The organism is Aliirhizobium sp. YIM B11859 (assembly GCF_057163345.1).
In genome coordinates, this window is sequence record NZ_JBXHAY010000004.1 from 115,343 (window position 1) to 171,631 (window position 56,289).

A 56,289-nucleotide genomic window follows, 5' to 3' on the forward strand; every position below is an offset into this window, starting at 1 on the left:
AGAAGTGGCGTACCGGTTATGCCTCGGCCTATGCGGTCATCCTCTTCGTCACGGTCTTCGGCCTCGCGTCGATCTATGTCAAAGCCCTGAACAAGGTGAAACAACGATGAGCTATTCCGTCACCGAACCTTCGGGTCGCCAGAAATGGATCGCGGGCACGCTCGTGGTTGTTTATGCCGTCATCACGATCCTGCCACTGCTGTGGATCATAGGCACCAGCTTCAAGTCGCCGTCCGACGCAATTGCCTATCCGCCGAAGACACTTTTCGAGCCCACCCTTGAGGGTTATGTCAATCTCTTCACCACCCGCACTCGGGCGACACCGGAAGAACTTCAGGCGCTCGGCGAACCGGTGACCTGGTACGACAAGATCGTAAGGCGAGACGGTTTCATCATCGCAGGGCCGTCGCGGTTCAGCGAGCGTTTCACCAACTCGATGATCATCGGTTTCGGTTCCACGGTGCTCTGCATCGTGCTTGGTACGGCTGCGGCTTACGCTTTTTCTCGCTTCAAGGTGCCGCTCAAGGACGATCTTCTGTTCTTCATCCTGTCGACGCGGATGATGCCGCCGATCGCGGTGGCCATTCCGATCTTCCTGATGTTCCGCAACCTTGGCCTCAACGACACCCATGCGGGCATGATCCTGCTTTATACGGCGGTCAATCTGTCGCTCGCCGTTTGGCTGTTGAAAGGCTTCATCGACGAGATCCCCATCGAATACGAGGAGGCGGCGCTGATCGATGGCTACACCCGCTTCCAGGCTTTTTGTAAAGTCGTGTTGCCGCAGGCGATGACCGGCATCGCATCGACGGCGATCTTCTGCCTGATCTTTGCCTGGAACGAATATGCCTTTGCGGTCCTGCTGACCTCGGGCAATGCGCAAACAGCGCCACCATTCATCCCGACCATCATCGGTGTCGGTGGGCAGGACTGGCCGGCGGTCGCTGCCGGGGCGACGATCTTCCTTGTTCCCGTCATGGTTTTCACCATCGTCCTGCGCAAGCATCTGCTGCGGGGGATCACTTTCGGAGCCGTGCGCAAATGACCGCTTTTATCACCGGCCTGCGCCGCCTTCGCCGCGGTTCCTGGGAAATGGTTGCATCCATCCTGATCGCCGCCGGGGTGGTGATGCTGATGCAGCCGTTCTTTCTGTCGCTGTTTTCCTATTCCTTCGTCGTCACCCTGACGGGCACGGTCATGTTCATCATCGTCAGCCATTTTCCGGAGTAATTCATGGCTCAGATCAGGATACAGAATCTGCGCAAGGAGTTCGGGGCGTTCACGGCGGTGCAGTCCTCCTCCTTCACCGTCGAGGATGGAGAATTCTTCATGCTGCTTGGTCCGTCGGGCTGCGGCAAGACGACGACGCTGCGGATGATGGCCGGGCTCGAATTGCCGACGGCCGGTGAGATTTTCATCGACGGCGAGGAAGTGGCCCAGAAACCGGCAAGCCAGCGCGACATCGCCTTCGTTTTCCAGATGTTCGCGCTCTATCCGCACATGAATGTACGCAAGAACATTTCCTATCCGCTCGTCAGCCAGGGCATGCCGCGGGCAGAGGTGAAAAGGCAGGTGGAAGACGTAGCACGTATCCTGAAGATCGAGAGCATTCTCGATCGCCCGGTCGGCGGCCTGTCCGGAGGCGACCGCCAGCGCGTGGCGCTCGGCCGCGCCATCGTGCGGCGCCCCAAGGCATTCCTCATGGATGAGCCGCTCGGAGCCCTGGATGCAGAATTCCGCGAACACATGGCGGAGGAGTTGCGGGCGCTGCACGACAGGATCGGTGCAACAACGGTTTATGTCACCCACGACCAACTGGAAGCCATGCAGATGGGCGACAAGATCGTCGTGATGAACCATGGCGTGGTCGAACAGTTCGGCAAGCCGCAGGAGATCTATGACTGGCCGGCGACCAAGTTCGTTGCCAAATTCATCGGTTCGCCGGCGATGAACTTCTTCGACTTCGAAGGGGCGATCAATCCCGGTGGGCAAAGCATCGAACTTGCCGGGACACATGTTGCTGTGCCGCAATCGCGCGACGGGGCGATGGGACAGCTGACGCTCGGTGTCCGACCGGAGCATATCCGCTTCAGCGACAAGTCCGGTTATCGCGGCCGGGTTATCGCATCGGAATATCTCGGAACCACCCAGATCGTCACGCTCGACACCCCGAGCGGCGAAGCAAAGGCGCGGACCTCTTCGGGGAATACCGTGAGATACGGTGATCTCATCGGCCTTGAATTTGATCCTTCCATGATCACCATCTTCGAAAGCGCCAAAGGCAAGGCCCTGGTTTCGGCCGGCAATGAGGGAGTTCTGCGACATGGTTGAAATCGTTCTGGAAAACGTCACCAAGGCGTTTGGCGGATACAAAGCGATCGACGATGTCTCGCTGATCGTCCCGAACGGCTCGTTCGTCGTGCTGCTTGGGCCGACGGGGGCGGGCAAAACAACGACGCTGCGGCTGGTCTCGGGCCTCGATAAACCGGACCAAGGCGATATCCGCTTCGGCGGGCGCTCTGTACGTGACCTGACACCGGCACAGCGCAATGTCGCAATGGTCTTCCAACAATACTCGCTTTATCCGCATCTGAGCGTGCGGCAGAACCTTGAGTTCCCGCTCAAGTCACCGCTTCTGAAAACCCCGCGGGACGCGATTGACAGGAAGGTTGGCCAGATCGCCGAAATCCTGCAGATTTCTCACAAGCTCGACAACAAGGCGACGGCCCTGTCCGGTGGCGAGATGCAGCGCGTCTCGATCGGTCGCGCTCTGGTGCGCAGCCCGCAGATCTATCTGATGGACGAACCGCTGAGTTCGCTCGATGCAAAGCTGAGGGCGGACCTGCGCGTCGAGCTGAAAAGCATTCAGGCCAAGTCCGGCGCGACGCTGCTGTATGTCACGCATGACCAGATCGAGGCGATGACGATGGCCACCCATATCGGGGTGCTGCATGAGGGCAGGTTGGTGCAGGTCGGCTCGCCGCGCGAGATTTATGAACGCCCGATCAGCCTCTATGCCGCCACCCGGCTCGGCCAGCCGCGCATCAATATTCTCGACGCCGACATCTTTCCCGATGCCCCGCTCGGCGCGGTCAAGATCGGCCTGCGACCGGAGCACATCGCCCAAGGGGATGGCCAGGAGGCCATCGTCAAGCGGGTCGAGCATCTGGGAGACCAGACGCGTCTGCACCTGTCCTTGAAAAATAGCGATCTTACGACCGTGGCCGACGCGCATACGAGGCTGAGGACCGGGGATACGATCAGGATCAGCCCGCAAAAGCCGCTCTATTTCAACGCCGATGGACTGCGCCTGAATTAGAAAAGCATGCCTGACCCGTGCGTCTTTTTGTTCAAGTGCATGACAGGCGTAAATTCGCATATCTGCCAGATTGATTTCGAGGGAGGCCCGCATGGCACAGTTCATCAACAGACGAGAGGATGTCGTCACCGAGGCAATCGATGGCCTTCTGGCCATGAGTGGAGGGGCACTCACCCGGCTTGACGGCTATCCGCATATCCGCGTGGTCCTGCGCCGAGACTGGGACAAATCACGGGTGGCGCTCGTTTCCGGTGGTGGATCGGGACATGAGCCGGCGCATGCGGGGTTTGTCGGCGAAGGCATGCTGACGGCCGCCGTTTGCGGGGACGTGTTCGCATCTCCGAGCGTTGACGCCGTGCTCGCCGGCATTCTTGCCGTGACCGGGCCGGCGGGTTGCCTGCTGATCGTCAAGAATTATACCGGCGACCGCCTGAATTTCGGCCTGGCAGCCGAGCGAGCCCGCTCTTTCGGCCTCAATGTCAACATGGTGATCGTCGGCGACGACGTGGCGCTCCCGCATCTGCCGCAGGCTCGTGGGGTTGCCGGAACGCTGCTGGTTCACAAGATCGCCGGTGCTCTTGCCGAAAGCGGCAGGGATCTCGATAGCGTGACGGAGGCTGCGAGGCGGGTCATCGCCGGAACGAAGAGCATTGGAATGTCGCTCGACACCTGCACGGTTCCGGGATCGCCGAAGGAGGACCGCATCCCCCCTGGCATGGTGGAGCTTGGCCTGGGTATCCATGGCGAGGCGGGCGTGGAGCAGATCGGTTTTATCGATGCGAAAAGTGCCATGGCCGCAGCAACAGAGAAGCTGGCCGCCGCCATGGGCGAAGGCCAACATGTCGCTCTCATCAACAACCTCGGTGGCACATCAAGCCTGGAAATGTCGGTGCTGGCGCATGAGCTTTTCGTGTCGCAGATCGGCGCGCGCATCTCCCACGTCGTCGGCCCCGCGCCGATGATGACGTCGCTCGACATGCACGGTTTCTCGATTTCCGTTTATCCGGCCAGCGCGGCGGATCTTGAGGCGCTTGCCAAATCGGTGCCAATGGCTGCCTGGCCGGGCCTGTCTGCGGTGAAGCCGATCCTTGTCGAGGGCCTGCCGGACGGCCTGACGCCGATCATGCCACTGCCTTCCGATCACAAGGACACGCGCGACTTCCTGGTCAAATGCTGCAAGGTGCTTATCGCCGCGGAAAAGGATCTGAATGCGCTCGATGCAAAATCCGGCGACGGTGACACGGGTTCTACACTTGCCAGTGCCGCACGCGCGCTGATCAATGCCATTGACCGGCTGCCGCTGTCCGATCACACCCAGCTCTATCGAGCGATCGGGCAGGAACTCAGCCAGACGATGGGCGGCTCCTCCGGTGTTCTGCTCGCGATCTTTTTTGCGGCGGCAGGGGATGCATCGTCCAGCGGACTGCCGACGACCGATGCACTGAAGGCGGGCCTTGCCCGAATGCAGGAGATCGGCGGCGCGCGTCTGGGCGACCGCACCATGGTCGATGCACTTTCCCCGGCGCTGGATGTCCTTGAAAAAGGCGTCGGTTCGGCGGCGGTTGCAGCGCGCGCTGGGGCCGATCTCACCGCGACCTTCATCCAGGCCAAGGCCGGCCGCGCCACCTATATCAACGCGAGGCAACTGGAAGGCCATGCAGACCCCGGCGCCGAAGCCGTCGCCAGGCTGTTTGAGCATTTGGCTGCGTAAGTCGGACCTGAAGAATCAGATCAGTCACCACATCCAAGCGATAGCCGTGTAAGAATGCATCATATCGAGGTGATCTCAGAGAAGTATCAGGCCTGTGCCCGAAGACGTAACCGAGTTGTTTGCTGGCTCGGCCAGTTACATTGTCCGCTTTCGTAAAATCTGAAGCATGAGATAGTGGATCGCGCGACGAAGCCGAAAGAAGTTGGTTCGCCAGGTTTCGTCGCCACGCGGGAACGCGCATGACCACTCAATTGCCTTGAAGTCGTTAACCTGCAACCGAATAACTGTTGCCCGACAGCTCTCTGCGGGAATAGCATATCAGCATGAGCGCCAAAGACGTCCCCGGCCCAGTCATCGTCTTCGATGCCGAATGCATCCTCTGCTCGGCAAATGCCCAGTTCGTACTGCGTCACGACCGCTCAAGGCGATTTCGCCTCGCATCGATGCAGAACGAGTTCGGCGCCGGGCTTTATCGTCGTTTCGGGATCGATCCAACCAAACCTGATACGCTTATTGTTGTGATGGGGGAGATGTGTTTGCGTGATAGTGACGCGGTGCTGACGATCTATTCGGGGCTTGGCTGGCCCTGGAAGATGATTTCCGTCTTGCGATTGATCCCGCGGTCGCTTCGTGACCCCCTCTATTGCTGGATCGCTCGCAATCGTTACCGGGTGTTCGGACGGCGCGCCACCTGCTGGGTGCCGTCGCCGGATTATGCAGACCGCGTCCTTTGAAGACAGTCATCGTTCTCGGCGGATACGGTGGATTTGGCGCGCGTCTTTCGCGGCGGCTTGCCGAGGACGGCTGGATCGTGCTTGTCGCCGGACGGAACAAAGACAAAGCCAAGCAGTTCGCGGCGGGGCTCCCAAACGCCCGGTCGCTGGTGGCCGACCGCAACGCCGATCTTGAGCCTATCCTTGAAGAATATCGCCCGTTGCTGTTGATCGATGCGGCGGGACCGTTTCAGGGCAGCCATTACCAGGTGGTGGAAGCCTGCGTTGCATGTGGGGTCCACTATATCGATCTGGCCGATGCGCGGGATTTTGTCGCCGGCATCACGGAACTGGACGGGCAGGCATGTACTCACGGCGTGGTGGCCCTCGCCGGACCCTCCAGCGTGCCCGCTCTGTCAGGCGCCGTCATTGACGAGCTTACCAAGGATATGGAGGAGGTCCGGTCAGTTGCCATATCGATCAGCGCTTCCAGCCGGGCAAGTGCGGGATCATCGGTCGCGACTGCCATCCTCTGCTATGTCGGCAAGCCGCTGAAGCTTTGGCGCGGCCGGCGATGGGTGCGGGAAACTGGCTGGCACAGGCTGAAGCGTATCAATTACAGCCTTGCGGGCAGGGCGCCGATTTCGCGGCTGGTGGCACTCTCGGACGTGCCTGATCACGATATCGTGCCGGCGCGGGTGAGGGGCCGACCCTCGACGATCTTTCGCGCCGGGCCGGAATTCACCTCCCAATTGCTGGTTCTTTGGCTGTTGAGCTGGCCAGTCAGGTGGCGCTGGATCTCGTCCTTGTCGCCGCTTGCCCGCTGGTTGCGGCCCCTGCAGAAGCTCGGTACCCGTTTCGGCACAGATCGCTCGGCGATGATGGTGGAGGTCAAGGGCCTGTCTGCCGGCGCATTGCTGAACCGCCGCTGGACGTTGATCGCCGAGGATGGATGCGGGCCGGAAATCCCGACGATGGCGGCACATCTGCTTGCAAATGCCATTGCAGAAAGGAAGGTCGCAGTAGGCGCAAGATCTGCGGCGGGAGAATTGCCGCTTGCGGCATTCCACCCGCTGTTTCAGAGATTGGCGATCTTTCAGGAGACGGAGACGCGGATCTATGTGCCGCTTTACAGGCGGGTGATGGGCGAGGCTTATGACATTCTGCCGCCGCCACTACGTCGGATGCACGAGATTTTCGGCGACGGTGCAGCCAGCGGCACTGCGACGGTTACCCGCGGGCGATCGTTTCCCGCATGGCTGGTCGCCGCGATGATGCGATTTCCACCGGAAGGGGATTATCCTCTGCATGTCTCTTTCGAAGAAGATGGCGGGGTCGAGTGCTGGACGCGTGATTTCGGAGGCCACAGATTCAGCAGTCGGTTGAGCCAATCCGGCCGCTATCTCACGGAGCGTTTCGGGCCTTTGCGGTTCCTCTTCGAAATACCCTCGGATACGGAGGAACTGAGGATGGTGATGCGCAAATGGTCGCTCCTGTCCATCCCTATGCCGCTGGCGCTGGCACCGAGAAGCGAGGCACGGGAATGGGCAGAGGGCGAGGATTTCTGCTTCGATGTGCCGATCGCGTTGCCGGTGATCGGCAAGGTGGTGCATTACAATGGCAGGCTTAGATGTGTGTAGCGATCAGATCGTCATGTCCGACAAAGCGTGACGGCGATCGTGTCTCATCAGATCAGGCTGCTGCTTCAGCCGTTGAACTTGATAGATGCTTCCTTCTGCCAGGGGCCGCTTAGGTATCTCCACAGATCGAGACCGGTGATCAGGATCTGGGATGGTGAGAACTGCGCAGTCAGTTCGTTATGGAGCCTGTCTGCGCGCGTTGTCGAAACCTTGTTCTGGATGGTGATATGCGGTTGCCATGTCTGAAGGTCCTGGGGCCCCAGCCAACCGCTGAAAATAAGCTTCAGCTCCTCGCGAACGGCCGCAAGTTCCGGACTTGTGACAATGAACGCAACACCTGCGCCCAGATGGCGGACGCCGATGACCTCCGCGACAATCTCGCGACGATGATTTGCTACCGTCGTCAGGTGCTGGACGACCTGATCCATGTATTCACCCGGCAGTCGATGAAACATCGTCACATGAGCCGACAGGAAATTCCGATCCGGCGGGAAATGCATCTGGCGAAGGTGGTTGAAGGGTCTCAAATCAGTTTCCGCAATTTGCGCGGTAACGATCAAGGGCAAACGCGTTTTCAATATATCGTCCTGTCATGAGCACCGTCAGCAGGCAATATTATAACCATCAGGGAATTGCGATGAACAGCAGTTGCCGCCCGGAACTCGCCGGCAATCGTGATGTGTGGCCGCCTTTGTGATCAATCGTTGTCGACTTGCGGAGGGAGATGCTAGGCGTGCCCAACGGATTGGATAAAATCTCCGATCGTCGCTGGCGATCGGATTTCTTCACGTCAACACGCCTGTTGCGGCCGCTTTTTAGGCAAATCGAGATGGATGATTGCGATTTTCGCATAGCTGCATTGTGGCCGAGCGCCTGACACAGGGCGGAGAATGGCTATATAGATCGATTTAACGAAGCGCTGCACCTCCTCCCGCAAAGCTTCGTATCTCAGGTGCCCACTCCTCCTCCCAGGGGTACCTGTTTGAACAGCAGCATTCCTCCTCCCGGCTGCTGTTCAGTTGATTTCGAAAAGCCTGCCGCACCTCCTCCCGCGGCAGGCTTTTTCGTTTGCCTTACAGATTGGATCGGCGGCGTTTTTTTTCAGATAACGTGGTAGGCGCGATCGAAATAGACGAGCCCGCGTCCCTCACTGCGCGCTTTCAGCGCAAGAACCTCGCAGACGATGATGTCATGGCTGCCGCTTGAATGAATTTCGGAAATCCGGCAGTCAAAGGCCTCTATGGCGTTTTCCAACACCGGCGAACCGGTCTTGATGGTTGTCCAGGACCCCAGATTAAATCGCTCGGCGGCAGGAGTCTTGCCACCGAAGAGTTGGCACACGGGCTGGTGTGTATCGCCAGTGACGTTGACGCACAGGACGCCATTCTCGATCAAGGGCCGATAGGCCGATGAATTCCGATTGATGCAGACGACGAGGCTTGGCGGCGCGTCGCTGACGCTGCAGACGGCCGTCGCGGCAAATCCGGTTCGCCCGCCCGGACCGTCGGTCGTAACGATGTTGACCGCGGCACCGAGCCGCGACATCGCATTGCGAAAATCCGTCCTCAAGAGCTCGGCGGATTCTTCTGGCGGAGACTGTTGTGCGGCTTGCATCATCAACTGGTTTTTCCTTTTCTCAGGCAATTTTGCAGGCATCTGCAAAATCGAGGCGAGGCAAGCGCGCAAACAGCTTTGATGGATCGCCCTTGCCGAGATTGATCAGGAAATTCGATTTCCAGGTCGTGCCGTCAAGAAAGGCTGCATCCACCATCTGACGATCAAAACCTGAAAGCGGGCCGACATCCAGCGCGAGGGCGCGGGCGGCGAGGATCAGGTAGCCGGCCTGCAAAGTTGCGTTGCGAAAGGCCGTCTCCTCGGCCAGTTCCGGGCTGCTGGTGAACCAGGAGCGAGCGTCGCCGTGTGGGAAAAGTTCCGGTAATTTGTCGTAGAAGGTCGTATCGTAAGCAGCGATCACGGTGACCGGCGCCGACATCGTTTTGGCAAGGTTGCCCGATGACAGGGCTGGCTTCAGTTTTTCCTTAGCGTCGCCGCTGCGGATAAAGATGAAACGCGCTGGTGAGCAATTCGCCGATGTCGGGGCGAGTTTGACGAGATCGTAAAGTTCGACCAGGGTTTCATCGGAAATCTCGCCGTCGAGCCAGCCATTATGCGTGCGGGCTTCGGTAAAGAGTGCGGCGAGCACCTGATCGTCGAATGCAGTCAGATTGTTGTGTGTCGTCATCACAAGGCCCTCGCGGCACCGACTGGAAGGGCATGCTCGCTACGCAGGAAGGACAGCACCGCGTGATTAAAGCTTTCCGGTTCGCAGACGGAAACGGCATGCCCGCCATAAGAGAGAATCTGCAGCGTTGCGCCCGGTATGTGCCTGGCAAGTTCCTCAGAGCAGAGCGGCGGTGTCAGGATGTCATCCTTCGCCACGAGAATAAGGGTTGGGGCAGTGATTTTCGGGAGATAGGCCAGGCCGTTGAAACTGGTGACGGCTTCGATGCGGGCATCGAGGATTGTCTCGGTCGTCGAGCCGGCAATGGCTGCAGCCATGTCTTTTTCCAACCTCGGCCATTCATCAGAAACGAAGCGTGGGGGGTATAGGAATACCGGTGAGGCGCGGTGATAGCCTTCCTTGCCATGGCCTTGCAGAAGCAGTCGGCGCAGGTCGAAGCAGAGCATCATCTGCGGGCAGAGCGTTGCCCAGGACGCATAGAGTACCATCCGGTCGAGCCGCTCCGGATAACGGGCACCAAAGACCTGGCCGATCGCGCCGCCGGTCGAATGACCGAGCAGGCTTGCTTTCTCGATGCCGAGTGCATCCATCAGGCCGATCAGGTCGTCGGTCAGCAGTTCGACGCTATAGGCCTGTTCGGAGCGGGTGCTGCGGCCGGTACCGCGATGATCGTAGCGAATGACGGTAAAATGCCGCGACAAGGCTTCGACATTGACATCCCAATAGGATGCGACGCCGGCAAGCCCGGTGACGAGCAGGAGCGGCGGTCCTTGCCCGGTAATCTCATAATAGCATTCATCGCTGCCGATTGTCGCGAAAGGCATTGTCTCTCCTGGTCCCTCAAGGGAAACTGAGGCGAAGTCGGGCCGCCTCGAATTCTGTATCGCTCGCCGCATCACTCCCCTGGCCGATCGTGTTTCGCTCAAGGGTAATGTGACAGTGACGAGGCATAGCAACTCCGCCGCCACCTGCCGTAGTTCAAAGTGGTTCTCGGCCTGTTGCCCGTTTTAGAACGCCAGGAAGATCGCCTTGGCACGAAGCTTGCGTTTATTTCGCCGCCTGAAGCCGGAGGGATGCGACGTGAATCTCAACACCTACAAATATTTCAACGAAGTCGCCGAGACACGCTCGATCCGGCGGGCGGCCGACAGGCTGCATGTCGCGCCATCGGCGATCAGCCGGCAGATCGCCATCCTTGAGCAATCCTTGGGCACAATGCTTCTGGAACGGACGAATACCGGCATCCAATTGACGCCGGCAGGCGTCGTGCTCGAACGGTTCACCCGTCACATGTTCCGCGACATGGAACGGGTGCAGGAAAGCATACGCAGTCTGAAGGGACTTCGGCTGGGGGAGGTGAAGATCTGGGTGATCGAAGGGCTGATCATGGATTTTCTGCCGCGCACGATTGCCGATTTCAACGAACAGTTCCCGGCGATCAAGTTCTCCGTCTATTCGGAATCGTCCGACCGTATCGCCGAGGCCCTGACCCGGGACGAGGCTGATATCGGGATTGTCTACAACCCCAAGGGCCGGCCGGGGATCGAGATCATGGCGCAATATTCCGAACCGGTCATGTGTCTCGTCTCGCCCCATCATGATTTCGCCAATCGCGAAAAGCTGTCGCTTGCCGAGATCTGCAGCCAGCAGATCGCCCTGCCGGTGACGAGCTTTGGCCTCCGGCAACTGTTCGACCAGGCGATTGCTCGCAATCGCTTTGCGCCGGACATCGTCGTCTCCACAAACAATCTGGAACTGACAAAGAACCTGGCGATCACCGGCCGCACGCTGGCAATCGCGCCGGTCATGGCGGCGCGCAAGGAGTTGAGCGACGGGCGGCTGCGCGCCATCCCGATCGATTCCCCCGATTTTACCGAGGCAACATCGGCGGTCTGCATCCATCGCGACCGGCAATTGTCCTATGCGGCGAACGAGTTCCTGAAGCGCCTCGTCAAGGCGTTCAAGACGGCCACGGAGTCGTCCAGCCACCTGCGGTAGCAGGCACCTCGTGTTGCCAAAGTGGCAACATGACATGGATCACATTCGATTACGTCTCTCAAAAAATTGCTGTTAGCGTACCCACCATGAAGACGGGCCGGGCCCGCAGAATTGAAAGGCAGACCTCATGACTTCCGAACAGACTTCCGTCGAACTTGGCGTATTCCTGCCGGTCGGAAACGGTGGCTGGATCACATCCACGACGAGCCCTCAGCTGCCTGCAACCTATGAATACAACAAGCAGGTCACGCTTCTGGCGGAAGATCTCGGTTTCGATTTCGCTCTCAGCATGGCCAAGTGGCGCGGCTACGGCGGCCCCAGCCAGCATTGGGATATCACACTTGAGTCTCTGACGACCATGTCCGGTCTTGCCGAGGCGACCAGCCGTATCGGCGTCTGGGGCACGATCCACACGATGATCTTCCATCCGGCCGTGGTTGCCAAGATGGTGGCAGTTCTCGATCAGATTTCCAATGGGCGCTTCGGCCTCAACCTCGTGGCCGGCTCCAACCCAGCCGACCAGGGCCAGATGGGTCTCTGGCGCGAACTCGATCACGGCGGCCGCTATGAGCTTGCCGAGGAATGGATCACCGTTGCCAAGCGCCTGTGGAGCGAAGACCGCGTCGATCACGAGGGCAAGTTCTATAAGCTGACCGACTGCATGTCGAACCCGAAGCCCAAAAAACAGCCGCCGATCATCTGTGCCGGCGCATCCGACAGCGGCTTCCGTTTCACCATCAAGAACTGCACCGGCAGCTTCCTGCTCGGCAGCAACCGGGACGATTTCGTCAAGACGGGCCTGCGCGCCAAGGAGCTGGCGGCCGAGGTCGGGCGCACCGACTTCAAGACCTACGGCCTTTTCACCATCGTTCCGGATGCCACCGACAGGCAAGCTCAGGAGCGGGTCGACTATTACAATTCCGGTGTCGATGTCGAAGCGCTGGACAATCAGACGCGGGAATATTCCTCCGACCCGAGCCTGAAGCAGAACACGATGGCCAACCGTTTCATCGCCCAGGGCCAGTCGCGCAACTCGATGTCGCCGGCAGCCATTGTCGGCTCGGCCGACACGATCGCCGACCGTCTCGCCGATATCGTCATCAATGCCAGGCTCGATGGCATCACCGTCATCGTGCCCGACTTCATCGATGACCTGAAGACCATCGGTGTCGACGTGGTCGCGGGCCTGAAGGAACGCGGCGTATCGACCACCGCCTACGCACATCAGCACGGGTGAACGAGATGACCGTGATCAATCCCGAGGGCCTGAAACAGCAGAGCTATTACAACCACGTCAAGATCCGTCCGGGGGTGCCTGTCCATGCGACCGGTCAGGTATCCTGGGACGAGAATGGCGAGGTGGTCGGCGCGGGTGATATCGATGTCCAGGTCGCCCGGACCTATGCCAATATCGGTCACCTGCTGGCGGCCCTTAAGGCGACGCCGGACGATATCGTCAAGACGGTAACCTATGTGACCGATCCCGGCTTTGCGCCCGCCATCCATCGTGGCCGGCTGAAATTCTTCGACGGTGTGGAGCTTCCCGCCAGCACCTTCATCCATGTCGCGGGTCTCGCCGATCCGCGCCTGATGCTCGAGATCGATGTCGTCGTCATGGTTTCGGCCGACCTCAAGGATCTCTGAGCAGACCATCTTCCGCATCATTCGCCAACACCAATAAGGGGAACCCTGCGCATGATTCTTCTCTCGACAACCAGACGCCATATCCTGGCTCTTGCCATGGGGGCGGCCATTCTTTCGACCGGCCCGCTTGCCACGCCGCGGGCAGCCTATGCTGCCGATCCGGTGGAGATTGCGGCCCTGTTCACCGGTTCCGTCACCCAGGGCAACTGGGATGTGCCGGGTTATGCCGCCTTCGACAAGATGGCCAAGAAATACAGTTTCAAGCCGTCCTATATAGAGAATGCCACCTATGAGAAGGCGCCGGCAATCCTGCGTCAGCTCGCCTCGCGCGGCGTCAAGATGATCATCTGCCACAGCTCGGGCTATTCGGCGGCGATCCAGGAAGTCGCCAAGGAGTTTCCAGATACCCAGTTCGTTCTCTACAGCTACGCATCCTCCACCGGTGGCCTGAAAAACTACACGGCCTGGTCGGTGGACTGGGACCAGTATGGTTATGTCACCGGCGCCGTTGCTGCGGCATCGAGCAAGAACAAGCATATTGCGATCATCTCGGGCGAGGAAATTCCGTCGGCGAAGCGCGCCCAGGAATTCACCATCAAGGGTGCGAAATCACTGGTTCCCGATATCCAGGTCGACACGGTTTATACCGGCTCGTTCTCGGATGTCGCCAAGGCGAAGGAAATCGCAACCGGCGTGATCGCCCGCGGCGCCGACGTGCTTCTGCCGTCCGCCGACCTTGCCGATGTCGGCACCCAGCAGGCGGCCGACGAGGAAGAGGCGCATACGATCGGTGCCTATATGGACCAGAGCCCCGCCTATCCGAATGCGGTGATCACCAGCACCGTTCTCAATTTCGACAAGGCCTATGACGAGATGGGCCAACTGATGACCGAAGGCAAGCTGGACGGCAAGATCCACACGATGGACCTGTCGAACGATGGCTGGACGCTGCAGAAGCCGTTCAAGCATGTCGATGCCAAGGTCGAGACCGATGTGTTTGCCACGATGGCGAAGATCGCCAAGGGCGAGATCGACGTCGAGAAGTAAGAGACCCGATGCAGAACCGCCCGTATGTCCAACTGACCGGTGTGTCGAAGAGTTTCGTTGCCGGCCACCCGGTTCTGGAGGACGTTTCGCTCGCCTTCCGGCGTGGCGAGATCCATGCCATCCTCGGCGAGAACGGAGCCGGAAAGAGCACCTTGCTCAACATCCTTTTCGGTATGCACCAGCCGGATACGGGCGGTATTCTTCTGGAAGGCCGCCAGGTCATCCACACATCGCCTGCCGATGCGATCGCCAATCGCATCGGCATGGTCCACCAGCATTTCAAGCTGGTGCCGAGTTTTACCGTTGCCGAGAACCTGAGGCTCGCGGCCTCGCCTTCGGCCCGCAAGCTTCTTGTTCGCAATGCCGATATCGAAAAGATCGCAACGGATTACGGCTTGCCGGTCGATCCCAGGGCGATCGTCGGCGACCTGCCGCTATCGCTGCAGCAGCGCGTCGAGATCCTGAAAGCGCTGATCAACCGGGCGGAACTCATCCTGTTCGACGAACCGACGACCATTCTCAATCCGGCGGAGATCGAGGCCTTCTACCGCGTGCTGCGACAGATCGCAGGTGACGGCCGCGCCGTCGTCGTCGTCACCCATCACCTTGAGGAAGTGCTTACCCATGCCGAGCACGCCTCCGTCATCCGTCGCGGCAAGCTGATCAGCTCGGCGCCTGTTGCAGACCGCAACCGTGCCGATTTCGTCCGCGAAATGGTCGGCAAGTCCGTCGATCTCGATACGCCGCTCAAATCCGACCATGCCGTGAACGGCGCGATCGAGATCGCCCTGAAAGGCGTCAGCGTGGCGCCGACCCAGTCGTCGTCGGGCCTGAACAATGCTTCGCTGACGTTGCATGCCGGCGAAGTGGTCGGTGTTGCCGGCGTCGAAGGCAATGGCCAGCGGGAGCTGTTCGAGCTTCTGGCCGGCATGCGCCAGCCCGAAAGCGGCAGTGTCGAGGCAAAAAGCCGTCACCCGGACGGCCGCGCCATTGCCGGTCTCGTGCCGGAAGACCGACACCATGAAGGGCTGGTTCTGGATCTGCCGGTTTCTGTCAATCTCCTGCTCAACAGGATCGGCGAGCAACCCTATTCCCGTCACGGCCGGCTGATGCATGGCGAGATCGCGAAAAAAGCTGAAGAGATGCGCGCCGCGTCCGATGTTCGGGCCCGCTCCGTCTCTGTCACGCCGCGCACGTTGTCGGGCGGCAACCAGCAGAAGATCGTGCTGGCGCGGGCGCTGAACGAGGATGCGCCGACCGTGATCGTCTATCAGCCGACCCGCGGGCTGGATGTTGCGGCCAGCGAAGAGGTGCTGAAGCGGCTGCGCGAGGCGGCCAATGGCGGCAAGGCGGTGCTGATCATTTCCAGCAATCTCGATGAAATCCTGCGCGTCAGCGACCGTATCGTCGTCCTCTATGCAGGGCAGACGGTTGGCGAAGTGACAAGCGATACACCACGCGAAATCATCGGTGACCTGATGACCGGCGGCGGCAAACAGGGGAGTGTCCACGCGTGACGCCGATCAGCCAAGGACAATCCGACAATTCGACGATCACCGCCACGAACCGCATGAACGACCTCATGAAACGCCTGACCGGGTCGAATGCCTTTCTGGTGCTGATGTCCTTTGCCGTCAGTCTCATTGTCGGCCTCTTCATCCTGACCAGCCTTGGCGTCGAACCGGTCGAGGCGCTGGGCGTGATGGTCAAAGGAGCCTTCGGCTCGAAAATGGCGATTGGCGACACATTGGTGTTCATGACGCCGAGACTACTTGCGGCGCTGGCCGCCCTGATTGCCATCCGCTGCGGTTTCTACAATCTCGGTGCCGAGGGTCAGCTTCAGCTCGGGGCGATCGGCGCGGTCCTGCCGGCGACCTTGCTACCGCCGGAATTTGGCATTCTGCTTGTGCCGATCTCGATCGTCAGCGGTGCGTTGTTCGGTGCCTTCTGGGGCCTGATCCCGGTCCTGTTGAAATTGTGGCGTGGCGCCAACGAGATTATCGTTACGCTGATGATGAATTTCATCGGCATCTATCTGGTCAAATATCTGGTGCAGGGTCCGCTGCAGCCGGAAGGGTCGGATTTCAATATGTCGGCGAAGATCGCCGATGGAGCGATCCTGCCGGTCCTGGTCAATGGTACGCGGCTGCATGCCGGCGTGCTGCTTGCCCTTGTGGTCGCTTTGGCTCTGTGGTGGCTGCTCTATCACAGCACATTCGGTATCAGGCTGCGCGCTGCGGGCCTCAGCCCGAAGACCGCCCGCCTGCAAGGCATGCCATTGTCGCGGCTGATCGTCAGTTCGATGCTGATCTCCGGCGGCGTTGCCGGGATTGCCGGTGCCGTCGAGGTGCTCGGCGTGCAATATCGATTGATCGATGGCTTTTCCTCCTCGCTCGGTTTTGACGGGCTGGCGATCGCTTTGCTCGGCAGTCTCGAACCGCTCGGCGCGGTGGTCGTGGCGATCTATTTCGGCGCGATCAGCAGCGGCACCGTCGCGCTGCAGAGCACGCTCAGCATTCCCGCAGCCCTTGCGCTGATCATGACCGGGCTGCCGATCATCTTCCTGGCATGCATCCATGGATACAGGTTCCTGAAAGGACGGCCGCTATGGTCTTCGACCCGATAACGATCAGCCTGCTTCTGGCTGCCGCGATCCGTCTCGGCGCGCCGATCCTGCTTGCTTCGCTCGGCGAACTCGTCTCGGAACGGACGGGCGTGCTGAATATCGGGCTCGAAGGCATCATGCTGTTCGGCGCCTTCGGCGCCGTGTTCGGCCTGCAGCTGACCGGCATGCCCTATGCCGCCGTCGCCTTCGGCGCACTCTGGGGCGTGCTTGCCGCCGGCGTGCTGGCCTTTGCCGTCGCATTGCTTCGGGCCGATCAGATCGTCGTCGGCATCGGCTTCAATATCCTGGCACTCGGCGCCACTTCGCTTTTGCGCGACATGGCGCTGTCGCCGGCCTTTCAGGCGCCGTCGCTGCGCAGTGTCTCGGCTTATCGCATTCCTTATCTCTCCGAATTGCCGATTGTCGGCCGCGCCGTGTTCTCGCAGAGCCCGATCCTTTATGGCGCCGTCTTCGTCGCCATTCTGTTCTGGGTCTTCTTCCGCTATACCCGCCTCGGCCTGATCTTTCGCGCGGTGGGCGAAGGCGCATCCGCAGCCGACGCTGCCGGCATTTCGGTGACGAGAATCCGCTTTGCGGCGATGCTCGTCACCGGCATCATGACCGGTATTGCCGGCGCCTACCTGACGCTGGTCGCATCGGGTGGTGTGTTCGTCGACAACATTACTGGCGGGCGCGGTTATCTTGCCGTCGCGGTCGTTATTTTCGGGCGCTGGCATCCAATCTGGGTGATGCTCGCCTCGATCTTGTTCGGTGCCGCCGACGCCCTGCAATACCAGGGGCAGGCGATGGGGCTTTCCATCTCGCCGCCGCTGCTGCTGATGTCGCCCTTCGTGCTGGCGCTCATCGCCTGGGTCTTGGTCGGCAAGAGCAAGGCCGGGCCAAGCGAGATCGGCATTCCCTTCCTCCGTGGCCAGAAGTGACCGGAAGCAGGAAGGAAATATCTGATGCTGAAATTCTTCTGCTTCGATACCGAACTTCTTGTTGAAACCCGGCGCATGTCTGCCTGGGCGCACGTGCTAAACGGTTTAGGTGCTAAATCCGTGTGTGACGTATCCCCGCAAAATTTTAGGGCTTCGCTTTCCGGTCTCAAAGCGCCCTGGGGTTTCGCCCTGGCGCGGCTTACCCTCTCTGCGCAACACATCTCACTCGATACCAGGGCCATCTCCGGCGGCATATGGTTGGCGCGTATTATCCGCGGTGCGGGCACATTGCGGACCGAACGGGGCAGTATTGCGTTTTCGGCCGGGGACGTGCTTGTTGGCAGACTGCCGCGAGAAATGCGCCTGACAGCCGGCGGAGAAACCTGCATCGATTATGTGCAATTCACCGGATTCCATAACGGCTCGCGCCTGTCGTCTCTCGCGACGCCAGCCATTGCGCTTTTGCTTGCCGCCGACCAAGGCTCGACGACCTTCCTCGCGGATATGCTGGGGCTGGCAACGGCGCGCATCGAAAATATTACCAGCGATGAATTGCGACCGCTGGAAATCACGCTTGTCGAATTCCTGATGGCGGCGATCGCCACGACCGCGGCCGCTGCCAGTCTTATCGACGGATCGCGGTCCAGGAACGCGATAGCGCTGCGGGCAACCCAGGCAATCGAGCTTAAACTCTCCGATCCCGATTTGTCGCCGAGCGGTCTGGCGGATTATCTCGGCATCTCTCTGCGTTACCTGCAAAAATTGTTCGAGGATACCGGCGAAAACGCCAATCATTATATCCGCCGGCGGCGGCTGGAACGATCTCATCAGGATCTCGCCGATCCACTCTATTCCGGCCTGTCGATCGCCGAGATCAGCTATCGCTGGGGCTTCAACGATTCCGCTTACTTCAGCCGCGCCTTCAAGGAGCGTTATGGCGTCTCGCCATCGCAGCACCGCGAGCATGGGCGCTGGCATGAGGTTGCCTGGCTCAAAACGCAGGCCGTATCGGCCATGTCACGAAATTCCGGCTTGCGGATCGCCCGCTGACGCTTCAGGAACAATTCCTCACCACCATCCCAGGCCACCGTCTGTGGCTTTCTCCGAGACATCGATGTCCAATTCATCTCTCAGCACTCCCGCCAGCCGGGGTGCCGCCCATGTAAACGCCTCCACGGGCATCGTTCTGATGCTGCTTGCGGCGATGTTCATTGCATTGATCGATCCCGCGGCCAAATATGCGGGGCGGCATCTTCCGGTGCTGCAGGTGGTGTGGGCGCGTTACGCCTTCGGCAGCCTTACGGTCCTGTTGCTGTTTCGGCCCGGTCTTGATCCGCGCCGCTGGGGCGTTCGACGGCCGTTGCTTCAGGCACTGCGCGCCGCCTGCCTGTTCGGCTCCACTGCCTTTAATTTCCTTGCTCTTCGCAACCTCGGTCTGGTCGAAAACCAGGCGATCGTCATGCTCGGGCCGGTGGTGATTTCTGCCCTGTCGATCGCCATCTTCCGTGAACGTCTCAGGCTCCTTGTTGGGCTCGGCCTTATTCTCGGCCTGACGGGCGCCATGATTGTCATCCAGCCGGGCGGCGAGGTGTTCAAGCTCGCGGCTCTCTTTGCCGTCGGCAATGTGTTGAGTTATGCTTTTTATGTGCTCTTGTCGAAGCGACTGCTCCTCAGCGAAAGTATGCTCAGCCTCAATATCGTGGCGGTTGCCTTGCCGGCAATGGTACTCACCATTGCCGTTATGCCGGTCTGGCAATGGCCAGAAGATATCAGTGGCTGGATCGCGATGGTGACGGTTGGTGTGATCGGAGGCCTCGGCCACTATTTCCTCGTTATCGCCCATCGCCATGCCCCGGCAAGCACGCTGGCGCCGCTTGCCTATACGCAGCTCTGCTGGGCCTTGCTGGTCGGTGTTCTGGCGTTTTCGGAAATTCCGGCCACGCATACGATCGTCGGTGCGATCATCATCTTCGTTTCGGGTGGACTGATCATGGCGTCAAGCCGGCGATGAGGGCCGCCGATGAAGGCAGGCGAGGTGGCCCTGAAAGGCCACTTCAAACATCAGGGCGGCGAGATCAGCCAGCAACGACGGCTGTGGTGATGATCTCGACCAGATATTCGGGCTTGACCATATCTGCCTTCAGGCAGGCTCGTGCCGGCAGATTTTCCTTGAAATATTCGACATAGACCGAATTCATCGCATGATAATCGGCAAGGTCCTTCAGGAAGATCTGGTTGAAGGTGACGTCGGTCATCTTGCCACCGGCGGTCTCGATGACTTCCTTGACGCTGTCGAGGACACGTCGCGTCTGGGCGATGATGTCGCCTTCGCCGACCGTGCTGCCATCATAGGGGTCGGTTGACAACATGCCGGCGACATAGATGTGGTTGCCGGCCTTGACGCCCCAGTTGAGATGGTTGGTGCCGTTTGCCGTCTTGCCGACGATCCAGTCCTTCGGATGGATGGGAGTGTTCATCGAAAAATCCTTGTTCTTTCTTGCTGTAAGCCGCGATCCGCATCGCCGGTGGCAGCATAGTAGTGCCTGCCGTTCCGATGCGTTTGGACAAATGCGCACAATATCCGGACGGACGCCGACATATGGTTTCCGATGCCTGCCCTGCTTGATAGAGGCAACTCAAAAGCAACGCGTGCTGCCTTCGCAAAGGGCTGGCTCGACTGAAGGAGACGATCGATGAAGTATAATTATCTCGGCCGAAGCGGCGTGAAGGTTTCCGAACTCTGCCTTGGAGCGATGATGTTCGGCGGCGCCGCCGATGAACGGGCGTCGATCGATATCATTGCCTCGGCGCGGGATGCCGGCGTCAACTTCATCGACACGGCCGACATGTATAATGGCGGCGAGTCCGAACGGGTGGTCGGAAAGGCGATCGCCGCTGACCGCGACCACTGGGTTCTCGCCACCAAGGTCGGCAATCCGATGGGCGCCGGTCCGAACGAAAAGGGCATGTCGCGCAAGTGGATCATGCAGGCGGTCGATGCGAGCCTGAAACGTCTCGGTACCGACTATATCGACCTCCTCTACATCCATAAGGCCGATTTCGACGCGCCGGTGTCGGAGATGGTGCACGCTTTTGCCGACCTCGTCCGGGCGGGGAAAATCCATTATTTCGGCATTTCCAACTTCAAGGCCTGGCGTATGGCCGAAACGGTGGCGCTGGCGAAGGAAGCCGGCATCCAGGGGCCGATTGCCACCCAGCCGCTTTATAATCTCGTCAATCGGGAGGCCGAGGTGGAGCATCTTCCGGCAGCGCAGTTCTACGGGCTTGGTGCCGTCACCTACAGTCCGCTTGCCCGCGGCATTCTGACGGGCAAGTACAGGCCGGATGCAGCTCCCGAACAGGGCAGTCGTGCGGCCCGTGGCGATGTCCGCATGATGGAGGCGGAATGGCGGCCGGAATCTCTGGCCGTGGCAGAGCGTCTGGTCCGGCATGCCGAAGCGAAAGGCGCCAAGTCGGCGCATATCGCCCAGCAATGGGTGATGCGTAACAGCTTTGTCTCCTCGACGATCGTTGGCCCACGCACGATGGAACAATGGCAGGATTATCTCGACGCGCTTGATTACCGTTACACGGAAGCTGATGAAGCCTTTGTCGACCAACTCGTTGCGCCCGGCAAGACGTCAACGCTCGGCCCAAGCGATCCTCATCATCCCGTCGAAGGCCGCAAGCTCGTCGCGATCTGAACGAAGGGAGATGTCGCAGCGTGCTTCGTGTACGCTGCACAGACATCCGATGTGTGGCGGGAAGCGGGTCAGTTCGCCGCGTTCGGGATATGTTTGACTGATGGCTTGTGCGTGTACGACAGGCGATGAAAACGCATCGGCGAAGTCGAAGCCCCATCTTGCAAAAATTCGGAGCGCAGATCGAGCTCCACTGTGATGCCGAGCTTGCGCATTGGATGCCTGTTTCCCGCATCACGGATTGTGGGCGTCACTCTCCCCGAGATCCGAGCGATCGACCTGATTTCACATACGTGATCAAAGTCATTTCGTCGCATTGCAGCGAATGGGTCTAGCGAGAAGCTGCAATTGGATTGAACAATGCAGCGCTTACGCCGCAGCAGGGATATCGTCCGATACGGATCAATTCCGGCAGAAACTGTCGATATCGGCTGCAGGATAGGCCAGCACTAATTCCCGAAAAGGGGCTTCCGGTTCGTCAAAAGCGTTGTGGCGCATGTCGATGGCGCCGTGCGGCTGGTCGGCGGAATAAGCTGAGGATGAAACACGCGCCGGCGAGTTCCCGGCGCGACGCAATTTGAAAAGAGGAGGATGGCTATGAGTTCATTTGAGGAAAATCCCGAGGTTATACACCTTGTTTCGCCTGGCGGCGCGGCTGCCACCGTTCTGTATCACGGTGCCCAGCTGGCATCCTGGCGGTCTGTGACGGGCATGGAAAACATCTATCTGTCGAAACGCGCCGATTTTTCGCCTGGCAGTTCCGTGCGTGGCGGCGTGCCGATCTGCTTTCCGCAGTTTTCCACTCTCGGTGAATTGCCGTTGCATGGCTTTTTCCGCAACCAGACCTGGAGGCCGGTCGCGGGCGACGGAGCGGCCAGCGCTCGATTGCGATTGACCGACACTGCTGAAACACGCGCGATCTGGCCGTATTCCTTCAAAGCCGAGCTTCAGGTAACACTTGCCGACGATAACATTGAGATCACCTTGTCGGTGGAAAATTCCGGCTCCACCGCCTTTTCCTTTACCGCTGCGCTCCACACCTACTTGCAGGTGGACGCGATCGAGGAAGTGACCATTACCGGTCTTCGAGACACCCGTTATCTCGACAAGCTCGAGGACAACGTGATTTGCACCGAAACGGACGAACAATTGCGGATCGACCGCCCGCTCGACCGCGTCTATTACGGTCCCGTGGGGGAGCCGACCCTGGAGGAAGTTGGTCGCAAGCTGCGCATCTCTGCGCAGGCAATGCCGGATACGGTGGTATGGAACCCCGGTCCCGAGCGATGCGCAACAATTGCAGACCTGCCTGATGACGGCTGGCGACATTTCGTCTGCATCGAGGCCGCCGTCGTCGACCTGCCTGTTTCCCTGGCTCCTGGCGAGACATGGCGTGGCGGGCAGCGGTTGACGGAGATTGATGGCAATACCTAGCCGGCGGACAAGTAGCGTTTTCCGATCGATCTGCATTCATTGGGTCGATCGGAGACAATCATGTCGCGCGCTTCACGATCCCCGACGTCCGGTGAGCCCGCTCTGAATGACGTCGTGCTTTCCGGCTTCATGAAAGCGGGTCTCGCGGGTGAGGACCCGGCTGTCCCTATGCGCAACGACCTTGTTCAATAACCGCTAAGGGAGCTCCTTGAGCATCATCAGCCGACTTCCGGGCGCAAATGCAATGATCTTGTCCTGTTCGAGCGCATTCAGCGCCGCCATGATTTCATCCTGCGAATACCCTGCAGCATTCAGCGAGACGCCGATGTCGAACAACTTGATCGTCATCTCGGGCTTTGCCTTCAGGGCGCGGAGCCTCTCGGTCAAGGCAGCTTCTGTGTCTTCAAATCGGCTCATATCGTTATCTTAACGAAAATCCGGTCGATTTGTCTCCATAACCATGCCGCTCCCGCCTTTTACGGTTGGCCGGCGACGAAGCGGGCCTCATGAAGGACAGCAAGACACTGCCCATATCTGCTGTCTGTCCATCACTCTGACCGATATGTCTTTTCAAAGGGTATGGCCGCATGTCTCGGGTAACGCGAAACATACGGCCACCACGCGTTCTTTTAGAGGGCGATATCCGATGTATGTTCGACGACACCCGCCGGCGTCTGGTCGCCGGGGCGAACTGCAACTGCCGGATTGATGGCGGGCGGTGCGATGGCCAGTTCCAGTCGTTGCGCCGTAGCGTCCCACTCCTTGGCGAGGATGTCGGGCTTTTCGTTCAGCTTGATGCCGTAGCTTGGAACGATCCGGTGCACCTTGTCCTGCCACTCCGGTGTTGCAAGCTTTTCTGCAAACACCTTCTTCAGCACGTCGAGCATGATTGGCGGAGCTGTGGAGGCGCCCGGTGATGCACCCAGAAGGGCAGCGATACTGCCATCCTTGGCCGCGACGATTTCCGTTCCGAGCTTCAGCGCGCCGCCCTTGTCCTTGTCGCGCTTGATGATCTGGACGCGCTGGCCGGCCTGCCAGAGGCGCCAATCGGCCGCCTGTGCCTTGGGGAAATATTCGCGCAGCGCCACCAGTCGGTCTTCGTCCGACAGCATCAGCTGGCCGGCGAGATATTCGACCAGATTGAACTCATCCAGCCCGACCTTCATCATCGGCCAGATATTTTCGAGCGTGACGGAGGCCGGAAGGTCGAAGAACGAGCCTTCCTTCAGGAACTTCGTTGAGAAGGTGGCGAAGGGGCCGAACAGGATATGGCGTTTGCCGTCGAACACACGTGTGTCGAGATGCGGCACGGACATTGGTGGCGCCCCGGTCGATGCCTGGCCGTAAGCCTTGGCGAGATGCTGGTTGACGATCTCCGGCTTGTCGCAGACGAGGAAAGAGCCGCCGACCGGGAAGCCGGCATAATCGTCGCCTTCCGGGATGCCCGACATCTGCAGCAGCGGCAGCGCGCCGCCACCTGCGCCGAGGAAGACGAATTTGGCCTTGATCGTGCCGCGCTCGCCCGTCTTGGTGTTCTCGTAGCCGACGCTCCAGGTGCCATCTGCATTGCGGTTGATCTCCTGGACTTCCGAGGAGGTGCGCAGGTTGAATGTCTGGAGGCTCTTAAGGTGAGCCACATACTGATGGACAATCACGCCGAAATTTACGTCGGTACCAAGTGGGCACCAGGTGGCTGCGATCTTCTGAGACGGATCGCGGCCATCGATCATCAACGGCACCCACTTGGCGATCTCAGCGGGATCTGTCGAGAACTGCATGCCGGAAAACAGGGGGCTTGCCTTGAGTGCCTCGTGTCGTTTGCGCAGGAACTCGGTGTTCTCATCGCCCCAGACGAAGCTCATGTGCGGCGTCGAGTTGATGAAGGAACGCGGGTCCTTGAGAACGCCCATGTCGATCTGGTGGGCGAAGAACTGACGGGTTATCTGGAAACCTTCGTTGATCTCCACCGCCTTCTCGATATGGACTTTGCCCTTGTTGTCCTGCCGCGTGTAGTTCAGTTCGGCAAGTGCCGAGTGACCGGTGCCAGCATTGTTCCAGCCATTGGAGCTCTCCATGGCGACATCGTCGAGCCGTTCTAGCATCTCGATGGTCCAGGACGGTTCCAGTTCACTCAGCAGCACGCCGAGCGTCGAGCTCATGATCCCGCCACCGATAAGGAGAACGTCGACCGATTTCTCGACGGCTTCTGCCCAGCTGGGGACGGCCGGAAGAGAAAATGCAGCCGCACCTGTCGCAGCCGAGCCGAGCAACTGGCGGCGGCTGAGCGTGACGCGATCTGAATGAGCTGTGGGGATGCTTTTGTTTTCGCCGGGCATCTGGTACCTCGTGACTGTGGCGTTGGTAGAGCCGCCACACCGCAGCGTGATGACCTTCAACGGGGATGAAGGTCGGCTACGGACACGTTGTCGCGGCTACGATTTGTCGCAGGACACATGCGCTCGGGACGAAATCAAAGCCATTAAATTAGAATTTAGTATTGAACCGCTCACCTTTGCGCATATCGGATCGGCACGGTCTATGTCTGCCTGAGCAACGGCTGGTGGACGCTGGTCCATCCCGTTCCGTTGCCTGGATAGCTGCCCGATGAAGACAGCCAAGGCGATCCGCGATAGACAAGGGCCATGACGAAGATTGTGCTGATTGAAGACGATGCCGAGACGGCGCAGGATATCTGCGCGGAACTCAGAGATCACGGCTATGCCGTGGACTGGGCAGCCGATGGCATTGACGGGCTGGCGCAGGCGAGGGCAGCCAAGCCTGATGTGCTGATCATCGACCGCATGTTGCCGGGGATGGACGGCCTTGCCGTTATCGATGCATTGCGCCGCGAGAACGTGCGCACCCCGGTCTTGGTGTTGAGCGCGCTTGGTGCCGTCAATGATCGCGTCAAAGGCTTGAGGGCGGGTGGTGACGACTATCTCACCAAGCCTTTTGCCGTGCTCGAACTCCTTGCGCGCGTTGAAGCCTTGCTTCGCCGTCCCGCGGAACCGGCCACCAATGAGCTGAGGGTCGGGCCATTGCAGCTCGATCTGCTGGAACGCAGTGCAAACCGGGGTGGCCGGCCGATAGAGCTTCTGACGCGCGAATTTCGCCTGCTGGAATATATGATGCGCCATTGCGAACAGCTGCTGACACGGGCGATGCTGTTCGAAGAGGTCTGGAACTACAAATTCGTGCCCGACTCCAATCTGGTCGATGTCCATATGGGGCGCTTGCGGCGCAAGGTAGACATGACCGGGGAAGTTCCGATGATCTCCAACATTCGTGGAGAAGGCTTTGTCCTCCGCGCGCCTGATTGACTGGATCTGGAACTCGACCTTTCGCAACACGGTCGCTTTGCTCGTTGCTATCGCAGCAACGGTCATGCTCAGCCTCGTGTTTGCCTATGTCAACACTAGCAAGGAGTTGGTGTCTTTTCTCGACGGTCTTATCATCCAGGAGTCGGATGCGATCGTGGCGCAGTCCAAGGAGGGGCACCTGACCACCTATGAAGAACGGCTCAGACAGGACCCACGGCGATACAAGCCCACCGGTCTGTTTGCTGCTTCCAAAGAGAGGATTTCGGGAAACATCCTCGGGTGGCCGGCCGGGCTGGACGTTGATCATGCCCCGATCCAGGTGGATATCGACCGTTTTGGCCCGGGTTGGCAAATGATCCAGCCGTCACGGGCCGTCGCCCGGCGGCTTGCGGATGGAAACATCATTGTCGTCGGCTGGAGCACGAAGGATAACGAGCAAACCGCCCTGGTTGTCGAGCGCGGCCTCATTTTCGGGCTGTTGCCGGCATTTCTTCTCGGTCTTGCAGCTTCGCTTCTATTCGCGGTGAGGTCCCAACGGCGTATTCGTGAGATGCAGACGAGGGCCGCGGAGATCGTCGCCGGTGGCCTGGAGCAGCGTCTGCCGACACGCAACAGCGAGGATCCGCTCGACAAGCTGGCCCAGATCGTCAACGGGATGCTCGATGAAATTCAGGCGCTTGTCGAGAACCTTGCCGGAATAGGTGACGATATCGCGCATGATCTGCGCACGCCGTTGGCGCGGGTCCGTATCGGTCTGGAGCGGGCTCGGCGGACCGCAGGATCCGTCGAAGATCTGCAGGGTGCGATCGACCGAGGCATTGCCGGACTTGATCATGCAATCTCGATCGTAACCGCACTATTACGAATCCGCGAGATCGAGCAGACACGCCGTCTCGCTGCCTTCGACTATGTGTCGATGGCGGAGATCGTCGAGGAAGTTGTCGAGCTTTATGAACCGTTTGCGGAAGAAAAGAAGTTGAACATCACGGTCAATGCGCATGCGGACGTCATCGTCCGCGGCGATCGAGATCTCCTGTTCGAGGCCATCGCCAATCTTGCCGACAACGCCGTGAAGTTCACGCCAGAGGGCGGTTCGGTAATGTTTTCCCTTTCGTCGACACAGACCGATCAGCATTTCCGTATCAGCGATACAGGGCCCGGCGTGCCGGATAACGAACGGGACTTGCTCGTGCAGCGGTTCTACCGTTCCGATCGAAGCCGTCATACCAAGGGCATTGGCCTGGGGCTCACTCTTGTTGCCGCTATTGTAAAGCTCCACGGGTTCAGATTTGACATTCTCGCGACTGACGGGTTTGCCGCAGAAATCTCATTTCCTCCATCGGTGACGAATTGACGTGGCGTAAGCATCATCATTTTCTGTCGATCAACGGGCGCGTGATTTGCTTCAACTGATGGAAGATCAACCATAAGTGAGGACACTGGCTGCGGGATTGATCGCTCCAGAGTCTTGCTGAAGCCTCGGCAGGGACTAATTCCATGTGTCCGAAGCCCACCGAAAGCAATGCCATCCATGGATCTGCATACGAGCCAGGCCAAGCCTGCACCGACCGCGCCGAAGGGCGGCCGCGACTGTCGTCATGTGTCTTCCTCCGGGTGGAAGGAAGATGCTCCGGCGGGCTATTCGGGGCTACCTGTCGGTTGGCGCCGCACTATCGTGCTGGGGTTGAATGTCGGGACGATCGTTGTGCTCGGTTCCGGCCTGTTTCTCATCCTGTCACCTGAAGGCATCGCTTTATCCGAGGCCATCATGCTGCTGGGTTTCCTACTGGCCATGCCATGGACGGTTCTGGGCTTCTGGAATGCAGTTATCGGCATACTGCTTCTCCATGGGCCAGGACGGCCTGCAAACAGCATCTATCCCTTCTATCCGCTGGGCAGACCGGGCACCCTGTCCTCGCGCACGGCGCTGCCGGTTTTTCTCCGAAATGAGGACCCTCGGCCGACCTTGAAACGTGTGGAAGCGATGATGAGCAGCCTGCAAGCTACCGGGCTTGAGCGGCATTTCCGCTTCTTCGTGTTGAGCGACACCTCCGATGAGGCAATCGCCAAAGCCGAGCTTGCCGCCTTCACAACTCTGGCTGCCGAACTAGACCTGCCTGCGGACTGTCGCCCGATCTATAGGCGACGTTCCGAGAATACCGGCTACAAGGCCGGAAACGTGCATGATTTTCTCGATCAATACGGAGCGGATTACGACTTCTTCCTGCCGCTCGATTCCGACAGCGTGATGTCCGGCGATGCGATCGTGCGGCTGGTTGCGGCGATGGAGGAAAGGCCCGAGATCGGCATTCTTCAGTCACTGGTCGTCGGCATGCCGGCAACGAGCGGATTTGCCCGAATGTTCCAGTTCGGCATGCGGCACGGCATGCGCGCCTTCACAATGGGATCCGCGTGGTGGAATGCCGATTGTGGTCCTTATTGGGGACATAATGCGCTGATCCGGACCTCCGCGTTCCGGGCGCATTGCATCCTGCCCGTCTTGCCCGGGCGACCACCGCTTGGAGGATCGGTGCTCAGCCATGACCAGCTCGAAGCCGCCTATATGCGTCGCGGTGGTTATGAAGTCCGCGTGTTGCCGATCGAGACGCAGAGTTATGAGGCCAACCCGCCGACATTTCCGGATTTCGCCGGGCGTGACTTGCGCTGGTGCCAGGGCAATATGCAGTATTGGCGTTTCCTGTTCGAACCGGGACTGAAGCCGATCAGCCGGTTTCAGATTTTGCAGGCGATCTTGATGTATGTCGCCCCACCGGCCTGGATCGCGGCAACATTTGCGGCGGCCTGGAGGGCACGGTCGGCGGGGTTCGATCCGGCCTATCTACAGCTCGGTCTTTCTCTCTTTGCCATCATCTTTTTCATGTCGATCGCACCGAAACTGGCCGGAATGCTGGATGTTTGTCTCACGAAAGGCGCGGTGCGAAGCTATGGCGGAGCTCGGCGTTTTGGTTTTTCTGCGGTAGCCGAAATCCTTGCATCGATGCTGATGGCGCCGATCATTGCCGTTTATGTTTCGATATTCCTTCTTTGCCTGCCCTTCGGGCGTTGCGTGACATGGAGTGGACAGAACCGCGACAGGCTGGGCGTGTCATTCATATCCGCAATTCGCAGCATGGGGCTGCAGACGATGATCGGCTTCCTGCTGGCTTGCTTTGTCCTGTTCGGTGCCGGCGCGTCAGCGCTGGTCTGGATGCTGCCGATGGTGGCAGGGCTCTGCCTGTCAATTCCCTTCGCGATGTTGACCGCTTCCGAACGTTTCGGGCGATGGACGACGCGTTCCGGCCTGTTTGCAATCCCCGAAGAGGGTCGCATGCCGCGGATACTCAGCCCTCTCGTACCACATGCGGCGCGGCTCTGGCGGCGTCCTTCGGCCGGGGGGCCGGCTGATCATCGTGAACTGGTCGCAACAGGCCGGGTGCCGGCGGGCGGTCGCTCATGACGACATCCCATGCATTGTGGCTGACCGGACGCCGGCGCCTTGCGCTGAGGCAAACGCCGATGGCTGCTCCCGGCGAGGGCGAGGTTCTGATCGAAAGCCTGTACGGCGCCATCAGCCGCGGAACCGAGGCGCTGGTCGCCGAAGGCTTGGTGCCGGAAAGCGAATACGAGCGCATGCGGGCGCCGCTGCAGGAGGGAGACTTCCCGTTTCCCGTCAAATACGGATACGCGATTGTCGGCACGGTGAAAGCCGGAGCGGGTAGGGCGGCGGGAGGAGCAGTCTTTTCTCTTCATCCGCATCAGGATGTGTTCGCTGTTCCTGTAGAAATGGCGATCTCCGTCCCTGAGAATGTGCCGGCGGCGCGCGCCGTGCTTGCCGCGAATATGGAAACGGCACTGAACGGCATCTGGGACGCAGGAATATTGGCCGGAGACAAGGTAGCGGTGGTCGGCGGCGGGCTCGTCGGACTGTTGGCTGCCTTTCTGGCGGCCAAGATCCCGGGAACGCGGGTCATGCTCGTGGACGTCAATCCTGATCGCCGCGACCTTGCCGAGCTTCTTGGCTGCCGATTTGCGCTGGTCGGCGAGGCGGAGACCGCAGCCTGCGACAGCGATGTGGTCATCCACGCTTCCGCCACATCCGAAGGACTGGCAACGGCCATCGCACTTGCAGGGTTCGAAGCTCGCATCGTCGAATTGTCCTGGTTCGGGGAGGGGATGTCGGCCGTGCCGCTCGGTGGGCGTTTCCACAGCCAGCGCCTATCGATCGTCGGTTCACAGGTTGGCCATGTCCCGGCATCGCGCCGTGCCCGCTGGCCATTGTCGCGACGCCTCGAGACGGCACTTCGTCTGCTGGCGGACGATCGCCTCGACGCCCTCATTTCGGGAGAGACGTCTTTCGGCGATCTGCCTGCCCGCTACATGGATATTCTCTCGGATCCGGGCACGCTCTGCCACCGCATCCGCTATCGCTAACTGGAAAGGACAAGGCCCCTATGTTTGCTGTCGAAGTGCGCGACCATATGATGATTGCTCATAGCCTGCCGCGGGAGGTTTTCGGTCCGGCACAAGCGATGCACGGAGCAACATTCGTGGTCGATGCGGCCTTCATGACGCAGGACCTCGACGATAACGGGCTCGGCGTCGATATTGGACTTGCCACGGAAGTCCTGAAGGCGGCGGTTGCACCGCTCAATTATCAGAATCTCGACGAGTTGGAGGTTTTTCGCGGCAAGGTCACAACGACCGAGGTTCTCGCAAAACACCTGTTCGACGACCTGCGCCGGCGGATCGAAGCGGGTGAGCTTGGACCGGGCGGGGCGCGCATCTGCCGGCTGAAGATCACCTTGCATGAGAGCCATGTGGCCCGTGCGTGGTACGAGGCGGCGATTTGAGCGTGACGAACAAGGGCAGACATCTGATCTTCGCCATCCCGGGCAATATCGAGACGCGGAGTGGCGGATACGGTTATGATCGGCGGATGATCGGTGAGCTTCGCGCGCTGGGCTGGGTGGTCGAACATTTGCAACTGCCCGGCGGATTTCCCAGGCCGAGCAAGAGCGAACTCGAAACGACGGCAAGCCAGCTTGCCGCACTTGCCGACGACAGTCTGGTGCTGATCGACGGGCTTGCCTTCGGCGCCATGCCGGATATAGCAGCGAGCGAAGCCAAACGGTTAAGGCTTGTGGCACTTGTTCATCATCCGCTGGCGCTGGAAACGGGATTACCGCCAAAGCTGGCGGAAGAGCTTCGCGTCAGCGAGATCGAGGCACTCGCTTGTGTCCACGGAACCGTCGTGACGAGCTCGCAGACCGCTCGCACGCTTGCAGCGGAATTCGACGTCGCCGGAGAGGCCATATGTATTGCTCTCCCAGGTACCGAGCGAGGAAGGCCGGCGCGCGGCGGTGCGGACGGGCTCCCTTTGGCTATCCTTGCTGTCGGTTCGCTGACGCCGCGCAAGGATCATGCGACACTGGTCTCTGCACTTGCCCGGATACGGGACCGCACCTGGCACTGTCGCATCGTTGGCAGTGACGAGATGGACAAGGCCTGCGCGCAGGCGCTGCGCCACCAGATCGCCGATCTCGGGCTGGAGGCAAGAATCGAGGTTGCAGGCGCGCTGGACGATGTCGAGGCGGAATATGATCGTGCCGACATATTTGCCTTGGCCAGCCGTTACGAAGGTTTCGGGATGGTCTTTGCAGAGGCGATGACAAAAGGGCTGCCCATCGTCGGATGCCATAGCGGGGCAGTGCCGGATCTGGTGCCCGAAACCGCCGGAATCCTGGTCGAGCCCGGTGATGTCGACGGTTTTGCCGTCGCATTGGAAAAGCTTGTCGATAATCCGCTGGTCCGACGGGATTATGCTGCCGGATCGCTGGCTGCAGCAAATGACCTGCCCGAATGGCCGACAAGCGCCCGTATTCTTTCAGAATTTCTGGAGCGTGTCCGATGACCGGTTTTGAAACGCGCTGGCTCCATCTGCGGGAGAGTGCCGATCATGCGGCAAGAGACGCCGAAATGAAACGGAAGGTCATCGATTGCCTGCAGCAGGTGGGTGCCGGGGCCGGTATCGTCGACCTTGGCTGCGGCACGGGCTCGACTTTCAGGGCTTTTTTGCCCGAAGCGGCGCAATGGCGTTGGCGACTGGTGGACAACGATCCGGCGCTTCTGGTGGAGGCGGCACTGCGTCACGGCCCATCCGGGCTGATCGACTGCGTCGAGAGCGATCTCGGCAGCCTTGCCGACGACCTGTTCGCTGGCGCGCGCCTCGTCACTGCTTCGGCACTCTTCGACCTCGTTTCCGAGGACTTCCTGCAGCGGCTGGTAGACACGCTGGTGAAAGGAAATATCGGCCTCTACACGGCATTGAACTATGACGGGCATTGCCACTGGGACGTACCGCTTGCTTCGGATGCGCAAATTGTTTCCGCCTTCAATGCGCATCAACGTCGTGACAAGGGGTTCGGACCTGCCCTTGGACCGACGGCTGCCGCGACCCTGCGTGACCTGCTAGCAAAAGCGGGTTTCCAGGTATCGATGGTGCCCAGTCCGTGGAGGCTGGGAACGGCGGATGCTGAGCTACAGCGGCAGTTTATCGATGGCATGGCAAAAGCTGCGACCGAAACCGGGCTGGTCGGCGCAGCCGTCATCGAAGACTGGCGTTCGGCAAGAACCGACCTGATCGTCAGCTCACGATGCAGGATCGGGCATTGGGACATGCTCGCCTTGAGAGAGGGGTCCACGGTGAAAGATTGATATTGGACCCAACGAGAGATGAACTCTCATCAGCCAAAGTTGACCCTCCAGCCGAGGTCAGCCGGATCACCGCGATCATATCGTCGCCACGAGGCGCAGAAGATAGCGCCTCATTATCGTTTCCGTTTAAAAAACAAGCACGCGACGCGATTTGTGTCTGTTCAAGGCTGTCAGCAGATGGGAGGCTATCAGCAGAAACCGTTCAGCTTGAGGATGTTATAGGCTTCGATCGATTTCCGAAGTTCGTCTTCGGAATTGCGATCGCCATTGTTGACGTCCGGGTGATGCATCTTCAGTCGCTGCTTGTAGCGTTGCTTGATGTCCTCGGGCGTCGCATCATGTGGTAGCCCCAACGTTTCGAAAGCCCTGGCTTCAAGCACTTTGAGCTTGCGCTGCTGAAGCTCGGCCTTCGCCGATTGGCGTTCAGCAGCATTCTTGCGTGCGTTGACCGCCTTTGCCGAACCGGAACGAGCTGTGGAGGGAAGCGGCGCTTCCGCCGCTTGCTTGACGCTCGCACCAAGGGTTCGGCGGCTGCCATTCGCTGCTTCTCTCTGATAACGAGCGATCAGGGGGTCGGACAGTTCGGCGGCGAAGTTGTAGCCCTTGTTGTATTCTTTTGTGTGCTCGGTGCAAAACAGCAGGTACAGGCCTTCGCCATCTCGCCCGACAGGAGCGCGATGGGTTCCAGCTTTCTCACAACCGTCCCATTGGCATTTCGGCCCGTCGGGATTTCGCTTCGGCGCAGGTTTTCCACGGGTCGGCCTCAGGCCGACGAAAATCTTTGAATCAGAGGTCATCTCGCCTTATATGCCAGCCTTGATCGAACTGACAAGAATCTGAGAGCAAGCTCTCCCCAGATACATGCCTGTTGTTGCAATATGCTCCAGTGTAACGAACGGTTATCGAGTTCGACGAAGCGCTGTCAGCCACGTTCGCTGAAAATCTCCCGAAGCCACTCGATAAAGACGCGGACACGAGGCGTAAGCTGCCGGTTTCGCGGATAGAGCACCGAGACGGGTGACGGCTCCGGCGGAAATTCCTTGAGCAGTTCGACAAGAATGCCGTCATCCAGATCCTTTTCGACGTGATAGCGCGGAACCTGGATAATGCCGAGCCCCATACGCGCGGAATAGACGAAGGTTTCCGCCGCGTTGACGGTGATCGCAGTCGGGATCGTCATCGTCACAAGCCGACCGTTGACGAGGAATTCCAAAGGCAGCGGTCCGCTGCTGCCGGTTGTACGGAAGCCGATCATCACATGGTGTCGCAGATCGTCGGGGCGGGTGGGCTGACCGTATTTTTCAATGTATCCGGGCGAAGATACCGTCACTTCATCCAGCATGGCAACGCGGCGGGCGACCATGTCGCTGTCCTGAGGAACACCAACGCGCAGCACACAATCAACCCCCTCGCGCACGAGGTCCACTAACCGGTCGCCTTCCGTGAGATAGAACTCGATGTCGGGATAGGTCTCCAGGAACGATGGCAGCTCTGGGAGGACGAAATGTCTTGCCAATGTGCCATGCACGTCTACGCGCAGTAGTCCTTTGGGCTTGGCGCCCGCAAACGCCCCTTCGGCGTCCTCGATGTCGTCCAGAATGGAAAGGCAACGCTGATGGTAGGCCTCGCCGTCCAATGTCGGACTGACATGCCGGGTCGTTCTATTCAGCAACTTGACCCCCAGCCGCGCTTCAAGTTGCTTGACCGCGTCCGTAACCGTCGATCGCGGCAGCCCGGTATCCTCGGCGGCAAGCGTGAAGCTTCGACGTTCCACCACCCGCGCAAAGACGCGCATTGCCTCAAGTCTGTCCATTCACTGTTCGCCAATTCCGGATTCTGATGCGGAATTATGGCTGATTATTCGTTTATCTGTAAGTGGCATCTTCAATTTCGTCATCAAGCGCAACATCGCGCGACATTATGGAGAACGAAAATGTCCACATCAGAAAGAGTTGCCATCGTAACCGGGGCATCCCGCGGGATCGGCGCAGCGATCGCCAAGCGCCTCGGGCGGGATGGGTTCACAGTCGTCATCAACTATGCAGGCAGCACTGAAGCCGCCACGGCGGTCGCCGATGAAATCATGGCTGCCGGCGGCAAGGCCGTGACGGCGCAAGCCGATGTCTCGGATGCCGCTGCGGTCAAACGCATGTTCGATTCCGCCGAGACGGCTTATGGCGGCATCGATGTCCTTGTCAACAATGCCGGGATCATGATGCTGGCACCGCTGGCAAGCGCCGACGACCAGAATTTTGGCCGACAGGTCGACATCAACCTCAAAGGTACGTTCAATACCCTGCGCGAGGCAGCGACCCGTCTTCGTTCGGGTGGCCGGATCGTCAACTTTTCCACCACCGTCGTCGGTCTGAAGCTTGAAACCTACGGCGTCTATGCCGCAACCAAGGCTGCAGTTGAAACCCTGACGGCGATCATGGCCAAGGAAATGCGTGGCCGGAACATCAACGTCAACGCTGTCGCGCCGGGCCCGACCGCAACCGATCTGTTCCTCAATGGCAAATCCGATGATCTGATCGAGCGGATGTCGAAGATGAACCCGCTGGAACGCCTTGGCACGCCGGAAGACATCGCCAATGTCGTGTCCTTCCTCGCAGGGCCGGATGGCGCCTGGATCAACGGCCAGGTTCTGCGCGCCAACGGCGGCATTATCTGATCCATCGCCACGTCGGAATGGACACATCCGTTGAAAGGAAAATTGTCATGTCCAGCAAGATCATTCTTGTCACTGGCTCGTCCAGCGGCTTTGGCCGCCTGACCGCCGAAGCTTTGGCCCGGGCAGGCCACACTGTCTATGCATCCATGCGCGACGTTGCCGGTCGTAATGCGGAGAACGCCGCACAAATGGCGGCGCTCTCGGCGAATGAGAGCATCGATCTGCGTGCGCTCGAATTGGATGTGCAGTCGGAAACTTCCACCAATGCGGCCATCGAGCAGTTGATCTCCCAAAGTGGTCGGATCGACGTCGTCGTGCACAATGCCGGGCATATGATGTTCGGCCCGGCCGAGGCATTCACCCCGGAACAGTTTGCCCAGCAGTATGACGTCAACGTGCTTGGCACGCAGCGCGTCAATCGGGCGGCGCTGCCCCACATGCGTACCCGGCGTGAAGGTTTGCTTGTGTGGATATCGAGTTCCAGTTCGGCAGGTGGAACCCCGCCTTATCTGGCGCCCTACTTCGCCGCCAAGGCGGCCATGGATTCGCTTGCCGTCCAATATGCTCGCGAGCTTAGCCGTTGGGGGATAGAAACGACGATCGTCGTGCCCGGAGCGTTTACCAGGGGCACCAACCATTTCGCCCATTCCGGACGTCCGGCGGATGAAGCGCGCGTGGCGGACTATGAGGCAGGGCCCTATGGCGGGTTTGGCGAGGAGGTCCAGAAGGCATTCGCTGAAATCGTCCCCGACGATGCAGATCCGGCTCCGGTCGCAGACATGATCGCTGACGTGGTCGGCATGCCCTTCGGCAAACGCCCCTTCCGGCTTCATTACGATCCGACACAGGATGGCGCCGATGTCGGTTTTGCGGTCCTCGATCGCCTGCGTGCCGAAATGCTCCACCGGGTGGGGCTTTCCGATCTGCTCAGACCTGCAAGGCCGTGAGGTTTGGCGACAGGAGATAAAGCCCGGTTGGCAGGCGCCTTCGGGGCAGGCCTTTCATAGGATGGCTCTGGGGATCTGAGCACCGAGAGCCATCATCGCCGTCAACGACAAAACCGTGACCGTAATTTCTCGAAACCTCCCAACAGGAGAAGTGCAATGACTGTCTTCAATTCGAAGTTCATGGGCCTCACATTGATCGCCGCTACCGTTGCCGCGATCGCTGCTGCTACATCGGCGGGCCTTGGCTGGCCAGTCTGGGCGATGTTTATCGGTTGGGTCGCCTTCTTTAGTGGAGGCCACTCCCTCAAAGGGGCAATCTACAGCTATCTCTGCATGGCGATCGGTATTGCCCTTGGAAATCTGGCCGGTATAGGTGTCGGCACGCTGCTGCCGCTTATCGATTATCTTGCCTTCGGGGCGGTCGTATTCGTCGTTGCCGTCGTCGTCGTATCGCTGCGTGCCGCGCCGCTTCTCAACAATATCCCGGCCTATTTTCTCGGCCTGATTGCCTTCTTCGCATCGCATCTTGCGCCTGGAGTAGATGCATTTGTCGAACTCTCGGCCGTCGGTGCCATGGGCTGCACAGCCGCTTTTATTGCGCACCGGCTGCAGGGAAAGCTGGCAGCAAATGCTGGCGCCCAGTAAAAGATAGGAATGCCATTTGCGGCGAGGGCAGATCCTGCCCGTAGAGGAACAGCAAACCGCGCTGCTGCACATCGAAGTCCAGCAGCGCGGTTTTTCCAACGCCCGGATCGCCTCACGCGGCGCGCCAGGGCGTTGCCGGCGGCGCCTATGCAAAACTTGATATCGGTGTTGCGGAAATGGCTTCCCGCGATCGGCTGCCTGGCAGCGGAGCGATGTTCGACACGGAAAATGGCCTTCTCGATTTCGGTGAGGCCATCGGCCCGGCGAGGAGATTGGCATCTTATCGATGCTGACATCACGGCATTGAAGATCTCTTTGTGCGAGCGAAATCATGCTCCTGCCACCATATGCGTCGGGCATAGGCCGCCGTTGCGCTGGAAAGGAATTGACATGAGCTCCATGCAATACACCGATCAGCAGATCCTTGGCAGTTGTTCACCGTTGAACCACTCTACGACACGTTGGCTGCCGAAGGAGGTCTTCAGCCAGACGAGGCGACGAGGGTCCGGCTGCGCATGGCCGATCACGGCTGCATCCTGAGCGAATGGCTGGCTGCGCATGAAGGCGACCAGCGCATCGGCCTTGTCTGGCGGGCAGAAGGCTATCAGCTTTCCCTCGTTGGCGACGCCCAGCGGATCTATGCCCAGCAATTCGCAGGCACCTCGAACCGCCGGCCTGATCGGCAGGGCGTCTTCGGAAATGATCATCCCAAGACCGGACTGGTGGGCAAGCTCGTTGAGCGTTGCGGCAAGCCCGCCACGGGTCGGGTCACGCAGGCAATGGATCTCCGGCTCGGCTTCGACCATCGTCCGGATAAGCTCGTTGAGCGGCGCGCTGTCGCTTTCGATCGTCGTCTCGAAGTCGAGATTTTCACGCTTGGACAGGAGCGCGATACCATGATCGCCGATCGTGCCGGAGACGATGATCGCATCACCCGGCTCGATCCGGTCACCGGCGATGTCGAGGCCCGCCTGGAGCGAGCCGACGCCGGTGGTGGAGATGAAAATGCCATCCGCCTTGCCACGTTCCACCACCTTGGTATCGCCGGTGACGATGAAAACGCCCGCCTGCCGCGCCGCATCCGCCATGCTTTTGACGATGCGCTGCAGGTCTGCCAGCGGAAAACCCTCTTCGAGAATGAAGCTCGCGGAGAGATAAAGCGGTGTTGCGCCGCTCATCGACACGTCGTTGACCGTGCCATGGACTGCCAGCGAACCGATATCGCCGCCGGGAAAAAAGATCGGTGAAACGACACACCCATCCGTCGACATGACCAGCCGCCCATCGATCGGCGGCATCACCGCCATGTCGTTGCCCTGGGCAAGGTAGGGATTGTCGAAGGCACTAGCAAAGAGTTCGGATATCAGCTGGGCCATGGCGCGGCCACCACCGCCATGGGTGAGATCGACCCGTCCGCCCACCATGTCCATGGAGCGCGGAAACAGGTGGCGGTTTCGTCCGACATGGGCGTTCATGCGATTTCCTTTCGGCGTTCCCCGGATCGGCTTTCCGCCATCTGGTGGCGGCCATAAAGCCAGTGGGCGGCACAGCCTCCTTCGCTCGACACCATGCAGGAGCCGATCGGATTGTCGGGCGTGCAGGAGCGGCCGAAAAGCGGGCACTCGTCCGGGCGTTTGATGCCACGCACGACATCCGCGCAGGCGCAGTATTTCGGATCCGGCACGGCGCGATAGGGCAGGGCGAAACGGTGTTCGGCGTCGAATTCAAGATAATCGTCAGCCAGCCGCAAGGCGCTGTCCGGCAACGTTCCGAGGCCTCGCCATTCGAAACTGCGGCGCACCGTCATCGTCTCGGCAATCACGCGCTGCGCCTTTTCGTTTCCGACGGCCGGCAGCGCACGGACATAGGCGTTTTCGACGCGAGGCGCCTCGTCATTGACCTGTCGCACCAGCATCAGGATTGCCTGCAGGAGATCGAGCGGCTCGAAACCGGCGACCACGACTGGCATGCCCCGATCCGAAAATTCGCGATAGGCTTCGATGCCGATCACCGCCGAGACATGGCCCGGCCCGATCACGCCCTGCAGCGGCAGGCCACCTCCCTGCAACACCGCCCGCATTGCCGATGGGGTCAGCACATGATTGCAGAAGATGCTGAAGTTTCGAAGGCCTTCGGCTCTCGCCATCTTCACCGCCATGGCCGTCGGCGGGGTGGTGGTCTCGAAACCGATGGCGAGGAACACGACCTGACGGCCGGGATTTTCCCGCGCCACATTCAGCGCATCGAGGGTCGACCAGACCATGCGGATATCGCCGCCTTCGGCCTTTGCCTTCAACAGACTGAGGCGATGGGAACCCGGAACACGCATCATGTCGCCATAAGTGCAGAGAATGACCCCATGGTCGCAGGCAAGCTCAATGGCGCTGTCGATACGCCCGACCGGCAGCACGCAGACCGGACAGCCGGGGCCGTGGATCAGCCGGATCGAGGCGGGCAGCATCGCTTCCAGCCCGTAACGGGCGATCGTATGGGTGTGGCCGCCGCAAAATTCCATGAAACTGTAATTGCGGTCGGGCCGGCATTCGGCGGCGATGGTCGAGGCGATCCGGCGGGCAAGGCCGCCATCGCGAAATTCGGAGGCAAATTTCATCCCGGCAGTTCCTCCGGCTGAAGTTCCGCCAGTTCGCCCATTTCCCTTAAAAGCGCCAGCGTCTCGGCGGCCTCCTCCGGATCGATGCGGCTCAGCGCAAAGCCGACATGCAGGAGTACGTAATCGCCGACGCCGACACCATCCACCAGAGCAAGGCTTACGACCTTTGCGATGCCATCGATCCTGACCCGGCCCATGGAGCCGGGCATCAGTTCGATCACTTCAGCCGGTATTGCGAGACACATGGTCTTTCCTTCCGATCGGACTAAGCCGCAATCACCTGCCGTCTTGCGGCGATCCACTGCAGCCAGGACTCAAGGCCTTCGCCGGTCGTTGCAGACAGTTGCAGGACGGCGAGATCGGGATTGATCCGGCGGGCGAGCTCGAGGCAGCGGCCGATATCGAAATTGACGTAAGGGGCAAGGTCGATCTTGTTGATGATCAACAGATCGGCGGCGGCAAACATGTCCGGATATTTGAGCGGTTTGTCCTCGCCCTCGGTCACGGAAAGAACCACCACCTTGGCGGCCTCACCGAGATCGAAGGCGGCCGGGCAGACGAGGTTTCCGACATTCTCGATGAATAGAACGGTGCCTGCCGCCGGTGCCAGCCGTTGATAGGCATCGGCAACCATGGTCGCATCGAGATGACAGCCCTTGCCGGTGTTGATCTGGATCGCCGGCGCGCCGGTGGCGCGAATGCGATCGGCGTCGAAACTGGTCTGCTGATCGCCTTCGATCACCGCCGCGGGCATGCCGCCGGCCATAGCCCTGATCGTTTCGCAAAGCAGTGTGGTCTTGCCGGAACCAGGGCTGGACAGAAGGTTGAGGGCGAGGATGCCCGCACGGGAAAACACCGCACGGTTTTCCTGCGCCAGACCGTCGTTATGCGACAGCACCGCCTTTTCCATCCGGATGATCTGGTGTTGATCCAGCCCCGGAACCGAAACGCCCGCAATGCCAGCGCCATAATGGACGTCACTTTCGGAGTGATGCGGATGATGGTGATGCCCTTTGTCGTGGGCATGGGTATGGTCATGCGCGTGGTCATGGCTGTGTGCTATGCCGGCTGCATGCAATGCCGCATGGGCGGCATCGTCAAGATGGGAATGCTCGTGGGAGGAATGATGCCCTTCCACACTGGCTTCGCCGCAGCCGCAAATCGAACACATGGTCGTAAATCCTTGTTTATCGAATACCAGCGCCCTGTCGGGCAGGGCGCCGGCAGGTCTGTCAGAGCCAGCCGCCCAGCATGCCGACGCCGGCAACAACTGCCACACCGCCTGCGGTACGCAGGGCGATCGGGCCGATGGCACGACCGGTGCGGGCCACCAGGAAACCGAGGCTGATGCCGCCGACATGCAGCAGGGCGGTCGCAGCCATGAAACCGGCCGCATAAACGAAGCCGTTGACGCCGGCCACCATCTCGGTGCCATGGGCGTGGCCGTGCAGGATGGCGAAGAAACCGACCATGCCCATGGCCAGCGCCACCGGCATCTTGACGTTGCTGGCAACGACGGCGCCGAGAACGACCACCGACAGGGCAATGCCGATCTCGACGGCCGGGATCTGGATGCCGGCTGCACCAAGCGCGCCGCCGCCGGCCATGACCAGCACGAATGTCGCCGGCAGCAGCCACAGGGCGCGACCGCCCATCTGGAAGGCCAGAAGGCCAACGGCGACCATTGCCAGAATATGGTCAAGGCCGGTCAGCGGGTGGGCGATACCCGCAAGCAGGCCTGCGCCCGGATGCAGGCCGGGATGGGCGAATGCAAGCGTCGGGGCCAGGAGGGCAACAAACCCGAGCACGGTCGTCTTTGCTATTTTCGTGTACATGTTCTTCGTCTCTCTTCTCAAAATTCGTGTCCGCATAGTTGCGCCCGGCGACGTCCCGGTGGGATCATCGTGCAGAAAGGCGCCCCGTCGCGGCCGCCGCTTTCAGGCGATCCTTGTCGGGTATGGTGTAGTCCGTGCGGCCATGGCGCTCGAGATGACCATCCTTGATCAGGCTGTTCATCGCCGTCGAGGTCGCCTGCCGCGACGATCCGATCAGGTTTGCGATCTCTTCGACCGTGAAATCGATCGAAAGCTTGACGCCGTAATTGGCCTCTTCGTTTTCCGCCGTCGCATGGTCCAGAAAGAACCAGGCGACCCGTTGCTTGATATCGAGAAACATCAATTCCTCGATGTTTCTCATGCAGGAGATGATCGCCCGGCCGAGGATGGAGATGAGGCCATGCGACAGAGCCGGCGTCTTTTCCATCTTGGCTGCGAATGTCTTCATGTCGGTGACCCGCAGCTCGCTCTGTTCGACCGCCTCGATCAGACAACCGGAGTGCCGACAGAAAATGTCTCCGGCGACGAGGTAGAACAGGGTGATCTCCCGGTCTTCACCGACCATGTAGACCCTGAGCCTGCCACTCATGACGACGAAAATGCCGTTCTCGTCATTCTCGCCGAAACAGACCATGCTCCCCTTGCCATGCGACCGCCCCTGAAAGCCGTTGAAGAAACCTTCGCCGGCGGGGCCGGTCAGAACATGGGCTATGCTAAATCGTGCTGTCATATCGCCTCCCGAAAGCCGGATTCAGCATCCGGCAAGAAACCTCGCAGCAGAAGCGTAACCCTTGGCGCATCGAGCACCTTGATGAATGTCAGTGCGCATGATGATCGTGATCGGCGACCGGGACCGTTTCCAGTTCGGAAAGAACGGCCTGCAGCGACCGTCTGGCCGTTTGCATGTCGGTTATGGCATGGTCCAGCGCATGGATGAGCGACGCATCGCCGGCGACGGCCGGTTTCAACGCAGCGATCTCCGCCAGATGGTCTTCCGCATGGTCGGCGAAATGCGCCACATAGGCACGCAGCCGGATTTTTGCCTGGTCTACCGGTGTCATAGGGAACGATCCTCCTCGAAAAAAATGGTCACGCCCTTGCGCGTGTCGATCTGTCGGATCGAAACGCCGCTGAAACGGTGCTCCTCGCCAAACAGGGTGGAAACGAGCACATATCCGTCCTCGAAACCGATTGTGGTGACATCGTCTATCTCCGCCGGCGGCGCCGATGCGTGGGTGACGGTGACGGTTGCTAGGCACATTGCAGGTCTCCCTTCGCGGACAGGCGTTTGAGCAGGGCTTGGGTCAGATCCCTGGCCTGTTCGCGGCCATGCGGACCGGCATCGTAGAAAGACTGACCGGCCTGATCGGCAGCCTGCACCGATGCGTCGAAGGACATGGTGGCCAGAAGATCGCAGTCTCCCGCGCGGGCGGCGATGAAGGCACGGTCCTGATCGGAGCCAACCTTGTTGGCCACGTAACAGACGTTTTTGATCCCCAGTTCCGCGGCAAACCGTTCGATCTGGCCTGCCGTCTGGAAGCTGCGGGCGCCGGGCTCGACGACGATGATCAGCAGATCGACCGCTTCGACGGTACCGCGGCCGAAATGTTCGATGCCCGCTTCCATGTCGATCAGCACACATTCCTTCCTGCGGGTCAGGATGTGACGCAAAAGGGTGCGCACCAGCGCATGTTCGGGACAGACGCAACCGGTTCCCGCATGATTGACGGTTCCCATCAGAAGCATCTTGACCCCTTCATGCTCGACGCTGAAGCCGTCGGGAATGTCGTCGACCTTCGGGTTGAGAATGAAATGTGTGCCGGGACCGTCCGTTGCTCCGGTGCGCTCGCGGGCCAAGTCGACCATTTTCGAGATCGGCTTGAGATCGGCAAGTTTTTCCGCAGGCACACCGATCGCCGATGCCAGATTGGCATCGGGATCGGCATCGATGGCGAGAACCTTCCAGCCATCGTCCGAAAGCGCGCGGGCGAGCAAACCCACGATCGTGGATTTGCCGACGCCGCCCTTGCCTGTGACGGCGATCTTCATCACACCCGCTCCGGAAGGGCCGGAATGCGCAGTGATCCCAGAGCCGGACGCTGGACCGGGGCGATATAGGTCTTCAGATCAAGGCCGGTACGGCGTTCCTGGATCGCCTCGAAGAGCTTGTCGGCGGCCAGCGCCGGATTTGTCTCGACGATGAAATAACCGCCGAGCAGATCGCGGGCCGTATCGGTGACGAGCCCGGTCACGACATCGGAGCCGACGATCGGCGGCACGGTGCCGAGATGGGTCGGAAGACCGATCGTGACGGCCCAGCTGCCGATCACCACGGCCTTTTCGGTCATGGCTTCCGGGGCGCTGGCAACGAGCGGCAGGTCGGAGAGATCGACGCCGAGCCGGTTGGCAAGTGCCGTGCCAAGCGCGACGCCGCGGCTGTTATCGATGCAGGAGCCCATATGCAGGACGAGCGGCAGCGGGCCGTTCATGCCGGCGGCCTCGCCGATCGCGGTCAGTGCACTTTTCAGGCCCTCGCCGGCATATTTCCGCGTGGCATCCTGGGTCATGAAACCGGCCTTGGCATAGGCGCCGGCGGCACAGCCGGTGGCAAGCACCAGCACGTTGCGGGCGGCAAGCGACAGGGCGATGTCGAGATAGGCACTGTCCTGCTGCGTCTTGGTGTTGTTGCAGCCGGCAAACAGCACGACGCCCTGGATATTGCCGTTGACGATATTGTCGACCAGCGGCTGCAGCGGATCGTCGGCATTGATGTTGGAGAGTGCCGCGGTGATGGCTTCGACGCTGAAGCCGACGATGGCTTCCTGCTTGAAGTTGGGGATATGGATGCGGCGCGGATCACGCTGCTTGAAGGCGTCGATCGCCACACGCAGGATCGATGCGGCATTTTCCGATGCCTTGGCATCGTCGAATTCCATGTGGGTGGCGCCGGCGATCTTGTTCTGCTTGTCGGTGGTGATGATCTTCGTGTGGAAACATTCGGCGACACGCGGCAAAGACGGCATGATGCATTGCACGTCGAGAACCATGGCATCCAGCGCGCCGGTCAGGATCGGCAGTTCCTGCGACAGGTAATTGGTGGCAAGCGGAATGCCGTGGCGCACCATGATTTCGTTGCCGGTGCAGCAGATGCCGATGACGTTGATGCCATCCTTGGCGCCGGCGGCGATGGCTTCCGCATTGAGATCGGCGGCAACGTCGCAGATGATGTCCGACAGAAGCGGGTTATGGCCGTTGACGGCGATGTTGACCGCGTCCTTCTTCAGCACGCCCATATTGGACGTGGTCTTGATCGGCGACGGGGTGCCGAACAACGTGTCTGACAGTTCCGTTGCCAGCATTTCGCCATCGAGGTCGGCGAGCGCCACGCGCAGGCCGCCGAGGATGAGGTTGGTCGGGTCGGCATCGCAGCCGAGATGGGTGCGCGACATGGACTGGGCGACCGATGCATCGATATTGTGCGGAAGCAGTTCAAGTTCGGAGAGCTTCTTCAGCCGAGGTGCGGGAAGCGAGGCGGTCAGCCAGTTGCAGGGCTGGTCGAAATCCTGGTTCTGGAAGTCGTTGAGCGTGATGTCGGCGAGCTCGCGGACGATCGACATCAGCTCGCGCCCGTCGGTCTTGACGCCCAGCCGCTTGGCAACGACCATCAGCTTCTGTTCGTCGCGGATCGAATAATCCTTCAGGTGCCCCTTGCTCAAATGCAGCATGGCGAGCGCGATATGACGGCCGTGCTCGGAATGGGCGGCGGCGCCGGATGCCATCATGCGCACGAGATGGCGGGCGACGATCGTGTCACGGTCGGCGCCGCAGACGCCGAATTGCGGACCCTTGCCGAACGGATCGATCCGGCACGGTCCCTTGAGACAGATGCGGCAGCACAGGCCGGTGGTGCCGAAACCGCATTGCGGCTGCTGGGCAGCATAGCGGCTCCAGGCGGTATCGATGCTTTGGGCTTCGGCAATCGCCAGCATTTCGGTTGCGGCGGGATCACACGAGCAGCTGGAGCAGTCTAGACAGGCCATAAAAGAGCCTCCTCAATTAGAGCGAAATACGCATGGAACGATGGGATTGGGCGATCTCGCGGGCTCGGGCGAGCCTCAGCGCATCGCGATAGGCATTGACGTCGACCATCTTGATCGCCTTGGTCGGGCAGGCGCCGACGCAGGCCGGGTCGGACTGCCCGGTGGACGAGCGCCAATCGACGCAAAGGTCACATTTCTTGGCGACGCCGCGATTGGTGATCGCACTGGCGTTGTGCCGTTCCTCGGAGCGAACCGTGATGGCACCGAAGGGACAGACCATGACGCAGAGCTTGCAGCCGATACATTGCTGCTCGACGATCTGGATCTGGCCCTTGGCCTGATGGCAGGCACCGGTCGGACAGACCATCGTGCAGGGCGCATCCTCGCATTGCCGACACTGCATCGGCATGGTTGCGCCATCGACTGAAACCACCTGGTTGCGGGCATGCAGCGGCAGATGATTGGCGACCGCGCTGACGATATCGTAGCCTTCGCCGCCATGCGCCACCGCGCAGGCCAGCTCGCACGAATGGCAGCCCAGACAGTGGTCCGGCTCCGCATAGATGATGACGTTTTCCTTGACTTGCGCTTGCTGCATCTTCCGTTCTCCAGGTCCGCCTCGCCCGTTTCCGCTATGCGTCACAGGCGCAGACGACGATTTCATCGACAGTCATCCCTCCCGATGGCTGGATCCGCACGTCACTGCCGTGACAGGTCCCGCATCGAAAGCGCGCGTCTGCGACCAGGATGTCGTCGCATTGCCGGCAAAAGACGCGCACCGGCAATTGGTTGATCTTGAGTTGGGCACCCGCCATGATCGTGTCTTCGGCAAGCAGGCTGAACGAGGATTCCAGAACCCTGGGCTCGATGCCCTGCAGCCCGCCAATCGTCATCGTGATCTCCGTGACCCTGCCACCACCACGGCGCTTGGCCTCGTCGCTCACGACCTTCATCAGGGCGCAGGTAATCGTGATCTCGTGCATGTCTGCAACGCTCCAACCTCTCTCCTGAAAACCGGATTACGCCTGTCGGGGAAAAGCTTCTGTCAGCCAGCAGACAAACCGGACGGGGAAGGGGTTTGTGCGTCAAAACGCGCATGGCGTGCGCATTTGTGATGCGCACGCCATGTTGGAACACAAGCCAGTGGGGAACGGAGACTTTACCGCTCCGTGCAGGAGATGCAGGGGTCGATGCTGTTGACGATCAGCGGAATGTCGGAAATGCGACCCCCGACCATCATCACCTCCAGCGCATCCCAGTTCATGTAGGTGGGTACGCGCCACTTCACTCGGGCGGGAATATCGGTGCCATCCGTCTTCAGGTAATAGATCAGCTCGCCGCGCGGAGCCTCGACCTTGGTGATCGCTTCGCCGGCCGGAATGAACGGCAGCGGGCCGGCCGTCAGCGGACCGGCGGGAAGCTCGCGCAGGCACAGGCGCATCAGGCGGATCGCCTCGACCACCTCATATAACCGCACCATGGCCCGCGACCAGACATCGCCGTCGGTATAGGTGATGACCTGAACGTCGAGCCGGTCATAGACCGCGTAAGGCGCGGCAGTGCGCACGTCATAGGCATAACCCGATCCACGTGCCACCGGTCCCATCAGCCCGTAATCGAGACATTGGTCACGGCTGATTACGCCGATACCGCGGGTTCGCGACAGGATCGACGAATTGGTCTCGTAAAGCGGAATGATTTCCTTGACGAGGATCGGTTCCAGCCGGTTGAGCTGGGCGATAACATAGGCGATGCGATCCTCGTCGATATCGTATTTGACGCCGCCGATGACATTGGCGGCCAGATCCATGCGGTTGCCGAACACGGTTTCCTTGGTGTCCTGCATGATTTCGCGGGCTTCCATGACATGCATGAACAGCGATTCGAACCCGACGATATGGGCAAGGATCGCGACGTTGAACATGTTGGAGGCGGCCCGCTTGATCTCGTCGGCGATCACCCGCAGATACTGGGCACGTTCGGGCACCGTGATGCCGGCGATCTTTTCGAGGCCCATGCAATAGGCCTGCGGATGGCTGTTGGAGCAGAGCGAGCAAACCCGCTCGATCAGCGCCAGGTTCTGGTAGATGTTGCGCTTGGCGGTGAGGTATTCGATGCCGCGATGGACATGGCCGGCGGTGATCTCGATGCCCGCGACTTCCTCTCCCTCGACGTCGATGCGGAAATACATCGGCTCTTCGAGAGAGACGTGAAGCGGGCCGACAGGCATATCAAAGGATTTCATTTCGATTTCTCCCGATCGACGATCAGTTTCTCGAACAGCATGGTCGTGCTTGCGGCATTGGACAGGACGGAAAGCGGGATCAGCCGCTGCATCACCCGGCGGTCGACGGTTTCGTCGAGGAATAGCCGCTTGCTGTCGGCGCGGCCGCTGACATGCAGGTCGTAAAGTTCCATGAACTCGCGCTCGTGCCAGTCGGCATTGCGAAACAGGGGAACGATGGTGGCAACGCTGCCGCCGGGTTCGACGCCGACCTTGAGCGTCACCGTGCTTCCCTTAATGTCGAAGTGGTAGGCAATGGTGTTGATGCCCGCCGGCTGATCGGCCATGGCGGTGATCATGCTGAGCCTTGCGCCGATCGCCTTCAGCGACCGGGCAGCCGCGAACAGATCGTCGCTTTGCGACAGCGTGATCCAGGCCGTCACCCGGCCGGCTTGTTCCTCGACGAGCGAGAAATCGCCGGGAATCGTCCGGGCAACCGATGTAACCAGTTCGTTGATATCTGGGACTTCGCTCATACTGCTTCTCCAATATAGCTGGCCTTGCGCCGGCAGTCGGGGCACATGTTCATCAGTCGTTCGGACCGCGGATTGGTGCCCTTGTAGGCAAGCTGATGCAGCATCTGGCCGGCTGGCTGCAGCCTGTCGCCGCAGGCGGTGCAATGCCGGTAGGGGACGACCGCGTGATCGACCTGCTCGTATTTTTCTTCCTGCAGGTGCGACAGGTGCCAGTCATTGCTGAGCTTGATCGCGTTGGTCGGACAGTAATGGGCGCACAGACCGCAGGAAATGCAGGTGTTGTGCCAGATAAGAAAGTGCAGCCCGTCTTCCTGTTCGGAAAAACGGATCGCGCCGCCGGCACAGACATGTTCGCACATGTTGCAGCCGACACAGCTCTTTTCGTCGAACGTCACCTTGCCGCGATAGGCATCGGGCGTGACCGCCTCGCCGAATGGAAACGCCTCGGTCGCCGGTCCCTTGCGCAGATTGTCGAAGAGGATCTTCAAGAATGCCATTGTCGCCTCCTATGCCCGCTTCGCCCAGATCTCGATCGCCTTGGCGATGCCTTCGATGATCGCCTGCGGGCGGGGCGGACAGCCCGGCACGTTGACATCCACCGGCAGGTAGCGGTCGATCGGGCCTTCGATGGCGTAGCTCTCGCGGAAAACGCCGCCGGAGATCGGACAGATGCCAACGGCAACAGTCACCTTCGGATCGGGAATTTCGTCATAAACGCGCAGCACCTTGTCCTTGACGCGGGCCGTCAGCGGTCCGGTGATCAGCACGATGTCGGCATGTTTGGGGCTGCCGCAATATTGGCAGCCGAGGCGTTCCACGTCGTAGCGCGGAATGCAGGCCGTGGTGGCTAGCTCGACATCGCATCCGTTGCAGGAGCCTGCATTGATCCGGTAGAGCCAGGGTGACTTTCGGGCAGCCTTGGAAAAGAAGTCCATGGGGCGATTTCCTAGAAACGAGCGATGACGAGAGCGAGCCCGGCAAAACCGAGCAGTTCAGGCCATTTGAGATAAAAGAGCACGGCCTGGTCGATCCGCATGCGGCCGACGGCTGCCTTCAGCACCGAGACGGCAAGCACCAGCACCAGGCATTTGACGATGAAGACGACAAGCCCGGCGAGGTCTGCCGGACCGTTGGGGAAAAACAGCGCGATGCCCAACCCCAGGACGACCACGGCCTTGGTGACGGACATCAGCTTCAAAAGGCCGAGCGGCGGGCCGGAATATTCGACCAGCGGCCCTTCCAACACTTCCGATTCCGCCTCCGGAATATCGAAGGGAGCAATACCGAGATTGGCCGGGATGAAGCAGAGATAAGTGAGGACAGCCGGCCACATCCACGGATCGAACAGGAAGGCACCGTGTTCCTGCTGGTAGCGGACGATCTCCGTCAGGTTGAGCAGGATCGGCTGGCCGGTGACAGCGCCGGCATGCAAAGCCACCGCCACCAGCGACAAGAGGATCGGCCCTTCATAGGCGAGCACGATCGCCATCTCGCGGGAAAAGCCGATCGCGCCATAGGGCGAGCCGGAGGCGGAGCCGGCAAGCATCAGCGCCACGGCGGGGATCGAGATCAAGTAGAACAGCACGACGAGATTGCCCAATAGGGGGCTCGGATCGTAGAAACCGGGGATCGGGATCATGCCGGCCGCGACCGCCATGCTGGCGAGCCCGGCCACCGGCACGGTCAAGAATACCAATGCATTGGCGGTATCGGGGATGAGGGTGCGTTTGCGCATCAGCTTGATCAGGTCGTAAAACGGCTGGATGAGCGGCGGCCCGATGCGGCGCTGCAGGCGGGCGATCGCCCGCCGTTCGATGCCCTTCAGCCCAAGCCCCAGCGCCATGGCAAACAGGCCGCCCGGGAAGACCATCACGGTCAAGAGGGTCCGGATCGTTTCAATGGTCATGGGCGTGGCTTTCGATAACGGGGCTTTCAGTTTTCGGATTTTCGGTCGCCGGCTTGTCGCGCAGGGCGAGGCGGATCAGACGTTCGGGCGTTTCGTACAATGCAGACGCCGGCATGTGCATGCGGGCATTCGGGATCATCACGCCGCCACCCGTATGGACGTAGCTCGTCACCTGCCGGCTGCCGGAGAGCCTGTAATAGAGCCAGCCGATGCCAGCGGTGGCAGTAAGTGCGATGGTCATTACCAGCGGGTTGTAAGACGACACGCCGGGCAGGCCGCCCAGCCAGCTTGCCTCGATCGGCTGTAGACCCAGCGCTGCCTGAAGATTGGCGATCGGCACCAGAAGCATGCCCGGAAACAACCCGACCACAACACTTGCGGCGACCAGCAGCAGCATCGGCACCAGCATGACAGCCGGCGCTTCGTGCATTTTGGCGGATCTTTCCGACAGCTGCCCCATGAAGGCGGTATGGGCGAATTTCAGGATGGCAGCGAGGGTGAACAGGCTCGACATGAGGGCGGACAAGGCCAGAATGTAATGCCCGCCCCCAAATGCCGCCTCGTAGATCAGAAGCTTCGAGCCGAAACCGTTGAGCGGCGGAATGCCGGCAAGCGACAGGCCGGCAAACAGGAAGACACCGAAGGTCACCGGCATCTTGCGGCCAAGCCCGCCGAGCTCATCGAGGCTGGTCACATGCGCCTGGGCGAGAATGCAACCGGCAACGAGGAATAGCGCGTTCTTCAACAGCATGTGGTTGACGGCATGCATCAGGCCGGCCGCGATGCCGAGCGGCGATCCGAGCGATAGCGCCAGCAGGATATAACCGAGCTGGCTGACCGTGCTGTAGATCAACAGCCGCTTGATGCCGCTCTGGACGACCGCCATGGCACCGGCATAAAGCACGGTGATTGCGGCAATCACCTGCGTCACCTGCGTCAGAGTCGGCATCCAGACCGATGTCTGCGCCATACGGATAAAGGCAGCACCGGCGCCAAGGGCGACGAAAAATTTCAGCACGCCATAGGGGCCGACCTTCAGAAGCACCGCCGAGATGTAACCGCTGACCGGGGTCGGGGCGGGAACGGTGTGCATCTGGTAGTCGATCCTGAACGGTAGCTGGGCGGCCTTCATCAGGAAGCCGATCAGGATCATGCCCGTCGGGATCATCAGATCGATGGGCGGTACGGTGCTGACGGCTGCGGCGAGATCGGCGATCTGGAACGTGCCGGCGACAGTCGCCAACATGGTGACGCCGAGAAAGAGGATGCTGGCGCCGGCAAAGTTGAAGACGAAATATTTCGTGCCCTCGCGCAGCGCTTCCTCGGTCTCGTCATGGCTGATGACGAGGAACAGGGTCCAGCTGCTCATCAGTTCCCAGAAGGCGAAGAAGGAAAACAGGTTGCCGCTGGCGGTGACGCCGAGCAGGCCGGCGATCATGGCGATGAAATAGAAGAAGAAGCGGTTCTGGGCACGGCCGTGCGCCATGTAACCGATCGAATAACAGAGGTTGATCGCACCCATCGCGACGATCGCAACCGCATACCAGAAGGACAGGGCATCGTAGCGGCTGGCCTGCCAGAGGACGGCGGCGAAGGCTGCGATCATGACCACGACCGACAGGACACCGGCGCGAACGGCATGCCCGCGGCCAAGGACATAGACCAGGACCGCACCAATGGCGGCGATGGCAGCGGCAGAAGACCACTGCATGGTCAACGGCGGCAGCGCCCCGGCGGTCAGATGGCCTTCCGCGGCCAACCGGTCGACCACCGGCATGACCAGATGCAGCAGCGCATCGGGATAAAACCCATTGAACAGCGTCAGCCCGGCCAGCACACCGACCACGCAGCGCATCGGCCATGGCGCTTCCGAAATTTCCGGCCCGCTATAGGGTTCGAAGAACACCACCTTGAGAATGCGGGCGTAATACATGGCGCCGATCACGCCGCCGATCAGCATGACGATGGCGACGGGATAAAGCCCGGCCTCGACGCTGGCATAGATCATCATGAACTTGCTGACGAAGCCGCTGAAGGGCGGCACGCTCATGATCGAGAGCAGGCCGATGCCCATGCAGAATGCGGTGAACGGCATTTTCCGGCCGATACCCTTCAACGCCGAGAGGGTCTGGGCATGGCCGGCGGCGCGCATGATCAGGGCACCGGCGCAGAAGAACAGCAGCGTCTTCATGATCGCATGGTTGGCGATATGGGTGAGCGCACCGGCAAGCGCCAGATAGGTGCCAACACCGATCACCATGGTGATCTCGCCGATCTGGGCAAGCGTCGAATAGGCGAGCATGCGCTTCAGATCCACCTGGCGGTAGGCCTGGATCTCGCCGATCAGAAAGGTGATCGCGCCGAGCGTGATCAGCACCATTCCCGGCGCCGTCATGCCGGCGAAGACTTGGCGATGCAGGAAGGCCGCGCCGCCGAAGGCGACGAACAGGATCTTGACGATGCCGAGAATGCCGGCCTTGGTCAGAATGCCCGACATTGGCCCCGAGATCGACGAGGGCGCCACTGGATGGGCTTCCGGCAACCAGCTGTGCAGCGGAAAGAGGCCGGCCTTGGCGCCGAGGCCGATAAGGAAGCAGATGGCGATGAGCCCGCCCATGACCGGCGTCAGCTGCGAGACGCGGTCGGCAATCTCTGCCAGTTCGAACGTGCCGAGCTGCGCATGCAGCATCAGGATGCCGAGATGCATGACATAGGCACCGGAGGCGCAGATCAGGAAATAGGTCTTGCCGGCCTTCAGCGCCTTGTCGGTCTGCTCGTGGATGACGAGGAGATAGGAACTCCAGGTCATCAGCTCCCAGAACAAGTAGAAATTGCCGAGATGATCGGCCGTCGCCACACCGATCAGCGAACCGATCATCACGAAGAGGAAGAAATAATAGCGGTTCATCGCATGGGAATGCGCCATGTAGCGGATCGAATAGACGGTGACGGCAAGCCCGATACCGGAGAAGATCAGGACGAAATAATCGCCGACATCGCCGGCCCTGAGCGTGGTGGCGACCAGCGCGAAGGTGGCGGCGGCGATGGCGACCGCACCGATGCTGCGCAGCCTTTTCGAGAAACGCCCGAGCACGAACAGCAGGAAGCCGCCGAGATAGGGAACGAGGACCTGCGCGCTCCAGCCGGTTTCGAATTCCGGCAGATCGGCGAGGTTTACCATGCCGACGACATGGGCAGCCGTGTGCAGGAACGGTTCGGGGAAAAGGCTGAGGCCGATCGTGACCAGCGCCAGAACGGCCATCGGAATGTCGGCGGCGGTCAGCGCAAAAAAGGAGACGGGCCTGTCCTGCAGGATGCCGTGGCTCTGGCGCTGAAGACAGATCGCCTGGACGGCACGGATGAAATAGACCGCGCTGATCATGCTGGCGATGGTGCCGCCGAGCGCCAGCAGCCAGGCACCGTTTTCGATATCGGCATAAAGGATGATGAATTTCGAAAACGCGCCCTTGAACGGCGACACCCCCATGACCGAAAACATGCCGAAGCCGAACATCAGCGACGCGAACGGATAACGTTCCGAGCTGCCGATAAGATCATCGAGCTTAGAAGAGCCGGTGCGCCGGATCAGCTGTGCCGCGGCGGTGATCACCAGAAGGCGCATGACGACCTGATAACCGAGATGCATGACAGCGCCCGTATCGCCGATCAGCGATCCGGCACCGATCCCCATCAGCACGTAGCCGAGTTCGGCCAGACAAGAGGCCAGGAGCATCCGCTTCAGATCGCGGATCATCAGCAATGCAGCGATTTCGCTTGCCAGCGTGAGGAATAGGCCGAGCCAGCCTATGATTGAAATGTGAGCCATGAACCGCAACCATCATTCGTACCTGCCCATTGCGGGCGTTCGGGCTACGGATAGGACAGTCACGGGCGGAATTCCGTCAGCCAGCAGACAGATCGGCGGCTCATTCGCTCACTGCGACAACACTGCATTGCGGCGGGCGATCCTTGCATTGGCAACGGCAATCTGACCAAGCGAAATGCCGCCGTCATTGGGCGGAACGGCGGTCTGGTGGTGGACGGCATAACCGAGCGCCCGCAGCCGTGCGATGCTGTTGACGAGCAGGAACTCGTTGAGGAAAACGCCGCCGCTCAGGACGATCTGTTTCGTGCCGTACCGGTTCGACAGGCGTCCGCAGATATCGACGACGATCTCGATGATGGTCGAATGAAAGCGCCGGCTGAGCTCGGCATTTTGCTTGTCGGCTTTGATCCCGTCGACGAGACCGCGGACGATCGGGCGAAAATCGATCTCCAGTCGGCCTTCGCCGTTGGTCTGAATGTCATAATCGAACGGCGTTCGCATCTCGTGATCGCGCTCCAGAAGCGCCTCCAGATCGATCGGGCCATGCCCCTCATATTCGGCAGCATGGCAGAGCCCGACCAGTGATGCGACCCCGTCAAACAGCCTGCCCATGCTGGTGTGGGGAGTGGCGTTGATGCGCCGTAGAAACATCGTCTCGAAGACATGTCGTCGCTCAGGATTGAGGAAACGGAGTGGCGGCAGGTGTGGCGAGAGACCGTCCAGGGCACCGAATGTGTCGACCAGCAGCGCAATCGCCGTCCTCACCGGCTCGCGCACGGCCATATCGCCGCCCAGCAGCAGCGATGGCCTCAGATGCGCCGCACGCACGACGTTTTCGTAATCGCCAACAAGGAACTCGCCGCCCCAGATGGTGCCATCGGTACCATAACCGGTGCCGTCGAAGATCACGCCGATCGTGCGGCCGCTAACTCCGTTTTCGGCCATGCACGATGCCATATGGGCATGGTGGTGCTGAACCATTTGTACGTCGAGCGACGTTTGTGAAAGAGCCTCGCGTGTTGCTCGAAAGTCCGGATGCAGATCGCAGGCGATCGCTTGCGGTGTTATCCCGTTGAGCGCCGTAAGCTGATCCGCGATTGCCTGATGTGCCGCGAACATATCCTCATTGCCGATGTCGCCGATATGCTGGCTGATGAAGACTTCGGCGTCGCGCGAGACGGCGACCGTGGTTTTCAACTCGGCACCGAAAGCAAGCACGGACTTGCCCATAGCCTCCGGCAAATGGATTGGGTGAGGAGCAAAGCCTCGCGACCGGCGCAGAAAGGTGAAATGGGGTCTCTCACCATGTCCCACATTCGATAGGCGTATTACCGTGTCGTCGACGCGCGTGTGAATGTCCCGATCGTGGAGCAGGATATAGTCGGCGATATGGGATAACTCGTGCAGCGCCTCCTGATTGGTCCGGCAGATGGGATGGCCCGAAAGATTGCCGCTGGTCATCAGAAGAGCAGGAAGCTCGTCGTCGCTCAGCAGCAGGTGGTGAAGCGGGGCGGAAGGCAGCATGAAACCCAGCAATGGGCTTTTCGGCGCAACCGCTGTCGATACAGCGCAGTCGGCGGAGCGGGAGAGAAGTACGATCGGCCGTGCCGGTGACGCGAGAATGGCGGCCTCCTTGGATGAGACCGCCGCGTAGTGTTTTATCATCTCGATCGTCGGAGCCATCAAGGCGAAGGGCTTGGCGTCCCGTCTTTTCTTCGATCGTAATTGCATGACTGCATGTTCGTCGAAGGGCGAGACGGCAAGGTGAAATCCGCCGATACTCTTGATCGCAACAATCTTGCGATCAAGAAGTGCAGATCTGACGAAGGCGGGGATATCGTCCGTCGGGACGTCGGTTCCCTTCTTGTCGACGAGTTGAAGGCGCGGACCGCAGGCCGGACAGGCGTTGGGCTGGGCGTGGAAACGGCGGTTGCCGGGGTTCTCATATTCCGCCTGACATTCGGCACACATGATGAAAGCGCGCATGGTCGTATGGGCGCGGTCATAAGGCAGTTCTTC

Annotated in this window: 58 protein-coding genes (2 of these 58 only partly in view); 29 read left to right on the plus strand and 29 right to left on the minus strand. The window is 60.3% G+C overall.

Annotated features, from left to right (window positions below; genetic code table 11):
- From AC2GXZ_RS16980 to AC2GXZ_RS17015, 8 genes are all read left to right on the plus strand, one after another.
- A protein-coding gene (locus AC2GXZ_RS16980; RefSeq protein ID WP_483760365.1) for a carbohydrate ABC transporter permease crosses the window boundary here: on the plus strand, positions 1-110 show its final stretch. 838 nt of this gene lie to the left of the window's left edge; only the last 110 of its 948 coding nucleotides appear in the window; the start codon falls outside the window, past its left edge; the stop codon is at positions 108-110.
- The gene (locus AC2GXZ_RS16985) at positions 107-1,045 is read left to right on the plus strand and encodes a carbohydrate ABC transporter permease (RefSeq protein WP_483760366.1); all 939 of its coding nucleotides are present in this window, start codon (positions 107-109) and stop codon (positions 1,043-1,045) included. The genes AC2GXZ_RS16980 and AC2GXZ_RS16985 overlap by 4 nt, the downstream gene beginning before the upstream one ends.
- Positions 1,042-1,230 carry a hypothetical protein gene (locus AC2GXZ_RS16990; RefSeq protein WP_483760367.1) on the plus strand — a complete coding sequence of 63 codons (189 nt, stop codon included), beginning with the start codon at positions 1,042-1,044 and terminating at the stop codon, positions 1,228-1,230. Before AC2GXZ_RS16985 ends, AC2GXZ_RS16990 begins: the two co-directional genes overlap by 4 nt.
- Before the next feature lie 3 nt (positions 1,231-1,233).
- Complete coding sequence (locus tag AC2GXZ_RS16995) at positions 1,234-2,331, plus strand: ABC transporter ATP-binding protein (RefSeq protein ID WP_483760368.1); 1,098 nt, start codon at positions 1,234-1,236, stop codon at positions 2,329-2,331.
- Complete coding sequence (locus AC2GXZ_RS17000; protein WP_483760369.1) at positions 2,324-3,319, plus strand: ABC transporter ATP-binding protein; 996 nt, start codon at positions 2,324-2,326, stop codon at positions 3,317-3,319. The genes AC2GXZ_RS16995 and AC2GXZ_RS17000 overlap by 8 nt, the downstream gene beginning before the upstream one ends.
- Before the next feature lie 91 nt (positions 3,320-3,410).
- Positions 3,411-5,030: a dihydroxyacetone kinase subunit DhaK gene (locus AC2GXZ_RS17005; RefSeq protein ID WP_483760370.1), complete on the plus strand. Its 1,620-nt coding sequence runs from the start codon at positions 3,411-3,413 to the stop codon at positions 5,028-5,030.
- A gap of 323 nt (positions 5,031-5,353) precedes the next feature.
- Entirely contained in the window at positions 5,354-5,764 is a 411-nt protein-coding gene (locus tag AC2GXZ_RS17010) for a thiol-disulfide oxidoreductase DCC family protein (protein ID WP_483760371.1), read from the plus strand.
- Positions 5,761-7,383 (plus strand): saccharopine dehydrogenase family protein, encoded by a 1,623-nt coding sequence (locus AC2GXZ_RS17015; protein WP_483760372.1) that lies wholly within the window; start codon positions 5,761-5,763, stop codon positions 7,381-7,383. Before AC2GXZ_RS17010 ends, AC2GXZ_RS17015 begins: the two co-directional genes overlap by 4 nt.
- 65 nt (positions 7,384-7,448) lie before the next feature.
- Here the strand turns inward: AC2GXZ_RS17015 and AC2GXZ_RS17020 are convergent, their stop codons facing one another.
- From AC2GXZ_RS17020 to AC2GXZ_RS17035, 4 genes are all read right to left on the minus strand, one after another.
- A complete protein-coding gene (locus tag AC2GXZ_RS17020) occupies positions 7,449-7,910 on the minus strand; it encodes a 2'-5' RNA ligase family protein (protein WP_483760373.1) in 462 nt (153 codons plus the stop codon).
- A gap of 574 nt (positions 7,911-8,484) precedes the next feature.
- Positions 8,485-9,000 (minus strand): flavin reductase, encoded by a 516-nt coding sequence (locus tag AC2GXZ_RS17025; RefSeq protein WP_483760374.1) that lies wholly within the window; start codon positions 8,998-9,000, stop codon positions 8,485-8,487.
- 19 nt (positions 9,001-9,019) lie between these two features.
- On the minus strand, positions 9,020-9,625 hold the full coding sequence (locus AC2GXZ_RS17030; protein ID WP_483760375.1) for a malonic semialdehyde reductase: 606 nt from the start codon (positions 9,623-9,625) through the stop codon (positions 9,020-9,022).
- Positions 9,625-10,449 carry an alpha/beta fold hydrolase gene (locus tag AC2GXZ_RS17035; RefSeq protein ID WP_483760376.1) on the minus strand — a complete coding sequence of 275 codons (825 nt, stop codon included), beginning with the start codon at positions 10,447-10,449 and terminating at the stop codon, positions 9,625-9,627. Before AC2GXZ_RS17035 ends, AC2GXZ_RS17030 begins: the two co-directional genes overlap by 1 nt.
- A 256-nt stretch (positions 10,450-10,705) precedes the next feature.
- Here AC2GXZ_RS17035 and AC2GXZ_RS17040 point away from each other — a divergent pair, with 256 nt between their 5' ends.
- From AC2GXZ_RS17040 to AC2GXZ_RS17080, 9 genes are all read left to right on the plus strand, one after another.
- A complete protein-coding gene (locus AC2GXZ_RS17040) occupies positions 10,706-11,623 on the plus strand; it encodes a LysR family transcriptional regulator (protein WP_483760377.1) in 918 nt (305 codons plus the stop codon).
- Between the two features lie 127 nt (positions 11,624-11,750).
- A complete protein-coding gene (locus AC2GXZ_RS17045) occupies positions 11,751-12,860 on the plus strand; it encodes an LLM class flavin-dependent oxidoreductase (protein ID WP_483760378.1) in 1,110 nt (369 codons plus the stop codon).
- Between the two features lie 5 nt (positions 12,861-12,865).
- Positions 12,866-13,267: a RidA family protein gene (locus AC2GXZ_RS17050; RefSeq protein ID WP_483760379.1), complete on the plus strand. Its 402-nt coding sequence runs from the start codon at positions 12,866-12,868 to the stop codon at positions 13,265-13,267.
- 51 nt (positions 13,268-13,318) lie between these two features.
- Entirely contained in the window at positions 13,319-14,314 is a 996-nt protein-coding gene (locus tag AC2GXZ_RS17055; protein ID WP_483760380.1) for a BMP family protein, read from the plus strand.
- An 8-nt stretch (positions 14,315-14,322) separates the two neighbouring features.
- On the plus strand, positions 14,323-15,831 hold the full coding sequence (locus AC2GXZ_RS17060) for an ABC transporter ATP-binding protein (RefSeq protein WP_483760381.1): 1,509 nt from the start codon (positions 14,323-14,325) through the stop codon (positions 15,829-15,831).
- A complete protein-coding gene (locus tag AC2GXZ_RS17065; protein ID WP_483760382.1) occupies positions 15,828-16,940 on the plus strand; it encodes an ABC transporter permease in 1,113 nt (370 codons plus the stop codon). Before AC2GXZ_RS17060 ends, AC2GXZ_RS17065 begins: the two co-directional genes overlap by 4 nt.
- The gene (locus AC2GXZ_RS17070; RefSeq protein ID WP_483760383.1) at positions 16,922-17,860 is read left to right on the plus strand and encodes an ABC transporter permease; all 939 of its coding nucleotides are present in this window, start codon (positions 16,922-16,924) and stop codon (positions 17,858-17,860) included. Before AC2GXZ_RS17065 ends, AC2GXZ_RS17070 begins: the two co-directional genes overlap by 19 nt.
- A 258-nt stretch (positions 17,861-18,118) precedes the next feature.
- Positions 18,119-18,910 carry a helix-turn-helix domain-containing protein gene (locus tag AC2GXZ_RS17075; protein ID WP_483760384.1) on the plus strand — a complete coding sequence of 264 codons (792 nt, stop codon included), beginning with the start codon at positions 18,119-18,121 and terminating at the stop codon, positions 18,908-18,910.
- 64 nt (positions 18,911-18,974) lie between these two features.
- Positions 18,975-19,871: a DMT family transporter gene (locus AC2GXZ_RS17080; protein WP_483760385.1), complete on the plus strand. Its 897-nt coding sequence runs from the start codon at positions 18,975-18,977 to the stop codon at positions 19,869-19,871.
- 64 nt (positions 19,872-19,935) lie between these two features.
- Here the strand turns inward: AC2GXZ_RS17080 and AC2GXZ_RS17085 are convergent, their stop codons facing one another.
- Positions 19,936-20,337: a Rid family hydrolase gene (locus AC2GXZ_RS17085; protein ID WP_483760386.1), complete on the minus strand. Its 402-nt coding sequence runs from the start codon at positions 20,335-20,337 to the stop codon at positions 19,936-19,938.
- A 216-nt stretch (positions 20,338-20,553) separates the two neighbouring features.
- Here AC2GXZ_RS17085 and AC2GXZ_RS17090 point away from each other — a divergent pair, with 216 nt between their 5' ends.
- The gene (locus tag AC2GXZ_RS17090) at positions 20,554-21,564 is read left to right on the plus strand and encodes an aldo/keto reductase (protein WP_483760387.1); all 1,011 of its coding nucleotides are present in this window, start codon (positions 20,554-20,556) and stop codon (positions 21,562-21,564) included.
- Between the two features lie 68 nt (positions 21,565-21,632).
- On the opposite strand, the gene AC2GXZ_RS17095 is transcribed toward AC2GXZ_RS17090, so the two are convergent.
- The gene (locus tag AC2GXZ_RS17095; protein ID WP_483760388.1) at positions 21,633-21,776 is read right to left on the minus strand and encodes a hypothetical protein; all 144 of its coding nucleotides are present in this window, start codon (positions 21,774-21,776) and stop codon (positions 21,633-21,635) included.
- Positions 21,777-22,158: 382 nt separating this feature from the next.
- On the opposite strand from AC2GXZ_RS17095, the gene AC2GXZ_RS17100 reads away from it, so the two are divergent.
- Entirely contained in the window at positions 22,159-22,995 is an 837-nt protein-coding gene (locus AC2GXZ_RS17100) for a D-hexose-6-phosphate mutarotase (protein ID WP_483760389.1), read from the plus strand.
- A gap of 195 nt (positions 22,996-23,190) precedes the next feature.
- Here AC2GXZ_RS17100 and AC2GXZ_RS17105 read toward each other — a convergent pair whose 3' ends face one another.
- On the minus strand, positions 23,191-23,412 hold the full coding sequence (locus tag AC2GXZ_RS17105; RefSeq protein WP_483760390.1) for a hypothetical protein: 222 nt from the start codon (positions 23,410-23,412) through the stop codon (positions 23,191-23,193).
- 212 nt (positions 23,413-23,624) lie between these two features.
- A complete protein-coding gene (gene mqo, locus AC2GXZ_RS17110; protein ID WP_483760391.1) occupies positions 23,625-25,331 on the minus strand; it encodes a malate dehydrogenase (quinone) in 1,707 nt (568 codons plus the stop codon).
- Positions 25,332-25,637: 306 nt separating this feature from the next.
- On the opposite strand from mqo, the gene AC2GXZ_RS17115 reads away from it, so the two are divergent.
- From AC2GXZ_RS17115 to AC2GXZ_RS17145, 7 genes are all read left to right on the plus strand, one after another.
- Entirely contained in the window at positions 25,638-26,315 is a 678-nt protein-coding gene (locus AC2GXZ_RS17115) for a response regulator transcription factor (protein ID WP_483760392.1), read from the plus strand.
- Positions 26,293-27,669 (plus strand): sensor histidine kinase, encoded by a 1,377-nt coding sequence (locus AC2GXZ_RS17120; protein WP_483760393.1) that lies wholly within the window; start codon positions 26,293-26,295, stop codon positions 27,667-27,669. Before AC2GXZ_RS17115 ends, AC2GXZ_RS17120 begins: the two co-directional genes overlap by 23 nt.
- Before the next feature lie 177 nt (positions 27,670-27,846).
- On the plus strand, positions 27,847-29,772 hold the full coding sequence (gene mdoH / locus AC2GXZ_RS17125; protein ID WP_483760394.1) for a glucans biosynthesis glucosyltransferase MdoH: 1,926 nt from the start codon (positions 27,847-27,849) through the stop codon (positions 29,770-29,772).
- Positions 29,769-30,746 (plus strand): zinc-dependent alcohol dehydrogenase, encoded by a 978-nt coding sequence (locus tag AC2GXZ_RS17130; RefSeq protein ID WP_483760395.1) that lies wholly within the window; start codon positions 29,769-29,771, stop codon positions 30,744-30,746. The genes mdoH and AC2GXZ_RS17130 overlap by 4 nt, the downstream gene beginning before the upstream one ends.
- A gap of 20 nt (positions 30,747-30,766) precedes the next feature.
- Positions 30,767-31,165 (plus strand): 6-pyruvoyl trahydropterin synthase family protein, encoded by a 399-nt coding sequence (locus AC2GXZ_RS17135; protein WP_483760396.1) that lies wholly within the window; start codon positions 30,767-30,769, stop codon positions 31,163-31,165.
- A 2-nt stretch (positions 31,166-31,167) separates the two neighbouring features.
- A complete protein-coding gene (locus AC2GXZ_RS17140) occupies positions 31,168-32,226 on the plus strand; it encodes a glycosyltransferase (RefSeq protein WP_483760852.1) in 1,059 nt (352 codons plus the stop codon).
- Positions 32,223-33,029 (plus strand): methyltransferase type 11, encoded by an 807-nt coding sequence (locus AC2GXZ_RS17145; RefSeq protein ID WP_483760397.1) that lies wholly within the window; start codon positions 32,223-32,225, stop codon positions 33,027-33,029. The genes AC2GXZ_RS17140 and AC2GXZ_RS17145 overlap by 4 nt, the downstream gene beginning before the upstream one ends.
- A gap of 188 nt (positions 33,030-33,217) precedes the next feature.
- Here AC2GXZ_RS17145 and AC2GXZ_RS17150 read toward each other — a convergent pair whose 3' ends face one another.
- Both AC2GXZ_RS17150 and AC2GXZ_RS17155 read right to left on the minus strand, forming a co-directional pair.
- Complete coding sequence (locus AC2GXZ_RS17150) at positions 33,218-33,826, minus strand: J domain-containing protein (protein ID WP_483760398.1); 609 nt, start codon at positions 33,824-33,826, stop codon at positions 33,218-33,220.
- A 125-nt stretch (positions 33,827-33,951) separates the two neighbouring features.
- Positions 33,952-34,842, minus strand: a complete 891-nt coding sequence (locus AC2GXZ_RS17155; protein ID WP_483760399.1) for a LysR family transcriptional regulator — start codon at positions 34,840-34,842, stop codon at positions 33,952-33,954.
- A gap of 120 nt (positions 34,843-34,962) precedes the next feature.
- Between AC2GXZ_RS17155 and AC2GXZ_RS17160 the strand changes: the two genes are divergently transcribed.
- The 3 genes from AC2GXZ_RS17160 to AC2GXZ_RS17170 all read left to right on the plus strand — a co-directional run bounded on the left by AC2GXZ_RS17160 (position 34,963) and on the right by AC2GXZ_RS17170 (position 37,292).
- Complete coding sequence (locus AC2GXZ_RS17160) at positions 34,963-35,700, plus strand: SDR family oxidoreductase (RefSeq protein ID WP_483760400.1); 738 nt, start codon at positions 34,963-34,965, stop codon at positions 35,698-35,700.
- Between the two features lie 47 nt (positions 35,701-35,747).
- A complete protein-coding gene (locus tag AC2GXZ_RS17165; RefSeq protein WP_483760401.1) occupies positions 35,748-36,647 on the plus strand; it encodes an SDR family oxidoreductase in 900 nt (299 codons plus the stop codon).
- Positions 36,648-36,803: 156 nt separating this feature from the next.
- Positions 36,804-37,292, plus strand: a complete 489-nt coding sequence (locus tag AC2GXZ_RS17170) for a DUF1097 domain-containing protein (RefSeq protein WP_483760402.1) — start codon at positions 36,804-36,806, stop codon at positions 37,290-37,292.
- 413 nt (positions 37,293-37,705) lie between these two features.
- Here the strand turns inward: AC2GXZ_RS17170 and hypE are convergent, their stop codons facing one another.
- The 19 genes from hypE to hypF form a co-directional block, all read right to left on the minus strand.
- The gene (gene hypE / locus AC2GXZ_RS17175; RefSeq protein WP_483760403.1) at positions 37,706-38,767 is read right to left on the minus strand and encodes a hydrogenase expression/formation protein HypE; all 1,062 of its coding nucleotides are present in this window, start codon (positions 38,765-38,767) and stop codon (positions 37,706-37,708) included.
- On the minus strand, positions 38,764-39,903 hold the full coding sequence (gene hypD / locus AC2GXZ_RS17180) for a hydrogenase formation protein HypD (RefSeq protein ID WP_483760404.1): 1,140 nt from the start codon (positions 39,901-39,903) through the stop codon (positions 38,764-38,766). The genes hypE and hypD overlap by 4 nt, the downstream gene beginning before the upstream one ends.
- Positions 39,900-40,148, minus strand: coding sequence for a HypC/HybG/HupF family hydrogenase formation chaperone (locus AC2GXZ_RS17185; protein WP_483760405.1), 249 nt, complete (start codon positions 40,146-40,148; stop codon positions 39,900-39,902). Before AC2GXZ_RS17185 ends, hypD begins: the two co-directional genes overlap by 4 nt.
- Before the next feature lie 20 nt (positions 40,149-40,168).
- Complete coding sequence (gene hypB, locus AC2GXZ_RS17190; RefSeq protein ID WP_483760406.1) at positions 40,169-41,074, minus strand: hydrogenase nickel incorporation protein HypB; 906 nt, start codon at positions 41,072-41,074, stop codon at positions 40,169-40,171.
- A 61-nt stretch (positions 41,075-41,135) separates the two neighbouring features.
- Complete coding sequence (locus AC2GXZ_RS17195; RefSeq protein WP_483760407.1) at positions 41,136-41,738, minus strand: HupE/UreJ family protein; 603 nt, start codon at positions 41,736-41,738, stop codon at positions 41,136-41,138.
- 64 nt (positions 41,739-41,802) lie between these two features.
- A complete protein-coding gene (locus tag AC2GXZ_RS17200; RefSeq protein WP_483760408.1) occupies positions 41,803-42,468 on the minus strand; it encodes a Crp/Fnr family transcriptional regulator in 666 nt (221 codons plus the stop codon).
- Positions 42,469-42,556: 88 nt separating this feature from the next.
- Positions 42,557-42,799 (minus strand): hypothetical protein, encoded by a 243-nt coding sequence (locus tag AC2GXZ_RS17205; RefSeq protein ID WP_483760409.1) that lies wholly within the window; start codon positions 42,797-42,799, stop codon positions 42,557-42,559.
- A complete protein-coding gene (locus AC2GXZ_RS17210; RefSeq protein ID WP_483760410.1) occupies positions 42,796-42,999 on the minus strand; it encodes a CooT family nickel-binding protein in 204 nt (67 codons plus the stop codon). The genes AC2GXZ_RS17205 and AC2GXZ_RS17210 overlap by 4 nt, the downstream gene beginning before the upstream one ends.
- Positions 42,990-43,787 carry an ATP-binding protein gene (locus AC2GXZ_RS17215; protein WP_483760411.1) on the minus strand — a complete coding sequence of 266 codons (798 nt, stop codon included), beginning with the start codon at positions 43,785-43,787 and terminating at the stop codon, positions 42,990-42,992. Before AC2GXZ_RS17215 ends, AC2GXZ_RS17210 begins: the two co-directional genes overlap by 10 nt.
- Entirely contained in the window at positions 43,787-45,778 is a 1,992-nt protein-coding gene (gene cooS / locus AC2GXZ_RS17220; RefSeq protein ID WP_483760412.1) for an anaerobic carbon-monoxide dehydrogenase catalytic subunit, read from the minus strand. Before cooS ends, AC2GXZ_RS17215 begins: the two co-directional genes overlap by 1 nt.
- A gap of 16 nt (positions 45,779-45,794) precedes the next feature.
- Positions 45,795-46,376 (minus strand): 4Fe-4S dicluster domain-containing protein, encoded by a 582-nt coding sequence (locus AC2GXZ_RS17225; protein WP_483760413.1) that lies wholly within the window; start codon positions 46,374-46,376, stop codon positions 45,795-45,797.
- Positions 46,377-46,410: 34 nt separating this feature from the next.
- A complete protein-coding gene (locus tag AC2GXZ_RS17230) occupies positions 46,411-46,761 on the minus strand; it encodes a hydrogenase maturation nickel metallochaperone HypA/HybF (RefSeq protein ID WP_483760414.1) in 351 nt (116 codons plus the stop codon).
- 176 nt (positions 46,762-46,937) lie between these two features.
- On the minus strand, positions 46,938-48,023 hold the full coding sequence (locus tag AC2GXZ_RS17235; protein ID WP_483760415.1) for a hydrogenase large subunit: 1,086 nt from the start codon (positions 48,021-48,023) through the stop codon (positions 46,938-46,940).
- Positions 48,020-48,538: an NADH-quinone oxidoreductase subunit C gene (locus tag AC2GXZ_RS17240; protein WP_483760416.1), complete on the minus strand. Its 519-nt coding sequence runs from the start codon at positions 48,536-48,538 to the stop codon at positions 48,020-48,022. The genes AC2GXZ_RS17235 and AC2GXZ_RS17240 overlap by 4 nt, the downstream gene beginning before the upstream one ends.
- The gene (locus tag AC2GXZ_RS17245) at positions 48,535-49,035 is read right to left on the minus strand and encodes a 4Fe-4S binding protein (RefSeq protein ID WP_483760417.1); all 501 of its coding nucleotides are present in this window, start codon (positions 49,033-49,035) and stop codon (positions 48,535-48,537) included. The genes AC2GXZ_RS17240 and AC2GXZ_RS17245 overlap by 4 nt, the downstream gene beginning before the upstream one ends.
- Before the next feature lie 9 nt (positions 49,036-49,044).
- Positions 49,045-49,473 carry an NADH-quinone oxidoreductase subunit B family protein gene (locus AC2GXZ_RS17250; protein WP_112456143.1) on the minus strand — a complete coding sequence of 143 codons (429 nt, stop codon included), beginning with the start codon at positions 49,471-49,473 and terminating at the stop codon, positions 49,045-49,047.
- An 11-nt stretch (positions 49,474-49,484) separates the two neighbouring features.
- A complete protein-coding gene (locus AC2GXZ_RS17255) occupies positions 49,485-50,444 on the minus strand; it encodes a respiratory chain complex I subunit 1 family protein (RefSeq protein ID WP_483760418.1) in 960 nt (319 codons plus the stop codon).
- Positions 50,434-54,270 (minus strand): proton-conducting transporter transmembrane domain-containing protein, encoded by a 3,837-nt coding sequence (locus tag AC2GXZ_RS17260; RefSeq protein WP_483760419.1) that lies wholly within the window; start codon positions 54,268-54,270, stop codon positions 50,434-50,436. The genes AC2GXZ_RS17255 and AC2GXZ_RS17260 overlap by 11 nt, the downstream gene beginning before the upstream one ends.
- A gap of 108 nt (positions 54,271-54,378) precedes the next feature.
- A protein-coding gene (gene hypF / locus AC2GXZ_RS17265; protein ID WP_483760420.1) for a carbamoyltransferase HypF crosses the window boundary here: on the minus strand, positions 54,379-56,289 show its 3' portion. Its footprint extends 456 nt past the window's final position; the window shows 1,911 of its 2,367 coding nt (coding positions 457-2,367); the start codon falls outside the window, past its right edge; its stop codon occupies positions 54,379-54,381.

Bases quoted from the DNA above. Each gene is read 5' to 3' on its own strand.
- AC2GXZ_RS17135 (WP_483760396.1), top strand. From the start codon at position 30,767: ATGTTTGCTGTCGAAGTGCGCGACCATATGATGATTGCTCATAGCCTG.
- hypD (WP_483760404.1), bottom strand. From the start codon at position 39,903: ATGAAATTTGCCTCCGAATTTCGCGATGGCGGCCTTGCCCGCCGGATC.
- AC2GXZ_RS17250 (WP_112456143.1), bottom strand. From the start codon at position 49,473: ATGGACTTCTTTTCCAAGGCTGCCCGAAAGTCACCCTGGCTCTACCGG.
- AC2GXZ_RS17130 (WP_483760395.1), top strand. From the start codon at position 29,769: ATGACGACATCCCATGCATTGTGGCTGACCGGACGCCGGCGCCTTGCG.
- AC2GXZ_RS17160 (WP_483760400.1), top strand. From the start codon at position 34,963: ATGTCCACATCAGAAAGAGTTGCCATCGTAACCGGGGCATCCCGCGGG.
- AC2GXZ_RS17030 (WP_483760375.1), bottom strand. From the start codon at position 9,625: ATGACGACACACAACAATCTGACTGCATTCGACGATCAGGTGCTCGCC.
- AC2GXZ_RS17085 (WP_483760386.1), bottom strand. From the start codon at position 20,337: ATGAACACTCCCATCCATCCGAAGGACTGGATCGTCGGCAAGACGGCA.
- hypE (WP_483760403.1), bottom strand. From the start codon at position 38,767: ATGAACGCCCATGTCGGACGAAACCGCCACCTGTTTCCGCGCTCCATG.
- AC2GXZ_RS17210 (WP_483760410.1), bottom strand. From the start codon at position 42,999: ATGTGCCTAGCAACCGTCACCGTCACCCACGCATCGGCGCCGCCGGCG.
- AC2GXZ_RS17105 (WP_483760390.1), bottom strand. From the start codon at position 23,412: ATGAGCCGATTTGAAGACACAGAAGCTGCCTTGACCGAGAGGCTCCGC.
- AC2GXZ_RS17235 (WP_483760415.1), bottom strand. From the start codon at position 48,023: ATGAAATCCTTTGATATGCCTGTCGGCCCGCTTCACGTCTCTCTCGAA.
- AC2GXZ_RS17170 (WP_483760402.1), top strand. From the start codon at position 36,804: ATGACTGTCTTCAATTCGAAGTTCATGGGCCTCACATTGATCGCCGCT.
- AC2GXZ_RS16985 (WP_483760366.1), top strand. From the start codon at position 107: ATGAGCTATTCCGTCACCGAACCTTCGGGTCGCCAGAAATGGATCGCG.
- AC2GXZ_RS17255 (WP_483760418.1), bottom strand. From the start codon at position 50,444: ATGACCATTGAAACGATCCGGACCCTCTTGACCGTGATGGTCTTCCCG.
- AC2GXZ_RS17165 (WP_483760401.1), top strand. From the start codon at position 35,748: ATGTCCAGCAAGATCATTCTTGTCACTGGCTCGTCCAGCGGCTTTGGC.
- AC2GXZ_RS17260 (WP_483760419.1), bottom strand. From the start codon at position 54,270: ATGGCTCACATTTCAATCATAGGCTGGCTCGGCCTATTCCTCACGCTG.
- hypB (WP_483760406.1), bottom strand. From the start codon at position 41,074: ATGTGTTCGATTTGCGGCTGCGGCGAAGCCAGTGTGGAAGGGCATCAT.
- AC2GXZ_RS17050 (WP_483760379.1), top strand. From the start codon at position 12,866: ATGACCGTGATCAATCCCGAGGGCCTGAAACAGCAGAGCTATTACAAC.
- AC2GXZ_RS17225 (WP_483760413.1), bottom strand. From the start codon at position 46,376: ATGCAGCAAGCGCAAGTCAAGGAAAACGTCATCATCTATGCGGAGCCG.
- AC2GXZ_RS17150 (WP_483760398.1), bottom strand. From the start codon at position 33,826: ATGACCTCTGATTCAAAGATTTTCGTCGGCCTGAGGCCGACCCGTGGA.
- AC2GXZ_RS17025 (WP_483760374.1), bottom strand. From the start codon at position 9,000: ATGATGCAAGCCGCACAACAGTCTCCGCCAGAAGAATCCGCCGAGCTC.
- AC2GXZ_RS17095 (WP_483760388.1), bottom strand. From the start codon at position 21,776: ATGCGCAAGCTCGGCATCACAGTGGAGCTCGATCTGCGCTCCGAATTT.
- AC2GXZ_RS17145 (WP_483760397.1), top strand. From the start codon at position 32,223: ATGACCGGTTTTGAAACGCGCTGGCTCCATCTGCGGGAGAGTGCCGAT.
- AC2GXZ_RS17155 (WP_483760399.1), bottom strand. From the start codon at position 34,842: ATGGACAGACTTGAGGCAATGCGCGTCTTTGCGCGGGTGGTGGAACGT.
- AC2GXZ_RS17090 (WP_483760387.1), top strand. From the start codon at position 20,554: ATGAAGTATAATTATCTCGGCCGAAGCGGCGTGAAGGTTTCCGAACTC.
- AC2GXZ_RS17185 (WP_483760405.1), bottom strand. From the start codon at position 40,148: ATGTGTCTCGCAATACCGGCTGAAGTGATCGAACTGATGCCCGGCTCC.
- AC2GXZ_RS17245 (WP_483760417.1), bottom strand. From the start codon at position 49,035: ATGGCATTCTTGAAGATCCTCTTCGACAATCTGCGCAAGGGACCGGCG.
- AC2GXZ_RS17195 (WP_483760407.1), bottom strand. From the start codon at position 41,738: ATGTACACGAAAATAGCAAAGACGACCGTGCTCGGGTTTGTTGCCCTC.
- AC2GXZ_RS17100 (WP_483760389.1), top strand. From the start codon at position 22,159: ATGAGTTCATTTGAGGAAAATCCCGAGGTTATACACCTTGTTTCGCCT.
- AC2GXZ_RS16995 (WP_483760368.1), top strand. From the start codon at position 1,234: ATGGCTCAGATCAGGATACAGAATCTGCGCAAGGAGTTCGGGGCGTTC.
- mdoH (WP_483760394.1), top strand. From the start codon at position 27,847: ATGGATCTGCATACGAGCCAGGCCAAGCCTGCACCGACCGCGCCGAAG.
- AC2GXZ_RS17000 (WP_483760369.1), top strand. From the start codon at position 2,324: ATGGTTGAAATCGTTCTGGAAAACGTCACCAAGGCGTTTGGCGGATAC.
- AC2GXZ_RS17055 (WP_483760380.1), top strand. From the start codon at position 13,319: ATGATTCTTCTCTCGACAACCAGACGCCATATCCTGGCTCTTGCCATG.
- AC2GXZ_RS17045 (WP_483760378.1), top strand. From the start codon at position 11,751: ATGACTTCCGAACAGACTTCCGTCGAACTTGGCGTATTCCTGCCGGTC.
- mqo (WP_483760391.1), bottom strand. From the start codon at position 25,331: ATGCCCGGCGAAAACAAAAGCATCCCCACAGCTCATTCAGATCGCGTC.
- AC2GXZ_RS17230 (WP_483760414.1), bottom strand. From the start codon at position 46,761: ATGCACGAGATCACGATTACCTGCGCCCTGATGAAGGTCGTGAGCGAC.
- AC2GXZ_RS17205 (WP_483760409.1), bottom strand. From the start codon at position 42,799: ATGACACCGGTAGACCAGGCAAAAATCCGGCTGCGTGCCTATGTGGCG.
- AC2GXZ_RS17070 (WP_483760383.1), top strand. From the start codon at position 16,922: ATGGTCTTCGACCCGATAACGATCAGCCTGCTTCTGGCTGCCGCGATC.
- AC2GXZ_RS17240 (WP_483760416.1), bottom strand. From the start codon at position 48,538: ATGAGCGAAGTCCCAGATATCAACGAACTGGTTACATCGGTTGCCCGG.
- AC2GXZ_RS17215 (WP_483760411.1), bottom strand. From the start codon at position 43,787: ATGAAGATCGCCGTCACAGGCAAGGGCGGCGTCGGCAAATCCACGATC.
- AC2GXZ_RS17200 (WP_483760408.1), bottom strand. From the start codon at position 42,468: ATGACAGCACGATTTAGCATAGCCCATGTTCTGACCGGCCCCGCCGGC.
- AC2GXZ_RS17080 (WP_483760385.1), top strand. From the start codon at position 18,975: ATGTCCAATTCATCTCTCAGCACTCCCGCCAGCCGGGGTGCCGCCCAT.
- AC2GXZ_RS17060 (WP_483760381.1), top strand. From the start codon at position 14,323: ATGCAGAACCGCCCGTATGTCCAACTGACCGGTGTGTCGAAGAGTTTC.
- cooS (WP_483760412.1), bottom strand. From the start codon at position 45,778: ATGGCCTGTCTAGACTGCTCCAGCTGCTCGTGTGATCCCGCCGCAACC.
- AC2GXZ_RS17035 (WP_483760376.1), bottom strand. From the start codon at position 10,449: ATGCCTTTCGCGACAATCGGCAGCGATGAATGCTATTATGAGATTACC.
- AC2GXZ_RS17010 (WP_483760371.1), top strand. From the start codon at position 5,354: ATGAGCGCCAAAGACGTCCCCGGCCCAGTCATCGTCTTCGATGCCGAA.
- AC2GXZ_RS17005 (WP_483760370.1), top strand. From the start codon at position 3,411: ATGGCACAGTTCATCAACAGACGAGAGGATGTCGTCACCGAGGCAATC.
- AC2GXZ_RS16990 (WP_483760367.1), top strand. From the start codon at position 1,042: ATGACCGCTTTTATCACCGGCCTGCGCCGCCTTCGCCGCGGTTCCTGG.
- AC2GXZ_RS17115 (WP_483760392.1), top strand. From the start codon at position 25,638: ATGACGAAGATTGTGCTGATTGAAGACGATGCCGAGACGGCGCAGGAT.